Annotated in this window: 22 protein-coding genes (1 of these 22 running past the window's edge); 6 read left to right on the top strand and 16 right to left on the bottom strand. The window is 45.1% G+C overall.

Annotation, left to right across the window (positions count from 1 at the left end; all coding sequences use genetic code 11):
- The 5 genes from A7985_RS23375 to A7985_RS23355 form a co-directional block, all read right to left on the bottom strand.
- Window positions 1–2,174, bottom strand: partial view of a non-ribosomal peptide synthetase gene (locus A7985_RS23375; protein WP_065792832.1) — the 5' end (the start) only. 7,750 nt of this gene lie to the left of the window's left edge; 2,174 of the gene's 9,924 nt are visible here — the first part of the coding sequence; it begins with the start codon at window positions 2,172–2,174; its stop codon lies beyond the left edge, outside the window.
- Entirely contained in the window at window positions 2,174–14,647 is a 12,474-nt protein-coding gene (locus tag A7985_RS23370; protein ID WP_065792831.1) for a non-ribosomal peptide synthetase, read from the bottom strand. Before A7985_RS23370 ends, A7985_RS23375 begins: the two co-directional genes overlap by 1 nt.
- Complete coding sequence (locus A7985_RS23365) at window positions 14,644–19,506, bottom strand: non-ribosomal peptide synthetase (protein ID WP_065792830.1); 4,863 nt, start codon at window positions 19,504–19,506, stop codon at window positions 14,644–14,646. Before A7985_RS23365 ends, A7985_RS23370 begins: the two co-directional genes overlap by 4 nt.
- Entirely contained in the window at window positions 19,506–31,241 is an 11,736-nt protein-coding gene (locus A7985_RS23360; RefSeq protein WP_065792829.1) for a non-ribosomal peptide synthetase, read from the bottom strand. The genes A7985_RS23365 and A7985_RS23360 overlap by 1 nt, the downstream gene beginning before the upstream one ends.
- A 605-nt stretch (window positions 31,242–31,846) precedes the next feature.
- On the bottom strand, window positions 31,847–32,239 hold the full coding sequence (locus tag A7985_RS23355) for a hypothetical protein (RefSeq protein ID WP_065792828.1): 393 nt from the start codon (window positions 32,237–32,239) through the stop codon (window positions 31,847–31,849).
- Between the two features lie 292 nt (window positions 32,240–32,531).
- On the opposite strand from A7985_RS23355, the gene A7985_RS23350 reads away from it, so the two are divergent.
- Window positions 32,532–33,473 (top strand): tyrosine-type recombinase/integrase, encoded by a 942-nt coding sequence (locus A7985_RS23350; protein ID WP_081310706.1) that lies wholly within the window; start codon window positions 32,532–32,534, stop codon window positions 33,471–33,473.
- A 54-nt stretch (window positions 33,474–33,527) separates the two neighbouring features.
- On the opposite strand, the gene A7985_RS23345 is transcribed toward A7985_RS23350, so the two are convergent.
- Together A7985_RS23345 and A7985_RS23340 are read right to left on the bottom strand one after the other, a co-directional pair.
- Entirely contained in the window at window positions 33,528–34,619 is a 1,092-nt protein-coding gene (locus A7985_RS23345; RefSeq protein ID WP_065792826.1) for a ParB/RepB/Spo0J family partition protein, read from the bottom strand.
- 1,275 nt (window positions 34,620–35,894) lie between these two features.
- Window positions 35,895–36,905: a RepB family plasmid replication initiator protein gene (locus A7985_RS23340; RefSeq protein WP_141685435.1), complete on the bottom strand. Its 1,011-nt coding sequence runs from the start codon at window positions 36,903–36,905 to the stop codon at window positions 35,895–35,897.
- Between the two features lie 198 nt (window positions 36,906–37,103).
- On the opposite strand from A7985_RS23340, the gene A7985_RS23335 reads away from it, so the two are divergent.
- The 4 genes from A7985_RS23335 (at window position 37,104) to A7985_RS23320 (ending at window position 42,603) form a co-directional block, all read left to right on the top strand.
- Complete coding sequence (locus tag A7985_RS23335; RefSeq protein ID WP_065792824.1) at window positions 37,104–38,492, top strand: AAA family ATPase; 1,389 nt, start codon at window positions 37,104–37,106, stop codon at window positions 38,490–38,492.
- Window positions 38,492–39,631 (top strand): ParB/RepB/Spo0J family partition protein, encoded by a 1,140-nt coding sequence (locus A7985_RS23330; RefSeq protein ID WP_065792823.1) that lies wholly within the window; start codon window positions 38,492–38,494, stop codon window positions 39,629–39,631. Before A7985_RS23335 ends, A7985_RS23330 begins: the two co-directional genes overlap by 1 nt.
- A 287-nt stretch (window positions 39,632–39,918) precedes the next feature.
- On the top strand, window positions 39,919–41,271 hold the full coding sequence (locus tag A7985_RS23325; RefSeq protein WP_065792822.1) for a sigma-54-dependent transcriptional regulator: 1,353 nt from the start codon (window positions 39,919–39,921) through the stop codon (window positions 41,269–41,271).
- 315 nt (window positions 41,272–41,586) lie between these two features.
- Window positions 41,587–42,603 (top strand): sensor histidine kinase, encoded by a 1,017-nt coding sequence (locus tag A7985_RS23320; RefSeq protein WP_176716796.1) that lies wholly within the window; start codon window positions 41,587–41,589, stop codon window positions 42,601–42,603.
- Here the strand turns inward: A7985_RS23320 and A7985_RS23315 are convergent.
- Entirely contained in the window at window positions 42,600–43,409 is an 810-nt protein-coding gene (locus A7985_RS23315; protein ID WP_065792820.1) for a thioesterase II family protein, read from the bottom strand. The genes A7985_RS23320 and A7985_RS23315 overlap by 4 nt on opposite strands.
- Before the next feature lie 493 nt (window positions 43,410–43,902).
- Here A7985_RS23315 and A7985_RS23310 point away from each other — a divergent pair, with 493 nt between their 5' ends.
- The gene (locus tag A7985_RS23310) at window positions 43,903–44,109 is read left to right on the top strand and encodes a hypothetical protein (RefSeq protein ID WP_065792819.1); all 207 of its coding nucleotides are present in this window, start codon (window positions 43,903–43,905) and stop codon (window positions 44,107–44,109) included.
- A 129-nt stretch (window positions 44,110–44,238) separates the two neighbouring features.
- Here the strand turns inward: A7985_RS23310 and A7985_RS23305 are convergent, their stop codons facing one another.
- The 8 genes from A7985_RS23305 to A7985_RS23270 form a co-directional block, all read right to left on the bottom strand.
- Window positions 44,239–46,665 carry an ABC transporter permease gene (locus A7985_RS23305; protein WP_065792818.1) on the bottom strand — a complete coding sequence of 809 codons (2,427 nt, stop codon included), beginning with the start codon at window positions 46,663–46,665 and terminating at the stop codon, window positions 44,239–44,241.
- On the bottom strand, window positions 46,662–47,381 hold the full coding sequence (locus tag A7985_RS23300) for an ABC transporter ATP-binding protein (RefSeq protein ID WP_065792817.1): 720 nt from the start codon (window positions 47,379–47,381) through the stop codon (window positions 46,662–46,664). The genes A7985_RS23305 and A7985_RS23300 overlap by 4 nt, the downstream gene beginning before the upstream one ends.
- A gap of 8 nt (window positions 47,382–47,389) precedes the next feature.
- Complete coding sequence (locus A7985_RS23295; protein ID WP_065792816.1) at window positions 47,390–48,637, bottom strand: efflux RND transporter periplasmic adaptor subunit; 1,248 nt, start codon at window positions 48,635–48,637, stop codon at window positions 47,390–47,392.
- Between the two features lie 311 nt (window positions 48,638–48,948).
- A complete protein-coding gene (locus A7985_RS23290) occupies window positions 48,949–50,544 on the bottom strand; it encodes an MBL fold metallo-hydrolase (protein ID WP_065792815.1) in 1,596 nt (531 codons plus the stop codon).
- A 316-nt stretch (window positions 50,545–50,860) separates the two neighbouring features.
- Complete coding sequence (locus A7985_RS23285; protein WP_081310704.1) at window positions 50,861–52,612, bottom strand: cyclic peptide export ABC transporter; 1,752 nt, start codon at window positions 52,610–52,612, stop codon at window positions 50,861–50,863.
- Window positions 52,612–55,074, bottom strand: coding sequence for a penicillin acylase family protein (locus tag A7985_RS23280; protein WP_065792814.1), 2,463 nt, complete (start codon window positions 55,072–55,074; stop codon window positions 52,612–52,614). The genes A7985_RS23285 and A7985_RS23280 overlap by 1 nt, the downstream gene beginning before the upstream one ends.
- A gap of 40 nt (window positions 55,075–55,114) precedes the next feature.
- The gene (locus A7985_RS23275; protein ID WP_065792813.1) at window positions 55,115–56,083 is read right to left on the bottom strand and encodes a TauD/TfdA family dioxygenase; all 969 of its coding nucleotides are present in this window, start codon (window positions 56,081–56,083) and stop codon (window positions 55,115–55,117) included.
- A 32-nt stretch (window positions 56,084–56,115) separates the two neighbouring features.
- On the bottom strand, window positions 56,116–57,671 hold a 1,556-nt coding region (locus tag A7985_RS23270; protein WP_141685433.1), incomplete at its 5' end, for a thioesterase domain-containing protein.

Below are 57,671 nucleotides of genomic sequence, written 5' to 3'. Positions count from 1 at the left end.
TAAGTATCTACTGTATGACTTAGGTAGTTAGAAAGGCCGCCATGGGTGATTTCAACCCCTTTAGGCTGACCCGTAGAACCCGAGGTATAAATGATATAGGCGCAGTCGGATGGGTTAACCTCTCCTGCTGGCAGCGCACTGCTTTCACTCGAGTGTTGCGAGATATCATCCACAATGATAAGTCGCTCACCAGACACTTGCTCGGCGATTGTGCGCGTGAATTCATCAGTCACTATGCATTGCGTTTGCGCATCTTTGGCCATAAATTCCAAGCGAGAGATGGGGAGTTCGGGATCCAGCGGTACGAACGCAGCGCCAAGTTTGTGAATCGCCACGATGCTGGTCAACATATCCACAGAGCGCGCCATACAGATACCCACTGCATCTCCAGCCTTGACGTTGTGTAACATCAACTCCTTTGCCAGTACGCTACTGGCAAGATCTAGCTGCTGATAAGTGAGCGTCTGGTCTTGGCAAGTGGCTGCGATTGCGTGTGGGTTCTGTGCTGCATGATGTGCAGTATGTGCAATAAACGATGTATTATCAGCCTGACTTTGCTCGCCCTCGGTAAATGTATTCAAATGCGCTTGCTGTTGTGACGTCAGTAAGCGAATGGCCTTTACGTTCTCCTGTGCGTTGTCAATGGCTTGCTCCAATAGCTGCTCAAAGCTTATCGCCATTTCCGTGACACTGTCGGCATCGAATAGATTGCTATTGTATTTCCAGCCGAGAGACAGCCCGGTATCTGTTTCATCAATGTTTAGCGTCAACTCGTAGGGGGTGGTCTCCTGACTTTGTTCGATTTTACTCAGTGTTAACCCCGCCAAATTCAGTCCCGTTGACTCCTTCTTGCGCAGGTTAATACTGACCTGTACGAGCGGTGCGTGGGCAATGCTGCGTGCTGGGCTTAAATGTTCAACCAGTGTCTCAAATGGCAGCTGTTGATTTGCATAGGCGTCGATGATGGTTTGCTTATTACCTTGTAAGTAATCGGCAAACGATTGTTCGACCCCCACATTGCTGCGCAACACCAGTGTATTGACAAAGAAGCCGATGAGACCTTCTGTATTCTGGTGATCTCGACCAGCGACAGGGGTGCCAATCACAATATCAGACTCACCACTAAACTGGCTTAACAGCAGTGAATACGCGCTGTGTAAAAACATGAATAGAGTGACATTCTGCTTTTGACAAAAATCCTGGATCTTGTTGCTCAATGGCGCGGAAATAAATCGATTAACCGAGCCACCTTCAAATGTTTGTAAAGCTGGGCGAGGTTTGTCTAATGGCAAACTATGTAAGGTTGGCAAGTTTGCCAGTTGCTGTTTCCAATATGCTAAATGAGACGCTAAGACTTCGCCTTGCAGCCAATTACGCTGCCAAGCAGCGTAATCGGCATACTGAATACTGAGCGCGCTCAGTGGGTTATCTTGCCCTGATGAATACGCACTATATAGTGCTGAGAACTCTTTAACGACGATCCCCATTGACCAGCCATCTGACGCGATGTGATGCATGTTAAATAGCGCAACATGCTCTTGTTCAGACACCTTGATCAACGTCACCCTCAGCAGGACATCCGACTCTAGGTTAAACGGTTTTACAGCGTCATCATTGACATACTGGGCGATCTGTTGCTGCTGCGCCGCTGTTTCTTCTTGACTCAGATCGATCACGGACAGCGGAACGACAAACTGCTCACGGATGGTTTGCATCACTTGTTCGCTGACTTCGTGATCAAAGGCTTCTTCAAACCCCGCGTAATTTGTTCTGAGTACCTCATGTCGTTCAATGATGGTGGAAATCGCGCGCTCTACAACTGCCACATCCAATTCACCAGAGATGTGAAATGCTGCGGGGATGTTGTACTGCGGGGTTTGCCCCTCTAGCTGTTCAATAAACCATAAACGCTGCTGAGAGAAAGACATGGGCAAGTCCCCCTGTCTACTGACAGGGGTAATGTTGGGTGCTTTTGACTTCACCAAAGCGGATGAACTTTCAGTGCTTTCTAATGTGCTTAGGTAAGCATGCAACTCGTCTTTGCGTGCCTTTACCTGCGCTTTTAGTTCGTCGCTAAACGCGCCTTTTTTGGCTCGGAACTTTAATTTATTTTGTTCAAGATAAAAGTAAACACCAGCTTTTGAAGCTTGGTTAAATAACGCTTCGATTTTCATTATAACTCCCCCATTTCAACATCTGAGTCTTGTAGTTCAGCGACATCCGTTTTGGCTTTTTCTAGTACGATTTTCATTTCAATGGCTTCGGCCAGTTTTTTGGGGTAAGGGTTTCTGAAGAAGAACCCTAACGATAGCTCGTTATCCGCGACCTCAAGTATGTCTCTCAGACCGTTTAAAACTTGAATCGCAGAGAGTGAGTTACCGCCGATTTCAAAGAAGTTGTCTTCAATCCCTACTTGTTCGTTACCCAGAACTCGCTGCCACACTTCACAGATGCTTGCTTCTAGTTCATTGGTCGGTGCAACATAATTGTGTTGTTGTACTTGGCTTTCATGCGGCTCAGGCAATGCTTTGCGGTTTACTTTGCCATTTGGCGTCAGTGGGAACCGCTCCATCAGTACAAATGCCGCAGGTATCATGTAGGTCGGCAAGTGCTCTTCGAGATACACACGCAGTCGAGATTCAACATTGTTGTCTTGTGCATCCGTTGCTTCCCATTGCTGTGTTTGTGCTTGACTGATCATGCCGCCCTCAAAGCTATACAGCATGGGTTTACCATCATGGGTTTGTTTAAACGCAACACTCCCGATGGGACATAACCCCATTTCAAAGCTGTATGCCAATTGCATGAGGCGCTGGCCGATTTCACCGACGCGTAAATAGTCAGCATGGCTACGTGTATCGCCGACAAGGAACAGAGAAAATGCAGCGCGTTCATAGGTAGACTTGTTGACACCCTCATCATTGTTCGCCGTTAAAGAGGCGTCATCAGAAACCTTGAACTGTTGGCTATCTTGGTCAAAAACGTAGAACACGTTATCTGCTTTGGTGTGCAAATAAACAGCACAGCCCTGCGTCTCTGTCGTAGCTTGACTGACTAACTTAGCTGCATCGTCTAGCGTTACCGGTTGCGGTAAGTACTGACGATAACTCTGACGCGCCAATAGCGGCACCGATGCTGTGGTGACTGTGCGCTCAATACTTGCGACAGCCAAACATTGCATCAATTGATGCGCTGGTGAGAGCGACAATGCCTCAGTTAAAGCCGCATGAGTATCTCGCGTAACCAGATTGCTCAGCGGTGCGGTCGCAAGGTGATGGTGGCCCGATGTGGCATCGAGTACCGCATGCATATGACCCGCTTCAATGGTGCTGAATCGTGCGGTTTCATTGCCATAGATTGGCCCCATTGCGTCATAATCGGCCACTAAGAATACTGCCATCGGTAGCTGCGATAATGCGTTATCAAGGTGGCCGGCAACAGGCTGATCGCTCAGGAGCTGAAGCTGGTGTTGTGCTGGATCATAGTAATAGAACCCTGACGCCAGACCATCGACGGCACCTGGGGCAAAGTACAAGTAAGTTTGCACCGGATATAGCGAGCCGGCAGATGCATAGCTGCGCTTAGGTATCGAGTGTCCCTCGACAGGAACTTGTGCCAAGCAACTTAGCCAACTGCCGAGTTGCTCCTGTGACATCGTCTGAGCGTGTTCAGACAGCTGTGCAACCGAAATAGGTGCTGCATGTTCGCTCACGTAGAGCGCACTGTGCACATCAGGCTTATGTGTTAAAGGATGTGTTTGCGAGTCTGGGATGTTTCGCAATCCTTTTTGAGATAGCTTAAACAGCAGCTTTTCTTGATTATCCTCCAACAGTGTAAATTGGCATTGGCCCTGTTCATCAACAATGGACATACCGGAAGATTGCAGGGCGTTTGACTGAGACTGCTTTGGCACAATATAAGCGGCAAGACGCTTCTTAAAGCGACTTTCGCCTACCGTGGTGACAATCGCATCTTGGATCTGGTCGTGTTTATTCAGAACAGACTCTATTTCACCCAACTCGATACGGTGACCACTAATTTTCACCTGGGTATCTTCGCGGCCAAGGAATTCGATATTACCATCAGGTAAATAGCGGCCTAAATCCCCTGTTTTATACAGACGCTCTTTGGTGTGAGGGTGTGTCACAAAGCTATTTGCCGTTTTTTGTGGATCGCCCCAATATGCTTTGGCTAAGCCAATGCCACCAATATATAACTCACCGGTCACCCAATCTGGGCACTTCGAAAAGTCAGGTTTAAGTACGTGGAATGTTTGGTTACGTAAAGGCTTACCATATGGAATACTCTTCCAATGGCTTTGTACTTCATCAATTGGATAGTAAATAGACCAAATGGAAGCCTCTGTTGCCCCACCGAGACTGATCACTTGTGCATCAGCTTTGCTACGAAGTTGGTCTGGTAGCCCAAGGGGTAGCCAATCGCCACTTAACATAAACAGTCGGATCGAGCTGCAGATACCTTCTTGCCCTTTGGTTGTGCGCAGCAGCTCATCTACATACAGCTGTGCCAATGCCGGCACTGTATTCCATAAAGTGACCTGATGACGTTCTACCAACTCTACCCAATGTGTTGGTTCCTTCTCTTTTCCTGCATCTGGCAGTACCAAGCTGCCACCACAAGCAAGGAGGCCAAAGATATCGTAGACAGATAGGTCAAAGTTAAGTGCTGAGAGCGCAATCGCGCGGTCTGCACTGCTGACGTTAAACTTATCATTAACATCCAATATCGTGTTCACGGCACCAATATGGTCAATAACCACCCCTTTCGGTGTACCCGTCGAACCTGAAGTGAAAATCACATACGCCAGATTTTCTGGAATTTCATCCGCTAAATAGTAGGCGTTATCGTTCATGATTGAGCGACAAACTGGCAGTACTTCAATGCCTTCTGGCCAATTGATCGTATCTGCAAAGTGTGGTTGTGTGAGCGCGATGTCTACCTCACCCAAGGCGAGCAGTTGCTCAATACGCTCTTGTGGTAAATTACCATCGATTGGCAGATATGCCGCCCCTGCGTACTGTATCGCCAATGCGGCAGCGACCTGCTCCCAGCCTTTTTCCATCACAATGGCAATCAACTTGTTCGGTTGTGCACCTGCCTGACGCAATTGTTCTGACATGCTGCCGGCCATCACATCGAGCTGACCATAGTTAATTGCCATGTCACTGCTCAGTACGGCAATATCCTCAGCGTGCTTGTCGAGCTGACTGCGGAACAAGCCATGCATGGTTAACTGGCTTTGCTCTGCCTGAGTGTTGTTGACTGAGTCACGAATCGTTTGCTGCTGTACAGGTAGAGATGGCGCGTAGTTGTCATGCATCGACAGCTTATCGACACTGATCCCCTCAATAAGGGATTGGTAGGCGTCAAACATGTCATCGAGCATGCCTTCAGGGAAGAGCTCATCAATTGAGTCCCAAATTAAAGTGAGTCCATCTGCGCCTTCTGACACCTGATGATCCAACCAGACTTGTGACGTTTGAGAAATACCGTAATCCTGTTTAGCAAGGGCTTCATCTCTGACTAAAAGAGGGTGTGCTTTTGCCACATCTGGGTCTGTATTACTCAGTCCTAATGCACTGGTGAAAACAACTGGCATGGTGACAGACTGGCTGCCTCCTACATAGGAGTTTAAGGCACGTAGAACGTCAATGCCGTCATAATAACGATGCTCTAAGTCTTCCCACAGCTGGCTCTGTACTAGCTTGGCGTTATCGAGTAGAGATTTATCACTTTGGGCTGCTAATTGCAGCAGCGTTAAGGACGTAAAGTCTCCGACAATTTGATTGACCTCTTCATGCATTGGCAATCGATTGAACAGCGTTAAGTTCAATGTAAATTGTGGCGCTTTACTCCAGCGTGCTAACACCTGCTGGAACATAGTTAACAAGAACACCGTGGGCGTAATGCCTGCTCGACTGGCCTTTTGTTGCAGCGCTTGCCACTCATTGTGAGGCATGCGGAAGACACGGCGCACAAATTTTGGCTCGGTGACCTCCACCGGATCTTTCACCAATGGTAATGCTGGGGCCATTGGCAGATCTTCTAAGCGCTGATGCCAGTAATCTCGTGATTTTTCGTAAATGGGCGTACCCGCTAATGCTTTTTCAGCCAATACATAGTCTCTGAAAGACAGTGACAGAGGCGCGATTTCTTTACCTGGTTGTGCATACAACTCGAGTAGCTCAGACGTGAGTACCATGCTGCTTGACGCATCAATAAGTAGCAGGTCCATACTGAAATGTAAGCGGTAATGTGACTGTCCAACTCGACTCACACGCAATTCAAATAATGGCCAGCGGCTAACATCAAATACCTGATGAGATAACTCATCTCGGATAGACGAGAGCTGCTGCTGTGCATCATCGGCGTCTCGTAAATCTAGGTATGGGATTTGGTAACGCGGCACATCTTGTAAAATACGCTGCATACCATCGTTCGAGAACTCGGCACGTAGCATTTCGTGGTGACCGATTAAACGGTTCCATACTTCTTCAAGTCGCTCCACATTCAGATCCGGCAAGTTCACTTCTGAATAACCGTGAGTAGAGACGTTACCTAAGGCAAACGCATCAGAGCGTCCCAGTAAGTAGGCTTGCTGAACGCCAGTTAAAGGGAATGGCTCATAGCGACTGCTTTCATCCGGTATGATGCGTGGCCACTCTTGCGTTTGCGCTTCTTGTTGCACATGTTTTGATAGGTACTGAGCAATACCTTCCACGTTTGGCGTGGCGAATAGCTGCTTAAGGGGCATGGACACATTAAAGGTATCCTGAATTTGCGTTCCTAAGCGCACCGCGAGTAATGAATGGCCGCCTAACGTGAAGAAGTTGTCTAACACGCCTACTTTTTCAACATTCAATAACTCCTGCCAAATGCCACACAGAGTACGTTCTGTGTCATTGCGTGGAGCCACATAATCTACGTCGCGCAACGTACTTTGATCGGGTTGTGGCAGTGCCTTACGGTTGATCTTGCCATTGGGTGTCAGAGGGAATGCATCCATCACCATGTAGGTCGTTGGCGCCATGTAAACTGGCAGCTTAGAGAGTAGGTATTCACGCAGTGCTTTACCGACATCTTCCATTGCACCATCGCCACTCGACCAACTGCGTGCTTGTTCCTCACTGATGGCACCGCCGTCAAAGCTATATAGCAGCGTCTGATCAGCGCCTGCTTTTTCAAAGGCCAAGCCACCGATGGGGCACAGACCTATGAGCAACTTAGCACTCTGCTGCATCATGCGTTGGCCCAGTTGACCGGCTTGTCGTGTTACTGCCAGTGACGGCTCCCCTTGAGAAACAATATAGAATGAGAAGCTCGCCTTGTCTGACACTGACTGCTTACCGACTACTTGACTGTTGCTCAGCAGCGGTAAATCTGCTGTCACTTGATTGAACTGAGACAGGTCCGTATCAAACAGATAAAATGCATCACTCTCCTTGTCATACATATACAGCGCCAGCGTCTCTTTGTGCCAAGTCAGTTGAGCTGCAAACTGACTTAACGCCTCAATCGTGACGGTTTTTTCACCCTTGAACTCTCGGTAACTTTGGCGTCCAACAAGTGTGAAAGTATCATTGCTGATTTGTGGGCTGGCAGTGGTGTGTGAACCGCCAAAACAAGCCATAAGCTGATGCTGTTCACTTAACTGGAGTGCCTCACTGAAAGTGCGTTCTTGTGCCAGTTGGGCTGGCGTTGCAATATTGCCCAGCGCGATGTTAGCGGTGACAGCTCCGCCTTTCAAAACGTGCTCTATGTGGCCAGCTTCAAGGGCACAGAATCGCTCTGTTCTGTCGCCATACATGGGGCCTATGGCGGCAGTATCAGCGACAAGAAAGACAAACAGTGGCAAGTCAGTGAGTTGCTCACTCACCAATTTGGCAAAGGCGGTACCTTGGTCAATGCAAATCAATGCGTGCTGTTCTGGTGCGTAATAGTAGACGCCAGGCTCAACCCCTTCGACGGCACCTTCTTTGAAGTAACAGTAAGTTTGTACTGGATATAAAGAGCCCGCAGATGGGTAGCTTCGTTTACCGATGGCTTGATCTTGAGCGTTTGTGATGGCCAGTGTAGCCAGCCATTGACCAAGCTTTGCTTGTGGTAACGCATCACGACTTGCTGCCGCTTGGATTTCTGTCAATGACATATTGTCTACGTCATTACTGATCTGTAACTCGGCATGCATATCCAGCGGTTGTGCAAACGAAATCGTTGGTGCGCTCTTCGCAAACTTTCTTAGGCCATGTTGCTCAAGCTTGAATGCTTTGCGCTCACTGCCATCCGTTAGGATCTGATACTCACCATGTTCTGACTCGGTGATTTGTGTCTCATCGGCATTGCCTGATTCAGGCACGATGTAAGCCACTAAGCTCTTGTTGTGACGGTTTTCTCCTACCGCCAACACAATGGCATCTTTGATGTCGTCATGGCCAGTTAGCGCTGATTCTATCTCGCCAAGCTCAATCCGGTGACCATGTACTTTTACTTGTGAGTCTTCACGACCTAAGAACTCAATGTTGCCATCCGCTCTATATCGACCTAAATCCCCCGTTTTGTATAGTCTTTCGCCGTTATGAGGGTTGATGATAAAGCTCGACTGAGTTTTCTCTTCGTCTTTCCAGTAGCCTTTAGCAACACCGATACCACCGATGTATAAATCACCCACAACCCAGTCCGCACATTCTCGGAGGTCCGGCTTTAAGACATAAAACTTCTGATTTTCTAGAGGTTTACCGTATGGAATGCTCTTCCAAGTGGGATCTATATTGTTAATTGGGAAGTAAATAGACCAAATGGATGCTTCCGTAGCCCCCCCTAAACTGATCACCTCTGCATCCTGACAGTAGCTGCGCAGTGCATTGGGCAGTGTCAGTGGCAGCCAATCACCACTCAATAAGAATACGCGCAATGCCAATTCAGGCACGTCGCCCAGGCGATCTAATTGCTCTGCCAATAATTGAGCGAGTGCAGGCACGGTGTTCCAAATCGTTACATTGTGCTGTGTTGCACACTCTACCCAATGGGCAGGGTCTTTATCTTTATCTGCCGCAGGCATCACAATGCCACCACCGGCGGCCAGCAGGCCAAAGATATCGTATACCGACAAATCAAAGTTAAGTGCTGACAAGGCTAAGGCGCGGTCATATTCGCCCACATTAAACTTGCCATTAATATCTAGGCAGGTATTCGCAGCCCCTTGATGGTCAATAACGACCCCTTTCGGTTCACCTGTCGAGCCCGACGTGAAGATCACATATGCCAGATCGGTGGGGTTAGGTTGGGCAAGGAATCGCGTGGTACCCGTGCGGTTAATGTCCTCTATCGCAACGGATAATACATCGACATTTGTTGGCCATTCGACCGTGTCCTGTACATCCGACTGTGTCACGACCAAGTCTACTTCACCAATACTAAGCAGCTTGTTAATACGCTCCGCTGGCAAGCCCGCGTCAATGGGGAGATAAGCGGCGCCTGAGTAGAGAATACCCATACAAGCAACGACTTGCTCCCAGCCTTTGTGCATGACAATCGCGACCAATTTGTTCGCTTGGGCGCCTTTTTGATGAAGTTGTGACGCCAAGTTGGCAGCCATCTTGTCCACTTGCGCATAGCTTAAGGTGCACTGCGGTGCAATCACTGCCGTATTGTCTGGCTTGCTTTGCACTTGCTCTAAGAACAGCCCGTGCAGTGTGCTCGGCGCCCTTGCAACATCGGTGCTATTGACGAGCGCGCGTTTGTTAACTTGACTGGTTGGTAGCCCCGGTACGTATTGGTCATGCCAATCAATACGGCCATATGCGATATCTTGAAGTAAGCCACTGTAGGCTGCGAACATTTCGTCCAACATACCTTGTGGAAATAACTCATCTACCGCATCCCAGGTCAGCGTAAGCTGTCCTTCGTTCACGTTTACCATTGAATCAAGCCAAATTTGCGAGGTCTGCGTAATCGCAAAGTCTTGTGGCGCGAGATGTGAACGTGATTGTAACTCTTTAATGTTCAGCTTCGCAGATTGATCACCTGCCAGACCTAAGGTACTGGTAAAGACCACCGGCATTGCGACTGCTTGGTGACTGGCGGACTGACGGTTTAAGGCGCGCAGCACTTCGGTGCCGCCAAAATACCTGTGTTCTAAGTCATCCCAAAGCTGATCTTGAATACGACGACTGTTGTCAAGCAGCGCTTGATCGGAACGCGCTTCAATTTCTAGCAAGGTTAACGAGGTAAAATCACCTAAGAGCATTTCTACTTCGTCATGCATCGGTAAGCGGTTAAACAGCGTTAAGTTGAGGGTAAAGCGGTTGCTCTTTGTCCATCTATTCAAAACTTGCGAGAACACAGTCAACATAAACACGGTAGGGGTGAGTTGCCACTCATTGATCCGCTGTTGTAATTGCGTCCATGCATCGGCTGGTAGGTAGTATTGGCGACGCACAAATTTAGGCTCATTTACCTCTGAAGGATCTTTTGCCAGCGGCAAAGCTGGTGCCATTGGAATGTCTTCTAAGCGTTTTGTCCAATACTCTTTGGCATTTTGATACAGCGGCGTTTCTTCTAGCTGTTGCTCGGCTAGGACATAGTCACGGAACGACAGGTTGAGCGGTTCAAACTCTTTATTAGGATCAACGTATAACTCTAAGAGCTCTTGTTTTAATATTCTTGAGCTCGAGCCATCGATGAGTAACAGGTCCATACTAAAGTGCATACGGAAATGCTCATCACCGATACGAGATACCCGCAGTTCAAATAATGGCCACTGCTCAACATCAAATACTTGGTGAGAAAGCTCATCTCGTATGGCAAGCAAAGACTGCTCTTTGTCGTGGGCTTTCAGGTTTCTCATATCATGAAAAGCGATATTGTACTCAGGCACTTCTGGGAGAATTTTCTGTGTGCCACTTTCTGAGAATTGGGTTCTCAGTACGCCGTGGCGTTCAATCAGTCGATTCCAAGCCAGCCCTAGGCGATCTAAATCTAGTCCTGGGAAGTTCACTTCCGAATAATAGTGTGCAGCGACATTACCTAAGGAGAACACATCAGAGCGACCGAGTAGGTAAGACTGCTGTACACCCGTTAGTGGGAATGGCAAATCGGCAAGTTCTTCATCTATTTCAATTCGTGGCAACGGTGAAATAAGCTCTGCACCTTGGTTTTCTTCTAGATATTTTGCTAACCCTGCAATCGTTGGGGTATCAAACAATTGCTTGATCGGTAATGGTTGCCCTAATTCATCTTGAACCTTGGCACCCACGCGTACAGCAAGCAAAGAGTGCCCCCCCAATGAGAAGAAGTTGTCATGAATGCCCACCTGATCGATGGCCAGCACATCTTGCCAAATATCACACAGGGTTTCTTCAATGTGATTGGTTGGTGCGACGTAGGCTTCTTTTCTTAAGTCGCCTTCTGCGGGCACTGGCAAACTACGGCGGTCAATCTTACCGTTGTTATTCAATGGCATTGAATCTAAGATCACCACGACACTTGGGACCATGTACTCAGGGAGGATCTTTGAAAGTGTATCTAAATAGGTGGCGATTAACGCTTGTTTGGTTTCTTGATAATCTTCAGCCTCTTCATCAAGGGTGTCTGTGGGCACGACATAAGCAACAAGGCGAGGTTCAAACCCTGCATCTTCTCGACATAAGACCGCTGTTTCTTTGACGCCTTCAATTAACGACAGTTGATTTTCGATTTCACCAAGTTCAATCCTAAAGCCTCTCAATTTGACCTGATGATCGACTCGACCTAGGAACTCCAAATTACCATCTGGCAGCCAGCGCACTAAATCACCGGTTTTGTACAAGCGCACGGATTTCTGGCCAAGGTGGTCACACTCAATAAAGCGTTGTTGCGTGAGCTCAGCATTGTTTAAATAGCCTCTAGCCAAGCCCGTCCCTGCAATGTGTAGCTCTCCTACCGCCCCGATTGGCTGGACTCGCAGTTGAGGGTCAAGCACATAGAGTTGGATATTGTTGATTGGCTTACCAATTGGAATGGTGTTGAGCTGAGAACGGTTCGCACAATCCCAATAAGTGACGTCGATAGCGGCTTCTGTCGGTCCGTATAGGTTATGCAGTGCAGCGCTTGTGCCCGAGTCATAAAAGGCGTTTACCTGACCTTGGGTCAAAGCTTCACCACTACAGAACACGTACTTAACACTCTCACATGCAGCCCAATCCACGGTGTCTAGCATGACCTTAAGCATGGAAGGAACATAGTGTAATGTGGTGATCCCATGGGCTTTAATCAGTTCAGCTAGGTATTCCGGCTCTTTGTGTCCACCTGGCTTGGCAAAGACTAATTGTGCGCCAACACTGATCGCCCACAAGAGCTCCCATACTGACACATCGAAACTATAAGGCGTTTTTTGCAGTACTTTATCGCCATTGCTCAGTGGATATTGGCTTTGCATCCAGTCAAGTCTGTTTACAATCGCCTGATGCTCTATCATGACGCCTTTTGGGTTACCCGTAGAGCCTGAGGTGTAAAGGACATAACTGAGGTTGTTCGCTGTCAGGTTGATGCTGTCAACATCAATGTTATCTTGGCGATAGGTGGCCAGCGTTGTTTGTATATCTTGCTCATCCAGACAAACGGTGAGCTGCTCATCTAATGGCAGCACGGATTTTAATGCTGAGTGTGTCAGGATGATGTTGGCACCGCTATTCTCGAGTAGATAGCTTAATCGCGCCGCTGGGTAATCTGGGTCGAATGGGACATAAGCGCCGCCGGCTTTCAGTACGGCCAAAATGGCCACAATCATCTCGGTCGAACGCTCAAAACACAGCCCCACTAAACTATCTGGTTTTACGCCTTGCGCAATCAAATAAGCTGCCAGTTGGTTCGCTTTACTGTTTAATTGAGAGTACGTCAGTTGTGCGTCTTCAGTGGTAATGGCAATGGCATCAGGTTGTAAGCTAACCTGAGTTTCAAATAGTGTGTGTAAGCATGCATTTTCAGGAAACTCAGCCGCAGTGTCATTCCATTGCTGGAGTAGTTGAGTCTGCTCTTGCTGGCTTAAGACATCGATGTGTTTTAAAGATAACGTTTCGCCATGCTTTGCCATCGCGATCAACACATTCTCTAGGTGCCCTGCCAAGCGCGCGATTGTTTCTTTACCGAATTGATCTGAATAGTAATCCAGTTTCACACTCAGGGTGTCATTGTGATGTGCAATGAGGGTTAATGGGTAGTTTGTTTGTTCATATCCGCCTGAATTGCTGATCGTCACACCCAAATCATCATCACTGCCCTCGCGAATTGCGGTCGGGTAGTTTTCAAACACCAAGACGCTGTCAAATAAGTTCATGCCGTTCGGTACTTGACTTAATTGCTGAATATCAGCCAAGCCTAAGTAGCTCACATCTTCACAATCCGCATGATTTTTTTGCAGGAGTGTGAGTAACTCAGGCAGCGTATTACATTGTTCAAAGTCGATACGAACTGGCAATGTGTTAATGAACAGCCCGATCATGCTTTCAATGCCATCCAGCTCCGCTGGGCGACCGGAGACGGTTGAGCCAAACACGACATCTTGTTCACCACTGTAACGACTTAATAGTAGGCCCCATGCCGCTTGCAGCAATGTGTTCATCGTGCAGCGGGATGTCTTCACCAGTGACTCAAGGTCTTTGGTTAATGATGCTGTCAGCGTTAATTTATGCGTGCAGTGCTTGCGTTCGGTCTCCTCAGACACCTCACAAATGTCTTTCAGTTGATCGACCCTTAACGGTGTAGGTGCGGTGATCCCTTGTAATTTCTGTTGCCAGAAGGTTTTTGCTTGTTCTTTATCTTGCTGATACAACCAGCCAATGTACTTTTCATACTCTGGTGTAACGGGTAAATCAGGAGATTTCTGTTCCAACAACGCACGATAGCAATCCATTACCTCTTGGAACACGATAGGCAAACACCACCCATCTAATAAAGTATGGTGGTGACTCCAAACGAAATGATAAGTGCTGTCACTGATCCGGATAAGGGTCAAGCGCATCAAAGGGGCATTATCAAAGTCAAATCCGGTCTCTTTATCTTGCGTTCGAAATGCTTGTAGCGCCTCTTCCATGCCTCCTTGTAACCTTTCTCGCCAATCAAGGACTTTCAGAGGGGTGTCGACACTGTTATGAACGAGTTGGTGTATCTGCTTTTCGGCCATACCAATGAAAGATGTGCGGAAGATAGCATGACGCTGAATAATGTATTGCCAGGCACCTGTGAAAGCCTCTATGTCCAAGTCGCCTTCCAAATCACAATAGGCGATAGAAGTATATGAAGCACTCCCTTCCATCAGGCCGTGGAAGATTAAGCCTGATTGCATAGGCGTAGCAATATAAATATTTTCGGTTTGAGCCGTTTGCAAAGCAGGTGACGCGAGGATTTCATCTGATAGCACAGCCCATGGGAAATCAGAGCGTGTTAAGACGTTCAAACCCGTTGGTTGAGCGCCCAAAACAACTTGCTCTTTGTTTAAGAACTCGATGATCTCTGGTTTGTGTTGCTTAATTTGCGCTAACAAGTCGGCATGTTTTGTGGTGTCTAATCCAACCACTTTAATGTTATCGTTTTCAACAGATAACTGGATCCCTGCTTGGCGGCATTCTTTTACAATATTATAGGCATTCATATGCTAAGTTCCTCGACCACTTTTTTATTTTTAGTCTTTGAGTGTTCATTTTTTAGTTTCAATGTGTTCAGCATCAAGCAGTGTTCAACGCAGGCAATGAGGCATTGCTCCAGCTGCTGTGCGAACAGAGAAAGTTGTTGCTGGTTAAAGTGTTCCTGGCTCCCCCCGATTTGGAAGCGCAGTGTCTCGTTCTGTACAGAACCTGTCAGGGTCAGATCAGCCATTGGACGGTTTTGTTGACTGATGTTATTACCCGGTTGATTTTCATCGATTTGAAATGGTCCACCCTCCTTGATCCCAGCATCAATTTGACCTAAATAATTAAATATGACTGACGGCTCTGAGCTGCCGTCAAGTTGTAAACTGTCCACCTTGTGGCTGTGTCGCAGTAGCCCATATCCCACGCCTTTATTAGGAATGGTGCGATATCGCTCTTTGACTGCTTTAATCGTGTCTCCAACGAGGTTGTCATCGTCGTTTGCGACGGCGAGACGAAGTGGGAAGAGCGTGGTAAACCAACCTACGGTGTCGCTCACATCTGCGTGTTCGAACCACCCCTCTCGGCCATGCCCTTCTAACGTGATTGATAACTCATTGCGCTGTGCGAACTGTTTATAAGCAAGCATTAGCGCGGCCAGCAACAACTCATTGACCGTGGTGCGGTAGGCGTCGTTACACTCTCCCAAAAGCAGCATTGAGCGGGTGCTATCTAACTGCGCAGCGGCCTGTAGCGTCTCGCTTGTTGTGGATTGCTCAGTCTTGCGCTCTGATTGCGCTGGCGGAAGCTGTTGTTGCCAAAAAGGCAGCTCGTCTTGCACGTCTTGCGAACTTGCAAGCGTTTGTAATAATTCACTCCAGGTCTGATACGACGTGGTTTTCGCGCGCGGTGTAATGGGTTTATTGGTTGAGAGCTGCGCCCATATGTATTCCAGATCAGCAAATAGAACGCGCCATGAAACACCATCAACGACGAGATGGTGGATGGTGACAAATAGCTTGTTGTTCCCCCCCGGCATTTTAAACAATGCCGCTTTGATTACCGGTCCGGTAACAATATCCAACTGCTGTTGAAGTGCGTGACAGTTTTGCTGCATCCGCGCTTGTGCCTCACTCGGCGTTAAGGCACTCATATCGAATACCTCGTGTGACTGTGCCAGCATCGATTCTTCAAATTCAGCAAAGTAAGCTGCCGAGGGGGCCGCTTGCTGATTCGAAAAACGCAGTCGAAAGACATCATGCTGCATATACAGTGCGCGTGTGAGCTGTGATAAATGCGCCGCCTCGAAATCCTCTGGCGTCGACATTAAGACTGACTGGTTATAGTGGTTAGGTTGGGCTAACTGTAGGTCAAAAAACGCGCTTTGGATCGGCGTCAATAATAACGCGCCCTGACATGGCTTTTGCTCTGCCTCAAGTTGGGTATCGGCCGTATAAAGGTCATTGCGCTGAATATAATCTGCCAATGTTGCTACCGTTTGGAACTCAAAAAGCTGCTTCACTTTAAAATGAAGGTTGGCTTTTTTGGCTCTCGATACCACTTGGATAGATACAATAGAGTCCCCGCCCATCGCAAAAAAGTTGTCGTGGATCCCCACCTTTTTAAGGCCCAGTACGGTTTGCCAAATATCACATAGGGTGTGCTCTATGTGATTGCGCGGCGCAACATACTCAGATTTATTCAGGTCACTTTCTTCTGGTGCAGGCAGTGCACGTTTATCCACTTTGCCATTGGCAGATAAGGGGAATTGCGCCATCAAAATGATGATATTGGGCACCATATAGTCTGGCAGCTCTTCTTTGAGCGCTGCCTGTAGTGCTTGGGTAAGTGCTTTTCGATCATCGGCCTCATGCGCCTCGCTAGGGATAACATAGGCGACGAGTCGCTTTTCTTGCCCGCTGTCTTCACGATGTAAGACTACGGCTTCTTGTACCCGCTCGGACGCTTCTAATTGCGCAGCAATTTCGCCTAATTCAATGCGAAAGCCGCGGATCTTGACTTGCTCATCGATACGGCCAAGAAACTCTAAATTTCCATCAGGCAGCCACCGAACCAGATCTCCCGTTTTATACAAGCGGTCTTGTGTGTTGTCAGAGAAAGGGTGTGCGATAAACCGCTCTGCACTCAGCTCAGGTTGACCATGATAGCCTCGTGCCAGTCCTTGACCGCCTATCAACAGCTCACCCGCAACACCACAAGGTTGTAAGGACAGATGATCCTTTTGCCCTTGTTCGTGACTGGCCACAACATAAAGCTGGGTGTTTGCCATGGGTTTGCCGATGGGCACGTTAACGCTGGGTAGGCTTTGTTTTGGCTCAATGGTAAAGGTTGAGGCCCCCACCGTCGCTTCCGTAGGCCCGTATTCATTGACAAACGTACAGTTTGGTAAGAGCGCTTGCCACTGCTTTAAGGTATGGGTCGTTAAAGCTTCACCACCAATGATTATCAGGTGCTGTGCTTGCGTGCTAACTTCTAATTGTTCCCCTACGAGCAAGGCGTCTAAATGTGCAGGCGTTAACTTAAACAGTAATGCCTCTTCATCATCACACAAATAGTCAGGCAATTGTGACAGCATAGGCTGTTGTTCAGAGAGCAGCTCGATATGATGGCCTAGCATTAACGGCGCCCACATCGGCGTCACCGTTGCATCGAATGACAAGGATAAGCTCACAACAGCGCCACTCAGTCCCCTTGAAAAATAAGCTTTTTCACAATGACCGAGATAATCTACAACCGTGTGATGTTCAATCAGCACTCCTTTGGGACGTCCCGTAGAGCCTGAGGTGTAGATGATGTAGGCCAGATTAGTTGGACTCAACCCATCAACAACAGGATTATCTTGCGATGCCCCTTGCAATGTCTCTTGGGTCGCCGAGTCATCGAGGGAAATGAGCATTTGGCCAGACGTTGGGAGCACGCTTTGTAGTGACTTTTGGGTCAATATCCACTGTGCGCCAGAGTCTTCCAACATGTACTGAATACGCCCAGTTGGATAGTCTGGATCTATGGGGACGTAGGCGCCTCCAGCTTTTAGAATCGCCAGCAAACTCACGACCATATCGGTGCTGCGGCGCATGCTAATTGCAACCGTGGTATCAGGCTTTACCCCGAGCGAAATCAGATAGTGCGCCAGCTGGTTCGCGCGCTGGTTTAGCTGCGTATAAGTCCAGGCTTGGTCATCGACGATCACCGCTGTGTTATCTGGGGTAAGCGCGGCTTGCTGTTCGATATGGTGGTGTAAACAGCGATCTGCGCGATGGGTTGTTGCCTCTATTTTATCTGGACATGACCAGGTGTGCAGTTGTGCAAGTTGTGCTGCATTGTTTATCTCCAAGTCATAGATTGGCATATCCGGTTGATTGACGATATTGGTGAGTAATGTCTCAAAATGTTGGCAAAATCGAGCGATGGTCTCTGGGAGAAATAGCGCTGTACGATACTGCCATTCCATATGCAAGCCGTGTTCAGACTCAATGACGCTGACATGCAAGTCATCGCGGGCAATGCGTTCATCTTTATTGAGCTGTGTCATTGTCAGACCAGGCAAAGACATACTGGCTTGTTCATTATTTTGCAGTACAAAGATCACCTGCACCAAGGGATCAAATGCCAAGCTTCGCTGCGGGTTTATTTTTTCGACCAGCGTTTCGAACGGCACTTGCTGATGGTTATAAGCCTCTAAAATGGTACTTTTACTGTTTTGGAGGTAAGCACTAAATGATTGGTTATGAGATAGGTCATTTCGTAGTACTAAGGTATTTACAAACAGGCCAATCAGGGGTTCCAAGTCTTGATGGATCCGACCAGCATGGGGCGAACCCATGACAATGTCTTTTTCTCCACTTAATCTTGCCAGCAACAGTGCAAATGCACTTTGTAGCAACATAAAGAGCGTGACCCCCTGACTTTTACACAAGGCATGTAGCGAACTTTGCAGTGATTTACTCAGGTCATAATGATAGGTATTTCCCTGTGTGCCCTTGCGCGCAGGACGTGGAAAGTCGAGCGGCAGCTGGTGCACTTTCGGCGCGTCAGCGAGGTGCGATAGCCAATAGTCGACATCGCGTTTAAACTCGTCTTGCTTGGCGTTGTTTCTTTGCCAGGCAGCGTAATCGGCGTACTGTACCGTGGGCTTTTCAAGGGGCTGGAGTGCGTGTATATCGTCTAATGCCGCTTGATAGTGCTGCGAAAACTCTTTGATCAAAATGGCAGTTGACCAGCCGTCGGAGGCAATGTGGTGAACATTGAAAACCACCACATGCACGGTCTCGCTCATTTTGACTAAATGGGCTCTAAGTAGGGGCGCTTGATCCAATCGAAAAGGATGGGCGGTATCCTGTTCGATAAGCGTCTCCAACTCGGCTTGTTGGTTAGCGGGTGTCAGTGCGCTTAAATCAACGTCTTTAACGGGGCTTTCATATGTTTCGCAAATGTGTTGATAAACGTCATCTCCCGCCATCACGAAGCGCGTTCTTAAGACCTCATGACGTTGGAGTATGCGGTCAATGGCGGTCATGAAAGCGCGTTGGTCTAGCTGCCCTTCTAAGCGCAGTACGTTGGTCAAATTGAAGTGTGCGGAGCTTTTCTCCATTTGATCAATGAACCACAAGCGCTGCTGGGAAAACGACAGAGGAATCGCGCCGTTACGATCGACAATAGGTATGGGCGCAATTGTTTCGTTATGGCTGTTTGCCATTGCTTGCAATTGCACAATAATCTCATCTTTATGTGCCTTGATCTGCGCTCTAAGCTCTTCAGATAGTGCGCCTGATTTAGCTTTAAACTTCAGTTTGTCGTCATCAAGGTAAAGAAGCACGCCCTGTTCGAGCGCACTATCAATGATCCCTATCACATTCTCCACTAGATCTCTCCTTCCATCATTATTTCAGAGTCGTCAGAAATGTTTTTCTCAAGCTCAACGAGCCGGTTCATTCTCAGTTGGTTATCGATTTCAATTGCCTGCTCAGCAAGTACTGGATGTTCAAACAAAATCTTGAGTGGCACTTCGACATCCAGATGTTGCCTGATAAGACTTATTAACCTGGTTGCCATTAATGAGTGCCCCCCCAAGTTGAAGAAGTTATCGGTGCGACTAATGGGCGTTTGCTCCATCCCGAGGGCTGATAACCATAGGTCTGAAAGCGCTTTCTCCGTGTCTGTTTGTGGCGGCTGATGATGCTCTATCGTGCTGGCCTGCATCGTGATCAGTGCAAGTGCCTGACGGTCTATTTTGCCACTTTGATTTAAGGGCATTTCGTCTAAGACAACATAGCGGCTTGGCAGCATATAATCAGGCAATAACGTCCGCAGTTCGACTTGCAGTGCCTCTAGGCTAAAGGCCTCGCTTGCCGGGACGACATAACCAATCAACACGCGGTGTTCGCCTTCACCATGACATCTGACAGCCTGCTGTTTCACCATGTCTAACGACGCGATGGCACGCTCGATATCGGTCAATTCGATACGATATCCACGCAACTGTAGCTGATCATCCTTACGGCCTAGGAACTCTAATTGTCCATTGGGCAACCAGCGCACCGTGTCACCGGTACGGTACATCATCGGCACATCGCTGCTGTATGGGTTGGCAATGAAATGCTGGTTAGTTTTGTCTTCATCTGACAAATAGCCTTGTGCCACGCCCTGCCCTGCAATGTATAGCTCACCAGGAACGCCGACGGGTTGCAGCATGCCATCTGTGTTGCACACATAGAGCTGCGTATTTTGAATGGCATGGCCGATGGACAGGCTTTGACTTGGGGTCACAGCCATCGCGCTACACTCGCCCACGGTTGCTGCAACCGTGGTTTCAGTGGGCCCATACTGATTGTAATATTTGGCCGCGGGTAAGATGTGTGACTGCCAAGGTGCGAGTCGTTGTGCCGTCAGCGTTTCGCCGCCAATCACAAACACATGCTCCGTGCTGACTGGCTGGGCTGGCAATTTGTCTTTGAGTATGTTTTCCAGTGCATGTAAATGTGATGGCGTGACTTTTATCATGTAAGCCTGATCGCCAAGCAATACGGCTGGAAGTGTTTCCAAGACGGAATCTTGTTCTGGCAGCATGCACACTGTTTTTCCCGTTAATAACGGAGTAAATAACGGGCATAAGGTGGCATCAAAGCCAATCGAGCCACTGACTATCGCCCCATCGAGGTGATCAGCCATATACTGACGCGCACTGTATTGTAAGTAGTTGGATAAATTATGGTGGCTTACCATGACGCCTTTGGGCTTGCCCGTAGAGCCCGATGTATAAAGTACATATGCCAAGTCTTCTTGTGTATTGAGCGTCGGCATCGCTTCTTGTACAGCTTGCTGTTCAAACGCAACTTGCTCAACGGCGATGACCTGCATGGTACTGTCATGGAGGCTTTTTAGCTGATTAAGCTGTGCCAACTTGGCTGTATGCGTGATGGTCAATACGGGTTGACTATCTTGTAAAATGGCTTGAATACGGCCTTCTGGTAGTTGATTATCAATCGGAATATAGGCCGCACCACTTTTTAAGATCCCCAGCAAGACGACCATTAACTCAGTACCACGCGGGAGGTGGACGGCAACAAAGTCCGATTGCTTTACATTATGGCTTAGGAGGTAGTGGGCAAATTGTGTACTCCTTTGCGAAAGCGCCTGATAAGTCATTCTTTGATCTGCACACGAAACCGCAATGTGATGTGGCGTTAAGGTGGCCTGCTGGGTGAACATGTCGACCAGTGACGGTAACTTTGCATCATTACGGTTGCCAGATCCGAGCGCGATTAAGGTTTGTTGCTCTGGCATAGCCAACATGTCGAGCTGCTGTATCGCTGGTGCTTCGCAGGCATCGGACAATGACAAGTGGATAAATGCCTTGAGTATGTGTTGGAAGTGCTCAGCTAAGCGCTCTATCAACACTGGATTGAATTGTTCGGCATAATACCCGATATCAATGCGCAATGCGCTTTGCTGGCGGGCAACCAAGGTTAAACCATAGTTGGTTTGTGCACTATCGTCTAAGTGCTCGATGGCAAAACCTAATTGCTTTTGTAGGTCGTCTACTGCAATTTCATTTGGATAGTTCTCATAGACAAGCACACTGTCAAATAGAGGCTGACCATTATCCACACCGGATAACTGCTGGATCTGAGCAAGTCCTAGATAACCATACTCATCAAGATCCATATTATTGCGCTGCAGTATTTTGAGTAATGCCGACAGCGACATGTCTTCATTAAACTGCACTCTTGTGGGGAGCGTGTTAATGAACAGGCCTACAATGTCCTCAACCCCTTTGAGTTGCGCAGGTCGTCCCGAGACCGTTAAACCAAACACGACGTCATCTTGATCACTGTATCGGCGCAGTAAACAGGCCCAAGCGGCCTGTAAGACCACACTCATTGTGCAGTGATTTTGCTTAGCTAATTCTTGCAGTTGTGACGTCGTTGCTTCATCAAAAACGAGCTGGTGCTTCTGCGCGCCGGAAGCGGTGTTTTCGCCAGTCAGTGTATCGATATTTATTGGTGTGGCATGTTGTACATCCTCCAGCATTGCCTGCCAAAATTGCTTCGCTTCTGCTTGGTGCTGCTGATTTAACCAATCAATGTAACGCTCGTATGGCATGGGCTGCGTCAGCTGAATTGCTTTGCCTTTTATCAAAGCTTCGTAACTCGCCAGCACCTCTGTAAACACAATCGGTAAACACCAGCCATCCAACAAAGTATGATGGTGGGACCAGACAAAGTGGTAGCGCTCTTGCGATAGCTTGATCAGGGTGATGCGCGTTAATGGTGGTGTTTCAAAGTCAAAACTCTGTGCTTTATCTTGCGCTCTATAATCAGCCAATGCTTGGTCTAGTACGTCCGCACCTTTATGACTCCAGTCCAGTTCAATAAACGGGATTTGGGTTTGCTTGGTGACAACCTGATGCATTTGCACCCCATCGAGCGCTGTGAAGCAGGTGCGCAAAATATCATGACGCTCAACGACTTGTTGCCAGGCATCCTTAAATGCCTCGATGTGGACATCGCCTACTAAGTCACAGAATGTCTGACCTGTGTAGGTGCTTCCGTTGCCATCTAGTAAGCCATGGAACAACATACCCGATTGTGTCGGTGTGGTGATATAAAGCTTGTCGAGGGTCGGATAAGCCTTGTTAAGCTGCGTCAGTTCCGTGTTGTTCAGTGTCGAATTTGGAAAATCGTCCACAGTGAGCTGTGCGTGTGCGTGTTGACAATGTCTCACGCATGATACTAATGCCTCTTTAAATAATTGTGCGAGGGTATCAACCTGTTCACGGCTAAATTGCGCAGATCCAATGAGGGTGAATTGCAGCGCCCCTTGGCTGACCATACCATTGAGCGTTAACGGTGCCGTTTGATGGTTAGCGGCTGCAATGTTGTCTTGCGCTGCTAACTTGTCAAACTCTGGGGCGATAGGGAACACACTGTTTGATTGACTCCCATTATCAACTTGTCCAAGATAGTTAAATACAATGGCATCCTGCTCAACGTTTGCGACGGCGTCAGAAAATTCGCTATCATCGACTAAATAACGCAGTGCGCCAAAGCCGATACCTTTGTTTGGAACCGCACGACACGAGGCTTTGCTCTGCATAATTGCAGCCGCGATGTCACCGCCTTCTGGAATTTCATGTACCAGCGGGAACAATGTGGTAAACCAGCCGATAGTGCTGCTGACATCGGTATGTGCGTCAACCTCTTCTCTACCATGACCTTCAAGCAGGATCCGCATGCGCGATGCCCCTGCCCACTTCTGCCATGCCAAACTCAAGGCCGCGAGCATAATTTCATTGACTTGGGTGCGGTACGGTCTATTGCACTCGCCCAATAATGCCGTGGTATCTTCTGCACTTAACGTGATCTGTGTATTCGAAGAGACGCCGCTGTGGTGATCAGGTAACGCCGGAACGGCTGCGCAAGCTTGTTGTAACCAGTATGGACGTTGTGATTGTATTTGCTCAGTGTGTGCGTACGCTGTCAGTGCTTCAACAAACTGTCGATATGAGGACGTTTTGGCATCCAATACGATATTGGTGGCATGGTGAGTATCGCGCTCCCATTGCTGCCAAAATTGCGCCAAATCCTGATGCAATATACGCCAAGACACCCCATCAATCACTAAATGATGACACACAAAGAAAATGCGATTGCCAATGGCTTTATCATCTGATGTAAACAACACGGCTTTGATGATCGGGCCATCTGTGTAGTTCAATTGAGTCTGGTGCTGCTTACACAGTGTATGCAGTTGTTCAAAATATGCGTGATGGTCCAAACCACTTAAGTCATGCACTATGCTAGATTGCTCAAGCATGTGCTCATTTAACTGAACAAAGTTGGCTTGGTGGCGCGTTGGTTGCACGGAAGTGAAACGCAATCGCAGCGCGTCATGACGTGTCAACAATGCAATAAATAATGCTTTTAGAGCCAGTCCATCAAAGTGCGCTGGTGCCGATAACAAAACAGACTGATTAAAGTGATGGGGCGCTGCAAACTGCCAGTCGAAGAACTGTTGCTGTATTGGCATCAGCGCCATAGTACCTTGCAGCTCGTCTTGTTCGGCGTGCGAGGTGTGCGCATCTTGCTCTATATGTTGGCTGAGCTCGGCGATTGTCTGGTACTCAAACATTTGTCGTACTGACATGGCTAAACCATGTTGTCCCGCTCGGGATGAGATTTGAATCGCAATGATCGAATCGCCGCCAAGTGCAAAGAAATTGTCTTCAATGCCAACCTCTTCGAGACCCAGCACTTGCTCCCAAATCTCACATAGCACTTTTTCCACTTCATTGCGTGGTGCGATGTAGTCTGTTTTTTGTAAGTCGCTTTCACTGGGGGCTGGGAGCGCTTTTTTGTCTAATTTACCATTGGTCGTTAGAGGGAATCGCTCTAAGAACACAAATACACTCGGGATCATGTAAGCTGGTAGCTGCGCTTTGAGGTGTGTTCTAAGGGTTTTTACCTGTGCCCGCTTAAATTCTACAAATGCGTCGTCATCCTCGACATCAATCGGATCACTGAGGGTCAAGTATGCGACAAGACGTTTCTCGCCATTTTCATCCAGGCACAACACAATACATTCACCGACGCCCTCTAAGCTGCCCAGCTTATGCTCTATCTCTGTCAGCTCGATGCGGAACCCACGCAGTTTTACTTGTTCATCTATACGTCCGATGTAGCTTAGTTGACCATCGTCTAGCCACTTCACTAAATCCCCGCTGCGATAGATATATTCAGAACTGGCTTGTAGATGGGCTGGGGCTTTAATAAAGCTTGTGGACGTCAGCGCCTCTTTATTGTGATAGCCATGTGCAACGCCATGACCGGCAATATAGAGTTCGCCAATCGCGCCTGTCGCCTGAACTTGTAACGCATCGTTAAGAACATACAGCTGGGTGTTGGCTATCGGCTTGCCAATGGGGATTGCGCCCCCTTTGATAGTATCAGAAAGCTGGCCTTTCACACGATAAACACTGCACCCTACCACCGTTTCGGTTGGACCATACTCATTGATAAAGCCGACTTCTGGGAAATGCTGCAACCAAGGTGCCAACGTTTTAGAGGTTAACTGTTCGCCACCAACCACCACCGTATGTGCAATATCGTGACCTGTGCTCAATATGCCATGCGCCACTAGGGCATCTAAGTGCGCAGGGGTTATTTTAAATAGCAACTGCGTATCTGTACGCGAGATCTGTTTAGCTAAATGGCTTATTACGTTTTCATCATCAGGCAACAGTTCAATGGTTTTGCCCGCAAACAGCGGAGACAATAGCGTTGTTAAGGTGGCGTCAAATACCAGTGGGCCACTGACAATGCCCGCGCTGGTCTCTGCATCAAAATAGTTAGTCGCGGCATATTGAAGGTAATTAACGACCCCTGCATGGGGTACCATCACGCCTTTTGGCAATCCAGTCGAGCCAGATGTGTACATAATATAGGCAAGGGTACTGGCTTCATCTTTGGTTGGATTGCTGGTCGGTTGAGCACCCATGAGTAAATCACGCATCTGCTCATCGAGTGGTATCGCTAAAATATCATCGAATGGCAGTTCTGCCATGAGCTCACTGTCTGTCAATACAACCTGAGCGCCAGAGTCCTCTAGCATATGCAGAATACGCTCATCTGGGTTTCTAGGTTCTAATGGCACATAGCAGCAGCCGGCCTTTAAAATACCCAGTAAACCAATGAGCATTTCCATTGAACGTTCGACACATAGCGCAACAGGTGCGCCGTTACCTACTTTCTGAGCATTTAGAAAATGCGCCACTTGGTTTGCTTCTTCATTCAGCTGCGCATAACTCATGTTGCCATCGGGCGATGAAATTGCGATTGCCTCAGGTGTTCGTTGCACTTGCTGCTCAAAGACATGGTGAACGGTATCAGGGATATCGTAGTTCACTCTGTGATTATTCCACTCTTTAATGAGCTTCACTTGTTCGTGCTGTGTGAGCGCTGAAACCGAGTTAACCTGGTGTGATGGCGAAGAGATCAGCGCATCCAATAAGGCCTCAAAGTTATTCGCCATGCGTTGCACTGACTCAGCTTTGAATATCTCTTTACTGAATAGCCAATCAAAACTCAATTGTGCTTCGCTTTGAGTCGCGCTGATGTACAAATCATAGCGAGAGTACGGTTCAATGATTGGTAATATTTGAGATTGAATGTCGTTCAACGCTAGGTTTTGCACTGTGTGTGTGTGCAAATCAAGTTTGATTTGCACCAGTGGGTTATAGCGAAGGTCGCGATTTGGTGCCAACCTCTCAACCAGCATTTCGAACGGCACGTGTTGATGGGCGTAAGCATCCAGTATGGCATTTTTGTTGCATCCCAGTAGGTCTAGAAATGAGTCCTGCTCATTGAACTGAGTTCTGATGATCAAATCATTGACGAAGAAGCCGATAAGTGGCTCTAGTTCGGCCTGATCTCGACCTGCAATGGCGGTACCAATCACAACATCGTCTTCTCTACTGTAACGATGTATCAATATGGCTAAGACGGTTTCTAACAGCATAAACAACGTCGCATTATGCGTGTCACAGAACTGTTTCATCTTAGTATATAGGGTGTCGGAAATGCGGTGCGTAGATACACCACAATGTAACTGCTCTTGTGAACTTCGTTCAAAATCAAGTGGCAAACTATGTACTTCAGGGATCCCCGCGAGTTGAGATTGCCAGTATTCAAGTTGACTTTCTAAGTAGTCCCCTTGTAACCAACTTTGTTGCCAAATCGCGTAATCAGCATATTGCACCGACAGTGCTGGGAGATCGGGTTCAGCTGCGTTGCACGACGCGTTATAAAATCGACTGAACTCTTGGCTGAGTAGATCCACAGACCATCCGTCAGCAGCGATATGATGAAGTACGAATAATGCAACATGACGAGCAGGGTCTAATTTGACCAAGTGCACGCGTAACATTAAATCAGATGAAAGGTCGAACTCGCGGTCGGCTTCTGCTTGCAGCAATGTTTTCACTGCCAGTTCTTGGTTGCTTTCTTCTGTGAAGTCCGTGTAGGTAATGGGAGCCGAGAATTGTTGGGTAATAACCTGCCGTGCCTTACCTTCTGATTTAACAAAACAGGTGCGCAACACTTCATGGCGTTGGATGATCTGAATAATGGCATGTTCGAAGTGTTGAGTATCTAGCGCTCCTTCCAGTAAGAAAGCACCTGGCATATTGTACTGCGCACTGCCACTGTGAATTTGATCGACAAACCAAAGGCGTTGCTGAGAAAAAGAAAGCGGCAATGGATTATCGCGCCCAGCCACTTCAAGTGCGGGTCGTGTTAGTTCATCACGCTGATCTGCGAGGGCGATGGCAAATGCTTCAACGCTTGGATGTTCAAAAATGCTTTTTACCGATACGTTTAGGCCTAACACCTGGCGGATTGCGCTGATGGCTTTTGTCGCGGTGAGCGAGTGGCCACCTAGTGCAAAGAAACTATCGGTTACACTCACACGTTCAACGTTCAACACGGTTTGCCAAATATCACATAGCTGGGTTTCCAATTCATTTCTCGGTGCAACGTATACTTGCTGGGCAAAGTGCTGGAGATCGGGCGTTGGTAACGCTTTTCTGTCAATTTTGCCATTTGCAGTAAGTGGCATTGCATCGAGTTCAACAAACACCTCTGGCACCATGTAGGAAGGAAGTTGCGACGCCAGTTGCGTTTTTAGCGACTCCACGGAGGCTTGTTGATTATCTTTGGTTGTGAAATAAGCCGCTAAATAAGCATCTGGCTGACTGTTATTAATGCAAGCAACCACCCCTTCAAATATATCCTCGAGGTCATTTAAACAGCTCTCAACCTCTCCCAGCTCTAGACGATAACCTCGTAATTTGATTTGGCTATCAATACGCGCAATAAACTGCAGTTGGCCATCAGGCAGCCAGCGAACCAGATCGCCGGTGCGATACATGAGCGCGTTGCCTTTAAAAGGGTTATTGACAAAACGCTGAGCGGTTAACTCCGCTTGGGACCAGTAACCTCGGGCCAAACCTTGACCACTGATATAGAGCTCGCCTGGCACCCCAACCGGCACTGGTTGCATGTGACTATCCAATACGTAGACCTGAGTATTGGCTATCGGCTTACCTATTAAATTGGGCTTTGAAAAGTGCTGCTCTACTTGTTTAAACGTTGACCATATGGTGGTTTCGGTTGGGCCATATACATTCCATAGCGTGGGGCTTTGTGCGAGGAGCTCTTGTGCCAGCGCATCGGGTAATGCTTCGCCGCCACACAGCATTTTCAATGGTGTCTGTTGCTGCCACCCCGCTACCAGCATCATTTGCCATGTTGCAGGCGTTGCCTGCATCATAGTGATTTCCTGACGAGATAAAATATCGAGTAAGCACTGCGGATCTTTCGCTTCTTGCTGGCTGGCAATATATACGCTGGCGCCATTAAGCAAGGGTAAGAACAGCTCTAGTACAGAAATATCAAAAGACAAGGTGGTGACTGCTAGCTGTTTATCTTGTGCAGTAACCGAGAGTTCTGATGCCATACTATTGATTATATTTTGTACAGATGCGTGTTCAACCATGACACCTTTTGGCTTGCCTGTGGAACCGGAGGTATACATGATATACGCAAGCTGTTTATTATCGACCTCTGGTAAGCCGCCCTCCCGATCCATGCTGTTTATTTGCGATTGAATAGCGGCATCGTCCAAGCAAACAACATATTCATTATGAGGGGAAAATAGCGTGTGTTGATAGGTGCGCTCTGTGAGGATGATGTTTGCCCCACTATGAGTCACCATATAATTAAGCCTTGCTTCAGGGAAACTCGGATCGAGTGGCACATATGCACCACCTGCTTTTAATACGGCCAATACCGCGACCATCATATCCGCTGTACGAGAAAGGCAAATGCCGACGGGTTGCTCTGGTACCACACCCTGACTGACGAGGTAATGTGCAAGCGCATCACTGCGTTCACTGAGCGCCTGATAACTTAACGTACCTTGTTCACATTGAATTGCCAGTGCATTGGGCGTTAATGTTGCTTGTTGTTCAAATAGAGTATGGAGGCAGTGCGAATGACTAGGCCAATCTACCTTGGTGTCATTCCAAGCAGACAACATGGTGTCTGTGGTAGACGCTGAAAGCAGCGTGTATGACGTGACCTCTTTTTCTGGATTGTCTAATACGGCCTCGGTGAGTTGAAGCAGTAGTGCCTGCAAGTACGCAATGGTTGATTCGTCAAAAAGCGACGTATCATAGCGCCAGTGCAGTTTGGTTGATGTTTGGTCATGGATGATGTGTAAACGTATATCTAGTTGGTTATCCGCATGGGTGAGTGGCGGTGGCTCACTGTCCGTAACACCGAGTTGATATATGTTTTTATGACTGGGGGTGTGTGGTATCGCGAGTAACTGCAACAAATGTGTTTCTGGCAGAGGGGTTAACTGGGTATCGTATAGTGTTTGTTTATGTACTGCGAGCAATTGTTCAAACAACAGTCCGTCGCTCAAATGTGTATGCAGCAAGCCATGCTTGGCATGAGCGGGAGCGGTGATGTCTAAGTCTATGAGCGCATGATCACTGGCACTCATTCTGGCGGTCAATATACTTAAGACTGAGTGGATTAAGAGCGGTACAGAGATCTCCAGCGCGGTGCAGTAGTCTGACAACGCCTTACTTAAATCGGCACCTAATTGCCCCTGATGTACACCCGCTTGATAGTTTTGAATTGAAGGTCGACTTCTGTCCAATGGGAGGTTGTGTGATTGTGGTATGTCTTTAAGATATCCCTGCCAGTAATTGAGTAGATGCATTCGACCGGTGTTATAAAGATTTGGCTCAGTCTCATTTTGTCTCACGCGTGAGAAATCATCAATGGAGATCGCCAAGAAGGTATCGACAAACTTGAAAAATTCCTCAACTAACACCGTCATATCTGCCTTGTTGAAGTAGGCTAAGTTATGATCTACCTGCAATTGAGTATGTGAATCACTGTATTCCCACAGCGTGAACATTAAGGGAGTCTGCTCATGATCATGGCTTTGATATACTAAATGAGCCGGCTTACCATCAAAATCTAAGTGACTATCAACACTCAAATAGCTGTATTTGATTTGGAACATATCAGTTGCAAGCGTTCGCATCATTTCCCCGAGTGGAAAACGCTGATGCCTAAAGTTACTCCTGATCCGCTTGGAAACTTGTTCACACAGTGCTTGTTGAGATTGTTCATTGTCAAACTGAATGCGCAGTGGCACCACACTGATGAAAGTCCCCAGCATGGATTTGTCTAGCTTGTCGCGCCGGTTATGTACGGGGGTGCCAATAACGATTTCATCAAGCTTATAAACGGTTGCAAAGTAATTGGCCAGTATGACTTGGTAGAGCTGGGCAATGGGGATATCTAACTCTTTGGCCCGTTCGCTTATCGCCTGGTGTCTTTGCTCTGGTATATCAGCAATTAAACGTTCACTTTTGAATACGGACTTACTTTCACTGTTGGTGTTGTAATACGGGGTTAAAAATGGTTTGGGACAGCTTGCTAACTCCGAGGCCCAGTAGTCTTTATCTTTGCGATAACGTGCACTATTTAGGTAGTTTTGCTCATTCTCAATGACTGCAGACCAAGGTTTTGTTACTGGCTCCTCGCCACTCATGTAATAACTGCCCAAGCGTTCAGCCCAGTTTGCAAAACCCCAACCATCCATCATGATGTGATGCGCTAAGCCAACATAGAACCAAAGGTCATCACTCAGCTTCAGCAGTGTCGCTTTATAGAGCTCGTTATCATCGATTGGAATAACCGTTTGGAAATGTGTGTTTAACCACTGAGAAGCAGCTCGTTGTGGGTCGTCATGATGAGACAAATCAACAATGGGCAAATCCAAGTTTCGCTCATGTGATATATGTTGTGTTACGTCTGAACCATCAAATGTGATGCGAAGGCCAAACACATCATGATTCATAACTAACTTCTTGTGCGCGCAGGTTATTCTATCAATATCAATACTGGGTAAATGAATGTAACCCCCAACATTGTAGAGTGGGCTTTGACCAAAGTTCATCTGATCAAAATAAATATCCTGTTGTATCAGTGAGAGCGGCAATGTCTCAAACTTCATGTTTTACTCTCCAAAGGTAAGTAAGTCACTTTTAGGTTTATTTAGCACAAAACCAAGCAGCAAAAGGAAACTTTTCGAAGCTTCCTGATAAGTTCTCCTATGTGCACGCGATAAAATACACCATAAACCCATTAGGATTACTCACATCAATATTATTAAAATGCTTCTGGAGCTAACAGCCATATTACACTGCTCGGGCATGATTTTATTTTTATCACCACGTGTAAAAGGCTCCAAAAAGCGCATGTGCTTTTTGATTACTGTGTCATATTTAGAAAATTTTTAGCTAATTTAACAGAACAATTTCCCGATGTTAACCCTATTATTTGAATAATTATTGAAGAAAGTAAAATCAATAAAGAAAATCCTGCCTAATTTAAGGGGTTTTCAACGAATTGAACATACATTCTAGGGCGTGGTTATTGCCGCCATTCAAATGAAACGCAACCTTAAAAGCGTGATACCTCGGTTTTTATTTCGCACAGTTTGCTACGCGTAATTTTGGGGCACCGGATTTTTATATTGATTTAGTTACAGTACGTCGCACTTAATTAAGAACACATCATACTTTTGCTTTTTTCAAAAAAATAAACCCTGAGTATAAATCATTTAGAATTTCTGCTATCAAATAATATTTTTAACGCATCGCTTAAATCCTCTTCCGGATCGAGTAAATAATCAAACACCGTTTCATAGTCATCGACTTCCAAGTACTGCTTTAACGCATAGAGTTTTTCCAGTGTTACTTTATGCAAAGTAATGGTCGTACTCTGTGCCAGTTTTCTTTGCTTGTATTTCCTGAACCGAGCAGCCAATCTGGTCCAACCTTGTGGCGTGAGGTTATTTTGCAATACTTGCTTGGCTGCTTGAAAGTCCATTTCATTCACGTCAGGTATACCTGACTCAATGGCAATTAAATCCGTTGGACGGATTTTTTCCAGAAACCCTTCCTCAACATAACTGTGCCACATTGCATCTTTATTGTCAGAGTTCTTCATTTTTGTGACTTGTCACACTTTTCAAATTTCTATTGTGTTAAAGTAATTCTACAGCGTATTACATATGTGACAAGTCATTAGCAGCATATCATGACACAATTTTTCTACTTATTAAAATGTATCTTTGAAAAAGTATATATTCTAAAATTGTCTCGGTGAGTTTGTCGCCACTTTTCTAGACGAGGCCAAAAAGTTATGTAGACTGTTTTTTGCTATAATTGAGACTGAGATCAATGCTCATTTTTATACCCGGTCACCACTGAGCAACGATAAGCGAGATAATAGGATCCCCATGAAAGAAGTTTGGCTCTCTGGAAAAGTGAGCAAAGTAACCCATCAAAAAAACAACAACCCAGCGCAACTTTATTTATTGCGGTTAGATTCAAAACGCAGTAGACGGAGCATTTCTTCCACGCTTAAACTCATCGCAAATGCCTTGGGCCATGTGAGTATTCAAGATTGCCCTTGGGAAAAAGTCAGAAGAATTCATGTCATTGCAATCAAAGAGAAATTGTTGCAATCGGGCTTCTCTCCCGCAACCATCAATACTTACCTTTGCGCCATTAGGGGGACAATGCATGAGGCATGGACATTGGGCCTAATCAACTCTGAAGATTATATGAAAATCAAAGATGTAAAATCAGTGAAGGGCTCAAGATTAAGTAAAGGGAGAGCGCTCAGTGAAGCAGAAGTCGGAAAATTACTCCAGTCTTGCAAGTCCGATGACAGTAAAAAAGGCGCTCGAGATCTTGCCATCATCAGTTTACTGTATGGGTGTGGTCTGCGCCGTGCAGAAATCGTTTCCATTGATGTAGAAGATATCTACTGGACAGAAAACACCATAAAACTAGTTGGAAAAGGCAACATTGAGCGTGTGGCCTATATGCCCGACAGTACCGCGCTTTACATCAAAAGTTGGCTTAATAAGACCCGCGGTACGCAACCTGGCGCACTGTTTACACGTATAAGGCGCTGGGACTATGTCACCTTTGAGCGCTTATCCGATCAGGCTATCTACAATATCTTACTACACAGGCAGAAAATCGCAGGCATCGAAAAGTGCTCTCCCCATGATATGCGTAGAACGTTTGGGACCCGATTATTGGATATGAATGTCGATATTATTACCGTTCGAGATGCTATGGGCCATGTCAGCGTCAACACAACTCAAAAGTACGATAAAAGAGGTACCCGAAGGTTGAAAGAAGCCAGCAAATTAATGAGTAAAGAGTAAAGAGCCCGCTGTACGATGTGTTCTTTTTGTATATACCTCAAACGAGGTCCAGTGTTAGTTCTCATTCAATAACTCAACCAACTTAATCAAACAACTCTCAACGTCCTTTTTGTTGTTCCAATCTAACGTTTCCCAATCAATGTCCGATTTTATCTGCGTGACATCTGTTGTTAGTAGCTTTCTTAACGCATCCACTGAATTTAGCTTGTTAATTTTAAAATTCATGACTGGTGCCGTGGATGGTTGATACTTTTGTACTTCGCCAGCTAAGCGCTTTTTGATACGTTCATTAATACTTTTTTTGTCATTCCCATCTAGCGTTTTTTTGTCAAAACGACGTTTGTAGGCACTCTCATTGCTAAGTACGAGTTTCTTTACTTGGATGAAAGGCTTCACTCCTCCATCCGCATAAAACTCGGCGACTGCAGGATAACGTGTCAGCACGTTGTAGTTATCATAGGCGCCCATTGAGATCCCCAGTGTACTTGCGGTCTCTCGAACGGTAAGCGCTTTACCCCCGCCCCTCTTTCGAGCTGCATTGAGCTCTTCGATCTCTAAAATAGCGTCCTCAAATGCTTTTAGTTTTCCGTACTGTGGTAAATCCTCTCGACTTGCATTTTCTTGGAATTGCTTGGTTTTAGGCAGTGGGGGACAGTTATCATATACCTTAAACTGAGCGGCACTATTTTCACCATTCGCGAAGATCAAGGCAAAGAAGCGTCTGTGTCCAGTTAATATTTGATAGCTACCATTGCCAATAGGGTAAACAGTGGGTACTTGAATAATTTCAGATATCGATATGTTGGCAGCCAGTTCAGTGATCGATTCAATCGATTGGTTAACCTTTTTCCATTCTAATGAACCGCGTTTAAAGCAGTTAACAATACACCCCTTCCCTATGAGGACTTGATCTTGCACATTGTAAATAGCTTGCAGTTGCTGCTTGGTCAGTTTTCTTTCAATCATTTGAAACGCATGCATATCGGACATAATCACAGCTGGAAAGAAACGGGGGTTTGTTTCATCTGGCTGCACTCTGTTCAAAAATATTGATTTGAATTCATAGGGCTGTTCAATAAGAATTTTGCTTGCATCCACTGAGTTCAATGCTGCTGCTAGATTTTGTTTTAGTGATATAGTGTTCAACGATTGACTTCCTCTATTAAACCTTAACTTAAAACACCTATGAACAAATGCTGTTTATAAACGATATGTACTAGGTTAAATTGTATCAAATAAGCACCCACTTACCTAGCAATAGGATAAAAATCAAAAAGTATAAATCAAAGTTTATCTGATGTTATACCTCTCTACTACTGCAGTGTCTTGTCATTAATTCAGTGTTTAGCGGACCAACGTCAAAATGAAAGACGATGCCTTACCTATTGCCAGTTGACCGAAACATAGGAAGCTAATCCTAACGTAAAATGAAAATAGGGGTACTGTGCTTATTGTCAGGTATTACCCCACAATTGCGGATAATGCCTTCGCTTTCATAAGACTGTGTACCAACACCATGGGTTGGAAACGCTGATAGAGTCAGAAAAAGAGTTTATGTTATCAAAATAAATCTTGTCTTTTTTGATATGCTTAATAAGTAATAATTATGTGTAATTATTACTCTGAATAAATAGATAGATACGGATTATATAACGGGTTAAAAACGGAAGGCATACGGAAGGCTTATCAACAAACCTTGTTAAGATGTTGATATTGTTTGGTTTAATATTTTTTATGCTATCTTAAACCTCATGGTATTTATTTCTCAAACCTTAGTATTCCACAATGTCAAACCTTGCTGTTTTTCTATCTTAAACCTAAGCAATACTCTATCTCAAACCCTAAATAGACCAACTTATACATTTGAGTGCACATGTTGCAAACAGGTTTTTCACAGGTTTGTTCATGGTTTGGTTTTTGTAATGGGTGAAATATTTCCCTTTCTATGCCAAACCTTGGTGTTTTCTATCTCAAACCTTGGGGGTGGGCGATACCTCTATCTCAAACCTTGGTGGGTGGATATTTACGTGGGCTGGTATATCTTACAGGTTTATTTTTTGCTTAATGTTCTTAAAATATCAATAATGCGCGTAATTTTAACTATCTTCCTAGTGAAACACTGATTTTTGGTGTGAGTTTTTAGGTCTTTTGGCAAGTTTAAAAATCTATCAAACAAATTCTTCGCCTTTTCTCTATTTTAAACCTTGGTACTTTATTTGTGATTTTTACGTATTGTGACTAATTCTATCTCAAACCATGGTAATTTTTGAGTGTAAAAGGCTATTTTTATAGGAAAGCGGACTTTATTTCACGTTTTGTCTTTTTGCTTAGGTTTGAGATAGAGAACCAGTCTATTGATTATGTAAAATTGAAGCTCGTTGTTCTGTGTGGGAGTTATCAGGTAAAATGGAGGGAGTGGCGTTAGCTTGATAGCCCTTTCGCCACTTTGTTATTGGCAGCCACCTGTTTGGCAAACGCATTTGATGCGTAAAGGTCAAACCGCCAATCGGTTATCTTTTTACCTTCTTTTTTGGCACTCATTTCAAATCGCTCTAATACATCCGCATTGACAAGGTCTTCCATGACTTTTTTAAACAAGGCTTTATCCTGAAAAAGATTCGGGTAAGGGTCTTTCATTGCGTTGATTAACGTGCTTAATAAAATGGTATAAGGTTTTCCAGGTGCGGCCTGTATCCATCTATGGCAGAGGCGTTTGTAGGTAAGTCTTGTGTAGTGCCTTTTAAATTCAAGGGCTTTTGTGTAGTTATACCGTCTGAAGTTCAATGTTAAAATTGCATCTGTAACCATGGGGTGAAAGCACACAAATGAGCGTGTATCTTCTGCATTACTTCCCTTTTCCGAAATCACCATAAATGGAAAGAAGGGGGCTGACAAATCAATGGAGTTGTCGATGCTCTGAATGGAGAGTATTGAGCGATTTAAAACATGAAGTGCTTCTTTTATTTCTGAATATGAATATGATTTTCCGACCCTTTTTAGTTCTTCATACACTTCATAAAGCGTAAATGCGATGCCAACAAACTTTGAGCCCGCATTGGTGCCGGTTGTTGCTTTATAGGCTTCTGCTCTTCTTTCGGTGGCGAGCTTACGCAAAACGTCTTCAATGATTTCTTCTCTAGCACCAGGGAAGACAAATGTGCGCTGCTTTTTACCGTTACTCGTGCGTTCTATATTGGCAGCGGTGACGGATACTTTCAGTTCCATGTCTTTGTAATTGGTTAGTCGTGTAAAAGCGGTTTCTTCTGCTGTGGCAGATACTAGGTACTTATTGTGTTTATCGTAAGTGAACTTCCCAGCCAAATCATAGATTTCTAGCGTGTTGCTATAATTTTTATCGAGCAAAGGGTCGAGGCCAAATGTGTCGAGGTTAAGTTGATGAGATTGTATGGGTTCTAGTTCGTTCTTATTCATTTTTAGTGCTTCACCATTTAATATTAACAACTTGTTATTCTGGCCTGCCTCTTTATATCGCTAACACGGCAAGAGAATGAATTTCTCTGTTGGCCCCACCAAAATCATCAAATCTAGTTTCTTCTTGTCAATTGGTGAAGATGCATTTAAATTGTCTATTATTAATGAATATAAGTCAAATATGCTAAGGAATTTGATATGAGTGATGAGGCGCTTAAATCCTATCTTCTCACTATTTTAAAGAAAATTAATACGTTAGTAAAAAGAGGTGAGACCATTATCACGGAAATCCCTGAGCTTGTAAGAAAATCTCAAAAGGACAGACATGATAATGATTGGTTTGAAGCGGCGCAAGTTGATGAAAGAGTTCAAAAGCGCCGTTATGGCACGACCCAAGCTGCTGAGCTGGCGGGTATAAGTCACTCTCTATTATATGCTGCCGAGCAAGATGGTAGATTACCTGAGCCTGAATATCGCAATGATACAGCGAAGAAGGTGAGAGCGGGTTACACAATTAACCACATTAATCATATGCGTAAGGTGTTTGGCACTGGACCAAAGAAGCCAGACAGTGCGTCGGCTGCTGTGATTGGCATATTAAACTTAAAAGGTGGGAGTCAAAAAACAACGACTTGTCAGCTGTTTGCGCAATACCTGGCTATTCGAGGTTATCGCGTATTGTTACTGGACACGGACCCTCAGGGATCACTGAGCTTCTTTTTTGGTAAACGACCGGATGATAACGTTCATTATGAAAATATCATTGCGCCATTTTTTCTTGAAGACGATGAAGCATTAGTTGAGGCTGGGCATCCGCCTGGTTCATCTCGCTCACTGCACTACGCGATTCAAAAAACGTACTGGGACAATATCGATATTATCCCTAGTTGTCTACAAAACCTAAATATTGATTTAATGATGCCTAGGGTTATGGATGAGGCAGAAGTGCCGTTCGTCGACAGGATTATGAAATTAAGAAATGGATTGCTCGAGGTTGGGAGTGACTATGACTTTATTATCGTTGACGGCACCCCTTCTCTCAACCTGAGCACCCTCAATGTCGTTTCGGCGTGTGATATGTGTTTCGTGCCAACACCGGCTGCGATGTTAGATTTTGCATCGACATTGCAATTTGCGGGTTTGGTTGCTGAGACGATTGAAACGTACAATGAAAGCGGCGTTTGCCCCAATATTCCGGATATCCGCTTTTTTATTACCAAGTATAGCAAAAGTAGTTATGCACAATTTATGGGTCAAATAATTCGTCGTGTATTTTCTGTTGAACGTGGTGATGTGTTGTCAAATGAGGCGCATGCTTCTGATGAGATAGGCAAAGCAAATAACTCGACTTATTCTATTTATGAACAAAATCCATCTGAGTCGGATAACCGTAAGCGTTTGAAGGTAACGGTTGAGATGTTCGATAAATTGTTTTCAGAAATGCACGATGCCGTTTGGGAAACATGTTATGCGGACTTTGATAGAGAGCCTTATGTAGACAAAATAGAGCAGATAATGGCAAATGCAGAGCCTGCAAAAGCAGAAATAGAAAACTATTCAAAGCAGTCGAGAGGAGGAAGTAGGTAATGGGAAACAAGAGCAAATACGGCAATATTGATGAATTGCTATCTTCAGATGTGAAGTCTGATGCCAATGAACCTGAACTTAGCGCTAGAAAAAGGCGTCCTTCTCCAGCGTTGGGCGTAATGACAGGTGATCGCAGACCAACCAGTTTTACTGATGGATTAAAAGCGGAAAAACAAGCCGCTTTAGATACTTTGAAAAAAGCGCAAGCACAGTTTGAAGAGGAAAAGTCTCATTTATTGCAGGAGCTTGAACAAGCCAAAAACAAAGATGGTACAAAGATCATTTTGACTATGCCGGTGACAAAGCAAAATGTCGCATTTGAAATGTGTCGCATCGATCCTCACTTGATTGATGTGTCACCTGAGAACGAACGTATACAGACTTTTTTGGATGAAATATCATTACAAGATATTTTACCTTCTATTCGCAAACATGGTCAGCAACAGCCGGGCACAGTCAGGCCCAAGGACAATGGACGGTTTGAACTGATCGAGGGCTCGAGAAGATTAGCTGCGGTTAAACTCTCAGAGCAACCATACCTGGCATTGGTCGGCAACGTACCTGATGCGGATGTTAGAGAGTTAGGCGTTATTGAAAATCAGCACCAAGACGTCAGCCCTTATGAAAAAGCAAAAGCGTATTTACGCCTAATTGAATGTGGGGAATTTCAAAACTGGACTCAGCTCGGTGCAGCGAGAGGGATAAGTTCTACACATATTGCTCGGTATAAGTCCTGTGTCGAGATTGATGAAATATTTGTGAGAATATTACCTTCACCTTCAGATATGCCGTTATCCTATGGTGAAACGATTGCTCGCTTGATAAAGAAAGATGAAGAAGGATTGCGTAATCAGGCGTCTCAGTTGCTGAGCACTCGTCAGGAAGCTCTCCACAATAAAACCGAATTGTTGGATGTAGAAGAGATTATTAAGCGATTAAAGAGCTCGGTGAGAACGAAGGCGAAAGCGCCCACGGCTAAGCGCCCTGTGACGTATAAAAGCCGCAATGGGCAAGTGCTTCTCAAACATACGATATCCAATAAAGGGACGACCAAGTTTGAGCTTACAGGGGTGGAAGATGACACCGTGGAAAAATTGTTGAAGTATCTAACGAGCACATTAAAAGTTGAAAGCGCTTAACTGTCATAGCGTATGCAATATTCCCGTCACGGGAATTTGAGTTAATTTGCACTTAAGTCTTTGATATATAGTTTTTTTGTTATTTTTAAGGCGGAATTTTTTTCTTTTTCTGCCTTCATCCACCGCTAGCATGTTGTCTCACTTTCAGTTTACAGAGCAAGGATCTGGTGCCGTGGCGGTGGGGGGATGGTGCTATAAAACGAGGCAAATACATAAACAGTTGCATGTAATTTCTGATAAGCTTTTTATTTTTTATCAAGTCAAGTAGTACAAGGTAGTTTTACAAAATGAATAAAACAATATTAGTTGTTGATGATGATAAAGGTGTTCGTATGAGCGCCAGTTTTGTACTGTCTCGGGAGGGATATTGTATTACTGAGGCAGACAGTCCTGTAGAAGCATTAAATATGCTCGGTCAAAATCAGATTGATCTTGTGCTTTTGGATATGAACTACAGTCAAGATACGACCTCTGGACGGGAGGGGTTAGAGTTTTTGCAGACGATGAATCGCCAGCATGCTGATATCCCGGTCGTTATCATGACCGCTTGGCCGAGTGTCGATGTGGCCGTTGAAGCAATGAAAATAGGCGCCAAAGACTTTGTTGAAAAGCCATGGAAAAACCCGCGTTTATTACAAGTGGTAAAACAGCAGCTGCAAGTGGGGAGCTTGCTTAAAGAAAATAAAAAATTGCAGCAACAAAACCGTGTCTTACAGGGGACCGACATTTTGATATGTGAGTCCGATGTCATGAAACAGGTCTTTACTAAAATCAATCGTGTTGCAATGACGGATGCATCGGTCTTATTGACCGGTGAGAACGGCACAGGTAAAAGCAGTATTGCCAAGTACATACACAGTCACTCGCCACGCCGGGAGCAAGGGTTGATCACGGTCAATATGGGCGCGATACCTGAGAGCCTGTTTGAAAGTGAACTATTTGGTCATGAAAAAGGTGCATTCACTGATTCAAAAAACGAACGTGTTGGGCGCTTTGAGCTGGCAGATAAGGGGACCTTGTTTTTGGATGAGGTATCGGAAATGCCTGTTGAGCAGCAGGCAAAGGTGCTGCGTGTGTTAGAGGGGGGAGAGTTTGAGCGAGTGGGCTCGAGTGTGACTCAATGTGCTGATGTCCGATTGATCAGTGCTAGCAACCAGGACTTTGCTGAGCTCATTCAACAAAAGCGTTTTAGACAGGATCTGTATTATCGTCTTAATACCGTCGTAATTCGCATCCCTGCATTGCGAGAGCGGGGTGAAGACATTATCCCTTTAGCGGAGTATTTTATTCAAAAGCACAGCCAGCGCTATGGTCGAAAAGACATTGTGCTAACGCAAGAAGCGACGCTGAAGTTGCGTGAATATTCGTGGCCAGGCAACGTCAGAGAGTTGAGCCATGTGATAGAGAGAGCGATTCTTTTTTGTGAAGAATCTAAGGTGTCTGCGGATCATATTTTGATAGATACGATTTCTGAGCCTGCACAGCTGGAGGTGCAGCCTTTAGACGAAGTTGAAAGGCGCCTAGTTAAACAGGCCATGATTAAAGCCGGCGGCAATACCGCAGAGGCAGCAAGCTTGTTGGATATTAGCACCAGTGCCATGTATCGGAGATTGGAAAAGTATAACATCAAGGCTAAGTAGGGTGAATAATTGAAAAAGTCAATGCTATCTATATTCACATTCCGTATGGATTCTTTGGAGTCTTACGTGAAGTGTATGTTATGTGCTTTGTTATTATTGTCTATATCTTTTCTTGTGATGTTGGGGCTTTTATTTGATTTTTCATCATTAGCTGTCTTCACTTTGTTGGTTCTTTTTATTCCATTCTTTATTGGTTTTTCAATTAATTTTTATCGTGTTTTTATTGGGTGGAACTATAATATTAATAGTTTTATTGATACCGTGTCTGTTGGTGATTTTAGTCATAAATTGAAATCTCCATTTAAACATGGAGTCGTGGCCAGTATATATGATGAATTAAATAGACTTAGCTTTTCAATACAAGATAAAAAAGATGTTTATGATCAGAATATATTCTTAATATATCGATTGATGGAGCAATTGAATGAACCAGTTATTGTCTTAAATCATAATCACTGCTTAATACATGCAAACATACCATTTAGTCGCTTTATTGGTAAGCCTTGGAAAACATTGAGAATGGCTGGCAGTGACAAATTTGGGCTGGTGATGGATGAGCAGGGGGAATGGCAGTTTCAGGATAAAAAAAAGAAGTCCCGTTGGCAATTGAGGCAGAGTCAGTTTCAAGAGAGTCATGACTTTTACCATTTAATCATACTCATTGATATAGAAAAGGAGATACGCCAAACCCAGCGACACTCTTGGCAGCAGATAATTCGGGTGCTAAGTCATGAAATAAGAAACTCATTGACTCCAATAGCCTCACTATCTGAAGCCATGTTAGAGGATTGTCAGTCTGGTGCTGAAGTCTCCTCTCAAGCATATGCGCAAGCATTAGAAACAATTCATAATAGAAGTAAATCCCTGTCAGAGTTTGTGTCTAAATATGCCGAATTAGGGAAGAGCATAAACTTGCGTAAAAGCGTTCTCAATACACAAGACTTATTCGATAGTGTCCTCAAGCTGTTCCCTTCATATCGGTTCCAGGTTTTGGGAGAAGCCATACAGCTACAGGTAGATAAATCGGCGTTTGAACAGGTCATTATCAACCTCATTAAAAATGCGGTTGAAGCGGCTTTTGAAAATACGGCGATACAAATAGAAGTGCGCAATACTCGCGGGGTTAACTATATTTTTATTCGCAATGTAGGCCACAAAATTGTCAACGAAGACAATCTATTTGTGCCTTATTACTCTACAAAAGAAGATGGCCAAGGTATCGGTTTATTCTTTTGTAGAGATATTGTCGAAAAGCATGAAGGTAGACTTACTTTGCAAAATAGCCAAAGCATTGAGGGGGTAGAGGCTATCATTGAGCTACCTGCGAACTAAATCACCATTTCATTTCTTTTTGAGGTTGGCCTTATTGATGGTGAATAGATGGCATCCACCTGACACAAGGCCTCCTTTAAGATGCTATTTAGCTCAAGCAAGACGGTGTCCTTAAACTCTAAAATAAAAAAGTGATCGCCTTTAAACTCATGGATATTGCATTGCTGTTGAGAAAGGTGCTGCCATGCTTCCCTCTGCGCTAATGAAATTTCAATATCATCAAGACCGTGAAAAACCGAGATAGGGAAGGGCATGGTCGTTGGCGAAGCTGTATAAGTTTCAGCGATCTTAAAATCGGCTCTTAAAATGGGTAACATGAGGTTCATCATTTCTGCATTATCTAGCAGTTCCCCCGGCGTGCCATTGAGCTGCTTCAATTCGTGAATAAACTCGTTTCTTGGCAAAGTATGTATCTGCTTTTTGTGGCTAATTAAGTGAGGCGCTTCTGAGCCTGATGCGATGAACCTCAGTGGTAATCGGCATTGATACTGTTTTAATTGGCAGCACAATTCGAAAGCGACATGCGCGCCTAGGCTGTGGCCAAAAAACACATACGGTAAGCGGGTAATCTCTTCTTTATGTAACAACAATTCGTTGATCCACTCCTGCATATCTTCACAGCAGGGCTCTGAGATTCTGGCCCCTCTTCCTGGTGGCTCAATCAATACCAGCTCAATATTGTTGGGTAACCATTGAGGCCATGAAATGTAAGAGTTTGCGCCTCCTCCCGCAAATGGAAAGCAAAAAATCCGCAGCTTGGGGTTGGATATCGGTTTTGGTATGTGTAGTAGTCTTTTGTTAAGCACAGTGAAGGCCCTTATTGTCTAATTAACTCGTGTGATGTTACCGAGTGTGGTAACGCGTTTATAATTGATGTTATAGCAATTTTTATGAATTTTTCGTTTCCCCCTTCAATCTGAGAAAGGTGGTTACTTATTTTTTAAGGTGTTGATTACACTGCTTGTTTCTCAACCTCATGTTCTTTTAATGACTCACTTTATATTTTAAATTAGGTATATCTTACAGGTCACACATATGTTTTGTTGTGCAACAATTCATTATATGAGCTCTCTGCCACAGGGGCTCGTTTTATGCACTCCAACAATTTGTTTTTTTAAAGAGTTAATTCAACTCTTTATTTATTTATGATTTGTTTAATGATTCATCTTTAAATGGCCATTAAGCATTTCAATTAGGCGGTGCATCCAATTAATTATAACAACCTGGTTGCACTTTATTTTTAATTTTATAAATGTAATTTTTAAATTTATATTTGTAATTTGATTTAAGGGTTAATATATGTGTGGCAAGTCCGATAAAATCATGAGCGAAGAGGAGCTAATAGTTTGGGGGTTCGAACAAGGATATAAGTTAGCAAAGTTCGATACCGACGATGGTGTTTATATAGAAACACAAAAAGCAGTAGAGTTTTTTAGAAAAAATCTAGGCTTTATCATTGGTGGAAAAGATGTTTTTAACTACAGTTATGACGTAAACGAGTTATAAAACATCTTTAAATAACATATTTTAATTAAATGGCAATTAAGCGGATTGTCATTACTAATATATGTTTTTACCATCATCAATCAGTAGCGGCGCGAGCATGGTGTCAGTGCCGCTACTTCACATGATTATTTAGTCGGCTCTCAATGCTCTGACTGGATCATCTTTCAGTACTTTTTTCACTGGCAAGTAACAGGCAATCAGTGCAACGACTATCATGATCACACTGGCCAAGATAATCGACAGTAATTCCGGTTGCATAATGGTTTCAAGTAACTCTCTATTAAAGCGGTAAAGCAGCACAGAACCAATTAAGCTACAGGCAATCCCGACTCCAATGGGCAGCATGTTATCCATGAGTAACATGGTCACGATGCGTTTTGACTTAGCGCCCAGTGACATGCGTATCCCTAATTCGTAACGGCGTATTTGTGTTGAGTAGCTCAGCACCCCATAAATGCCAATACCCGCGAGTAAGATGGCCAACACGCTCACTGCAAGTACAAACCAAGCAATGACTTTGTGCTTGTACAGCAACTTTTGATATATGCCTTCCAAGGTATCATACTCATCAATCCGCGCGCCTGGTGCTTTTGATTCAACAAGTTGCATAAGCTGTGCCTTGGTGAGTTCGGAGCCTGGCTTTACTTTGGCGATAATGCGTAGCTGCCACATCGAAAAAGGCGTATATATTTTGATCCCTTTCGTATCATTACCGTTATGTGGGTTAAATATGTCCGCTGCGACGCCAATGATTTTACGCGCTTCACCTCGGCTCGTATAAACCAGCTCGCCTATGGCATTATTATTTCCAAACAATTGATAGGCCGCACTTTGGCTTAAAATGATAGGTCTATTTTGCGATGCGTACATATCATCTTTGGTAAAGTTTTTACCTGCAATAATTTTCTGATTGATGAGAGGGAAGTAGTTTTCATCCACCATGTTGAAAGGAAAGGCGCCGAGCTGGTTTTTATTTTCATCAAAAAACTGCATACGCCACTCTCCGGCTCTAATTGGTGGGTGGATCGCAATAGATGTCGCGTCAACCTGAGATAATTGATCTACCTCCGCCTTGATATTGTTGAGTAAGGCATTTTGTTTTTTTCCTGTGTTATAGCTTGTGCCAGGGTTAAGCGTGAAGGTAACGACCCCGTCTGTATCAAACCCCGGTGGTGTATTCATTGTTCTGATGGTACTGGTCATCAGTGCTAATGTCGCGACGATGAGAGTACAAGCTAAAGACACTTGAGAAATAACGAGGGCGGAACGACTCCATTTTGAAATCTGAAGGCCACTGCCTTTACCACTGCTTTGCAGGTTTTCTTTTAACTTTCTATAGTCGATAACGCGGATAGATAACCAAGAGAAAATAACAGACAGTACGATTGTTATGAGAAGAGAGAACAGTATGGTGACCACATCCAGTGATAATTCAGACAAGCGAGGCAGTTGATCTCCAGCCAGCTCTTGGAATAGCACAAAACACCAAGCTGCGATGATGAAGCCTATAAGCGTTGCACACAGAGTTAATATTAAGCTCTCAGCGAACATGGCCATAAATAAATGTTTTGGCTTTGCCCCCACGCAAGCTTGGATAGCCAAAGTGCGGCTTTTTTCAATCGCCCGAGACAAAAATAGGTTCACAATGTTACTGCAGGCGATAAGCAACAGGATAAGTGCACCACTAAATAGCACAATCCCGATTTTTTTCGCATCGCCGACAATCACATCTTTGAGATCTGTTATCGTGACGTTTACCTTCGTGTCTTTAAATCCAGATTTAGCGGCAGTGTCGGTGGTAAACTTCTGGCTTACCACCGACGTTAGCGACTCAGTTACTTGTACCGTGTTATTGGTGTTGCCAAGCAGGCCAACGGCAGCCAATGTGTTGCGGCCAACACTCCAATCGCTGGTGTTTAACGGTTGGTAGCTCCACGGTAACCAAATTTGGATATTACCTTCTTCTAATTGCGGTCTGTATTCGCTGAACTCTTCTTGAACAATGCCCACGACTTTGAACTTTGTGTCTTGTATTTCCACCATTGAGCCAACGGCATTGGCTTGATCTGAAAACCAAGTTTGCCAAGCTTTATAACTGAGTATCGCGACTGGCACTTGGTTATTCAGTCCTTCTTGTTGAGAAAAGTGACGACCTTGCTCCATTGTCGCCCCTAAGAGCTCTAAGTACCCTGGTGTGACATAAGCGACGCTGATTTTTGGCTGCTCTGGGTGGCTTAGTAATAGCTGCTTCTCTTGGTAAATCAGTTCAACTTTATCGAGTACTTGTTGATCTTTGTATAACTCAATAAGCCCAACAGCGGTATTGTGGGCCGATGACTCCCCTGAGGTTGTGTTGATATGTTCAATATTAACACTGACCAATCGCTCTTGATCTGGAAACGGTAAGGGCTTAGCGAGCAATAAATAGTTTAAGTTAAATACTGCAATCAAAATTCCCAAGGTCAATGCCAAGCTAAACACCACTGAATAGCTAAACTGTCTTCTCTTTATCAGGCTAAATAGCGCAAGCCTGAATTCATCCTTTATTCTGCTCATACTGCTACCTTCACCTGTTCATCTGCGAGTAATTTACCATCGAGTAGATGTAACTGTGTATTTGCCATATCGGCATAGCGAGGGTCGTGCGTGACCATGCATATGGTGGTGCCTTGCGCATTTAAATCGGCAAGCATTTGCATGACGGCATCGCCATTTTTTGAGTCAAGGTTACCTGTTGGCTCATCCACCAATAAGACCGCTGGATCGCCAGCTAACGCTCTGGCAATGGCGACACGCTGTTGCTGACCACCTGAAAGCTGGTTTGGTTTATGTGCTGCGCGGTGTTCCATTTGCACTTTTGCCAAACACGCCATGGCTTTTTCGACAATTTGTTCTTTGGCAAGTGCGGGCTCACGATAAGTGAGAGGCAGGGCAACATTGTCCAAAACAGAGAGTTCATCAATCAGATTAAATGATTGGAAAATGAAACCAATCTTTTTGTTTCTCATTTCTGCTAATCCATTCATGGATAAGTTGGAGACATTCTCGCCATCAATCCAATATTGGCCTTCACTCGGTGTATCTAAGAGCCCTAAAATAGAGAGCAGGGTTGATTTACCACACCCTGAAGGGCCTGAGATTGAGACATAGTCACCTGGGTAAATGCTAAAATTAATGCCTCGCAATGCATGTGTTTCAGTCTCTTCTGTTTCGAATACGCGTGTTACCCCTTCCATTTTTATCACTGGGGTGTTGTTCTTATTGTCTTTCATAACTGTACCTATCGAATGAGTTTGATTGATTGCTTTTTCTGCCAGCGCGATGTGTCAGACAAAATCACCTGATCCATTTCCTCTACACCGGAAATAATTTGAATGTGACTCCCGCTTTCAGCGCCAAATTGTACTTTTGTTTTCACAGCCATTTGACTGTCTTGATTGATGACAAACATTTCAGTCATCGAGTTTGCTTTTGCCGTCGCTGGACGTTCTATCATTGCTGTGTTTTTCACCATACCTGTTTCAATGGTTGCTTCGACGTTCATTTCTGGTCGAACTGTGTTGGGCAGCTCTCCTTGTAAATCTATTTCAACTTTTACTAAGCCATCATTGACCTCGGGTTCAACTCGAATAACTTCACCAATAACCTCTTGATCACCAATACGCACTCGTGCCTTTTGCTTGTTGTATACCTGACTCACCTGGCTTTGTGGAATATTTATCATTGCATTGAGCTGATCGACGCTGCCGACCAGTGCCAGCTGGCTACCTGCGATGACACTTTGCCCTAATTCAACTGGCAGGCGCTGTAATACTCCGTCCACAGCTGAGCGTACGGTTAGGTTGTCTAAACGGCGCGCAACGCTATCTAACTCACCTTGTTTCTGTTTGATAAATTCCTCATGTACTTTGATAGCTTCTATATGTACCAGTTTCAGTTGCTTTAGACGACGGCTTTCAATGTCTAAGCGAATTTTTAATTGTTCTTTGTCGAGTTTAGAGCGCTCAGCATCTAGCTGTGAGACAATGCCCTGCTCTGCGAGCTTTGATTCAGCCTGCAATTTTAGAACCGCCATTTTATGCTGAGCTTGCAGTGACGCGAGTTCAGCTTCCAAGGATAAGACTTCCCGCTTTTGATTGAGCTTTATTTGGCGCAATTTCGCTTGCTCTTGTTTGAGCTCCGCTTGTTGGCTTTTATGCTCCTGATTCAAATCTGGGTTGACCATTTTTAAAATCACATCGCCTGCTTTTACACTGGCACCTGGTTTCAAGAGAATATCTTCAATCGTGGCATTGATCTCGGCTGTTAGGAGGCGTTGATCTTTTGATTCTAACGTACCAAAGCCCTCGACATATGAGGTGAGATCACCGCGCGAGACAGTGCCAACCCATAACTCATCATACGACGCTTTTGGAGCAGAAGGCGGCTCACTTAAAATCCACAACAAGGATAATAGTAATACTGCGCCAACGGCGGTTAGACTTTTCTTATTTTTCCACTTTTTAGCTTTCTCTCGTTTAATATCCATGGTGCACTCTGTTATCAAGATTATTCATGTAAAACACGTTATTCAGCGTCGTAGCTGAATGCGTTAATGGGTAACGCCACATTACGCTTTGTGTTCGCATTGATACTTGGCGTTATTGCCTTACGTCTCTTTATATAAGAAATATGCGTGCCAATTTGTAAATAATTGATAAATAAGAGTTTTTTGTTTTTGTGGTGATGATTTATTTCCGTTTTCGAAAATTGTATTTACGTTTTCGAAAAGGAAATAAATCAAGCGTTTGGGTCGCTCAGTAGCGACTAAGGTGTGCACTACTGAGCCAGTTTCCTACTTTATAGATTGATAATCGCCTTGCCTGCCATGCGTTCACAAGGGATATTCTTTTCACTACAGAAGTTGATCATTTTATCAGACTCAATGATTTGCTCTGAATCATCTTCATAATCCACACCCATAAAGTACTTGTACCATGGCTCCATGCCCATTGCGTATAAATACACATGTTTCGCATTAAATGTGTCCACCATATGGTATGCTTGTTCTGCATTGGCACCGTTTAAGCGACGAGAGTTCTTAATGTTTTTGCTCACAATTTTTGTGTTTAGAGCGCCATACAGCCAAGTGTAAGGGGCACCGACACATTCCATGCCAATCGCTAAGATATCGACGTCACCCACCAACTTGTGAACGTGTTTATACATGTGAGAATCACAGTTAGTCGCATCGGCACCAAAGAAGAATTTCTTTCCTTTTAGTTCGATAAACCAAACGTTCTTAGAGCGTACATTTAGGTCGCCATGCTCACCTAAAAATGGAATCGCAATGAGTTTGCCATCTGGAATTAATATTTCATCAAAATCGTCAACCTCAATGACTTCAAAGCCCAGTTCTTGGCCAATGAGTTTCATTGATGGGTCGGCTAAAGAGCCACCATTATTGACAGGCACGACGAGTTTGTCGGTTTTATGTCTGAGTTGTATAAGCGTTTCTATGTTGTAGTGGTCCTGATGGTTATGCGTGATACATATATAATCAATCTTATCGGGTAGTTCACTATAACTGATGCAGTCGTCTGCATAGCTCTCACCTCGTACTGCGATCACGGGGTCCATGAGGATAGAGACATCTTGGGTTTCTAGCATAAATGATGCGTGGCCTAAGAATGTTAGTTTCAACTCATCCGCTTTGGGTTTTTGGTGCAGGCGTGTGGGTGCTTGTTCTGTAAATAGCTCGCGATAATCTAAACCACCAATGGACTCATGACGGCTGAAAATAGCTTCTATTTCTTCCGCAGGTGCGCCTTCTGTGCGAGAGCGTATGATCGTTTCGACATCTGGGTGATTAAAGTCTAATGGTAATTGAATGTGATTTTCATCCGGGATACGTGGCGTAGAAAAAGCAAATGGACGCTCTTCTACTTTCGTTAGAACCCCAAATGACACAGTCTGTAGCCCCTTATTGTAATGTTCTGAGTTGTACATCAGTTTTTCTAGGATACGATATGATGGGTTGTGGTTCATATCTAGAAATATCTCTACATACCCTTTTAGTGGATCTGGGACCAACTCATATAGGTATTCAATGGACTCACCTGATGTGTGGCTACGGATCAATTCATCCAGTGTTTTTACTGCTTCAGATAGTTCACAAATATCGGTGTACTTATTGTCTATTTCATCAAGAAAGCCTTGAATGTCTTTTACCTGATCTTCTCTTGCATTCAGGAATTCCCCTCCCGTGAGTGCACTTTCTTGCGTCGCCATAATGTGGAGTTGACTATTTTTAACAAACGACGTCATGATCCGTTTATGGGTGCTCGTGATATAGCGTGATGCTTGGACTGGCGGGATTAAATAGGACCAAGCAAACCAGTGGTTAATCAACGGTTCAAAGTAGGCATCTTCGCGTAGGTATAATTTAGTAGACATATATGTATCCCTTTTAATAATTATATTTAAATTTAAAATTAGTTAGTCGTTTGAACGCACAACCAGGCTGACACGAGGCGCAGCCCCTTATGTCAGCCTTGCATCAGTGAATGTCAGTTAAAAGTTGTGCCTATGAGTTCAAAAAGTTCTTCGTTATAGGGTTTATTAAAATCAGCAAGTTTCTTATTCACCGCCTTGGCCCTGCTTTGGCAAAGTAGAAGTTTAGAAACTGATATTCAAGGAACAGCGTCGCCACTTCAGATAGTTGAGAGCAAAACATATTGTGAAATTTCATTTCTATGATCCTCTTTAATATCTAAGCGAGTGTCGCTTGTTTATCTTCTGAGGCGTGGCTAACGCGCTCATCTGGTTTATTGGTTTGTGGCTTGCCATCTGCCATATGAATAATGTTATCGGCATAGTTGAAATACCGGTCATCATGGCTTATCACCAGCACAAACTTACCCGCCGCTTTGAGTTCGGGTAGAATTTGCTCATAGAACACCGCTCTAAACTCGGGGTCTTGATCCGCTGCCCATTCATCAAAGAGGTACACGTCTCTTTTCTCCAAATACATGACCAATAAGGCTAAGCGTCTCTTTTGCCCATCAGATAAGGACAGTGTTGAAAATCCAGCATCTTCTATCGATACTTTGTCTGATAGCTTAAGTTTGTTGAGGTATTCAGGGACTTTGTTGTCCAAATCATGTTGACTAACGTCGTATAGTTTTGGGAAAAGGTGATAATCGGAATAAATGGCAGAAATATGTTGCCTGTAGTAATCGCGATTCTCGTCCGTAACCACTTCATCACCAAAGGTGACTTGTCCTTTGTTGGGCACATAGTGCAGTGTTAAAATCTTTGCTAATGTTGATTTTCCAGAGCCATTGCCGCCCACAATGAAGTTGATTTCGCCTCTGCGCAGAGTGAGATCGACTGGGCCCAATGCAAACGCATTGTTGTGATAACTTAGCTCAATATTGCGCAATTTTATTTCGTCAAAATCAGAGGTGGTTGCTCTCTCTCCCTTTGTTTCTATCGGCATTTCATCCAATATTTTGTTGAGGTTTTTCAACGCGATATTGCCTCTCACTATTGGTGAGATAGACATAATAATTGCGCCCAGAGGGCCAGTAATATACAGCATGGCCATCACAATTGAGACTAAGGTTTCAGGCGCGATGGCGTAACGATTACTGAGAATAAAAGTGGATATGCCAATGGCAAAAAACGCTATGAGATTACCATATGACATTGCCCCGATGACCAATAGTGCGCCTTTGTCAGAGTGTTTGCGGTATGACTCTTCATGCTCTATCAGTGCATCGTGTAAAAATTCAGATTTCTTTGTTTGATTTAGTTTCAGCTCTTTGGCACCTGAGACCAGCCCTTGGATCCCAGCTTGTATATTATCGAACCGATTACGTACCTGTTGGAAATGCCGGTTACCAAAGAACAACGGGATACGATACGTCACAATCCCAAAAATAATGGTAAAAATAATGAATACGAAGACATCAAAGTTTAAGTAAACCAAGAAACCTAACATACCAAAGATAGTTGAAACGCCGATTAGAATGCCGGGAAGAGCCGATGCACCTGAAACCAAAAATGGCACATCATTAACGATGGTGGCATAGAGGCGACTTGAGCCTATTCTTTCAAGATCTTGAATGGGCAATTGGGTGATACGGGAATAAATCGAGATACGCAGTCTTTTTGTCGCCGAGTTAGCAACCTTTTGTAACAACACCATAGAGGCTGTGCGAGCAATTAAAATGAACACACAAAGCGAAAAAAAGGTAAGTGCATACTTGGGCTTATTCACCTCGTAATCAAAAATCACCACGTCATTTTCATTAACTGGGTTTAAACCAGATGTATTTCTAAATTCAATCGCCTGTGTAACCAAAGGGATGAGAAAGGTGTATGCCAAGCCTGCCACGATGCCAAGCAATATAGAGGCGGCGACGAGATTCGGTGACTCAACCAATAAAAAGTCCAAGAGCTTAGTCTTATGATGTGTGTTTGGTTTTTTTCGAGTCAACCATGTGTAAATTGAACGCATTACTTCTGTGCTCCCTTGGTCATTGGTTGAAGGCGAATAGACTGGATAGTTTGCGTATTCCCCATTGGTAAAAGCTCGGTATTGGTTAGCAAAGGAATTAAATCATCATAATGGTCGCTCAGCACATTGCCGGACTGACCTGTATTTACAAGGAAGCCGCTATCTTGCCATGCATCAAGGTTAATAACCTGACGATAGGCCGCGCCGGTCGTTTGACGATACCCTTGCTCTGGTTGGTACTTAGACACTGCGACATCCACGGTGTAATCCGACCCGCCGCTGCTCACTTCTCGGTTGAAGAGGTAATCAAGCAAACGGATTGTGCCGAAACCAGTATGCGGAAAATAAGCTTTGTATAGATTTGACCACTGCCAACTATCCATGTCATTACCCAGCTCTAGACTGATTTCTTCAATGGCTTGCTGTAGTGCGGTACGGGCGATATCAGTACAGGTTTCTGCGTTTTCAGTGAGGGCGTTATCACACCAGTGGGTTTGCCCATGATTGACGACGTTATCCATAAACCTTGGATATAGTCGACCTTGGATGGCATTTAAGTCACCAGCATGGACCATGTTGATTGGTTGTGCGGTTAATGGGTCCTGCAGTAGGTTTTGGTTATAAAACTTACGCCATACGTGATAAATACTGGCTGCTATGCTGTCTTCGTCAAATGTGGCATCCCATGTTTTGAGGTAGTTCAGCGCTTGCGCCTGTTTGGCGTTTTTAGGCGTCACGGCACGCAGCACATGAACCAGCTGATCGGCCTGCAGGCTGGTCTTATCCCCTTGCATGGATACAAAGTCTTGAACACTGAATTTACGACTACCATTGATGCTATCAGTCAAAAGTTGCTCAATTCTTTGCGCTCTATATCCCGGTGCCCAGTGGCCATTGATGAGAGAATCGAATCGGCCACTGGCGATTTTATTGTTCGCTGAAACGATATAACCACTTTTAGGGTTATAGATCGTTGGCAAGTCTGACTGTGGCAAATACCCCTGCCAAGATGTATTTTCTTGCCAGCTGGGTAATGGTAATGTGCCATCACCTAGGGCTCTCGAAGGCAGTTTTCCTGCTACTTGATATCCTATGTTGCCAGCAAGATCGGCATATAAGAAATTAAGTGCGGGGGCGCCATGTCGTTTAAGTGCATCACGAAATGATCCCCAGTCTTTGGCGTAATTGACGCGCATAAAGGCACTGTAACTATGGTCTTTAGGGTCTAGTGCGGTCCAACTCAAGGACATCGGAGTCGTCACTTTACCAATGACATCACTGATCAGCGGTCCATTGTGCGTGGCGCGGGCGTGCCATTTTACGGGTTCATAATCTGGGTTGAGATAAGATGGGAAGTCTGCTCTGACTTGGATTAACTCTTCTCTAACCATCAACTCTTTCCAGCCATCAGCCGTCTCGTAAAGCGTGTCATTTTTTTCGTGGAAACGCTCCTGGTAGATGTCTTGTACGTCAGCCGTTAATGCGGTGACACCCCATGCGATATGTGGATTTCGACCGATGAGTACCAAAGGAAGGCCGGGAATGGTTGCCCCAGAGACGTCGATATTGTGTCCCTTAATTTTGGCAAGAAACCACTGTGAAGGAATTTGTGTTTTTAGATGTGTATCATTGGCCAACAGTGGTTGGCCTGATTCCGTATGGCTGCCATCGACTACCCACGCATTGCTGCCAACCCCTTTACCGCCTAACTTAAATTGATTGTATAAATGATTGGTGAAGTTAAGTAATTGCGCTGATGCACTTTTGTCATCATCTGCGTATTGCTCTTGGACAACCACCGGAGTTGCTTTTGAGTAGTCAGGCATGATCTGCATAGCCTGATCCTCTCCTAACGTTTTAATCAGCAATCTCAATGCAAGGTCTTTCCTAAAGTTGCCATCGAGGCTCAGCGCCATCAACTTGATTTGAAGCATTGAATCATTCACTGTCCAGGTTTCTGGCTTCAAGCCCAATATAAGAAACTCAGGCGGTAAGGTGTGTTGTTGTGCTAGCCATGCATTGACACCTTGGGCATAGGATTCTAAAGAGGCTAATTCTGTCGCACTTAAGTGTTGCTGATTTTTCTGGGTAACATGATGTAGGCCCAAAGTGCGCATGAACATATCGGTTTGAAGTAACTCTTTACCAAATACTTCGCTTAAGCGCCCAGTACCTAAACGGCGTTGCATCTCCATTTGCCACATGCGATTTTGAGCATGTACATAGCCAAGTGCGAAAAAAGCATCATTATCGTGCTCAGCGGTAATCGTTGCCACACCATATTGGTCATACTCAATGAGCGTATCTTGCGTTAACCCAGGTACCACAAGGTGACTTTCGGCGGTGGGCAAACTTTGTGTGACGTACATATATGTACCAAAAATAGCTGCTGCGAAGGGCAATACGACCCATAGCATTAGCCTTAGTATGAGCGGGTGCCTTTTTCTGACATATGTAAACATTGACGACTCCTTAATACTTGCCTGCTAAATGTGTTGTTGGCTAAAGGCTAACCATGCTTACGAGGACTTTTCTATTGCCAGTAAAAGGTTCTCTACCATGGGTGTAAGCGAGGTTGTCGACCAGTAATAAATCGCTTTTTTGCCAGTCAAAGCGTATTTGCAATCGTTGATAGATATCTCTGATGTGATCAAGCAAAGCATTCTCTATTGGGCTGCCATCGGCAAAGTAGACATTTCTTGGTAAGCCGGCTTCACCGAATACGCTAAGAAAGTGAGACTGGTTTTCCTGACTGAGGGCAGAGAGGTGAAAAAGGTGAGCTTGATTAAACCACACTGTTTGATTCGTAATTGGGTGTGCTAATGAGACTTGAGCTACTTGGCTGGTGCGTAGATGGTCGTCGCTAAGCCACTCGAATTTCATATTTTGTTGAAGACAAAATTGCTCAACCTCTGCTTTGTCTTGTGTCTGAAAGACTTCTTGCCATGGTAGATCAACATCTAGGTAATTTCTGACGTACATAAGCCCTTTCGATTCAAACAAATCACGAACTTCCGGGTCAATGGCATTGTACACCGCATGACTATCCGTGATAGGGGTTGCACCTTTCGTGTCTGGTGTTTGCATGCAGCAAAACCCCAAGTGTGAGGGCCAATTTGTTGAGTATGCGGATTCATTGTGTTGTAAAATCGTCTCGTGAGCATGATATTCCGATGCGGTATATACATTGCCACGCATACGCGAGCGGGGTGTTGATCTATATTGATAAGATAGCAAAGGCGATTGGAAGATATTTTCCGTCACTTTGCCAAATTTCTTACTGCCTTGAATATCTAATCCTCGGATCAGCAATGCGCCATTGCTATCCAGTAAAGATTTAATGCGACCAGCATTTTGCTGCGCCCAGTCTGTTGCAGAGGTGGGATTCTCCGGTATTTCTAGCAGCAGCGGTTTACCCCCAATTTGTTGCAGATCGGCGCAAGTTAAATTGTCTGGAATATGTGTTTGCATTGGTTTGGCCTTATTTTCTCATTATTCTTTTGTTACAGGACTTCTTTGAGCATGGTCATAATTTGTTTTACCGCATCTTCAGACATAAACTCGTGATGATTAAAGCCCATCGGGTAGGCATGTAAATTATTGGAGTATCGCGCTTTCCAGCGCGCGATATTGCTTTGCGCACCAACATGATCTCGGTTGTAAAAGAAGTGAACCGGTACATCTTGGTTTACATGCTGGTTGATTGCTTCTGCCAGTTCGAGCTGATCATGGAAATCAATAAATGCTTTGATATCTAAGTCGCTTATTTGCCCCGCGAACTTTTGATGCATATATTCTGCGCAGAGGGCTTGATGTTGCGCCGGATCGTTACGCCACATCGCCATCGTTGCATCATCAGGCAGTGGTATTTCCATTGCGGATAAAATGTGACACATGCGGTCCACAAAATGATGTTGTGTGCTCTTCTTTAAATTCTCTGTTGAGCTATCGAACATCAATAAACTGTCTACAGGTATGTTCTGCTCAATTAGCTGTTCTGTGATGAGACTGGAGAGCGCCCCACCATATGAAAATCCACCTAGCACCAATTTGGTTTCTGAATTGGCGTTTTCTTGGATATGAGCTTGAATCGTTTGCGTGTAGCGCTTTGCTAATTCATCTAAATCATTAAATTGTACCGTATGGCCGGACATAAATGGGGCGACTAAGCCATACACTTTTGCCTGTGGCAGCAGTTGCTGCGCTAACTCTCTATACATTTCAACACCACCGCCATACGGGTGGATTAAATACAGTAAAGTGGTGGCACTCGATTGATTTAAACGGACTAAGGGGGTAGGCTTGGTATGGGCTTTTTCCCCTTTTTCAATACTCTGTGCCAGTGCGCGAATGGTTTGATGTGTCATGACTTGCTGCATAGATACGTCAAAGCCTGCAAGCGTAATGTGGTGCTTGATCTTGACCAGTGACAAAGAATCGACGCCTTGCGCAAAGAGCGGCGTAGTGACGCAAGGCTGCTCTATCGGTTTGGCAGCTTGCCAAGCCTTGATCAGCGCGTGTTCCAACGGCGTCTTCGGTGGAGAAATCGACGCGCCAGAATGCAGCTCGAAATCAACTTTTGGCAGCGCTTTTTTATCTAGCTTACCGTTGGCAGTCAGTGGCCATGTTTGCAGGACAATGAAGTGTGAAGGCTGCATATAATCGGGTAGCTGTTGGCGCAGTGCCGTGCGAATGTCTGACTCGCACGTCGTACTGTTTTGCTGTATGTAGGCGACTAAGTGGGCCTGACCATGTTGATCTTTTTGGATTTGGACAACGGCAGCATCAATGTCTGGCAGTTGCGTCAGTTGTTTTTCAATCTCCCCCAGTTCAACACGGAATCCGCGTATTTTGACTTGCTCATCGACGCGACCTAAAAACTCGAGTTCATTATTAGGCAGTATGCGCACCAAGTCTCCCGTTTTATACATACGCTCACTGGTGACATCTAACAAGTGACGATAAGGGTGTTTTACAAAAGCTTGTGCGGTTAATTCTGGCTTATTCAAGTACCCTCGTGCGAGGCCATCACCGGCAATATAAAGCTCACCAATGGCAC

This window comes from Pseudoalteromonas luteoviolacea (assembly GCF_001696455.1).
In the GTDB taxonomy this organism is placed as follows: domain Bacteria; phylum Pseudomonadota; class Gammaproteobacteria; order Enterobacterales; family Alteromonadaceae; genus Pseudoalteromonas; species Pseudoalteromonas luteoviolacea_C.
This window is presented reverse-complemented; position numbering and strand designations above follow the sequence as displayed.

Bases quoted from the DNA above. Each gene is read 5' to 3' on its own strand.
- A7985_RS23370 (WP_065792831.1), bottom strand. From the start codon at position 14,647: ATGAATGCCTATAATATTGTAAAAGAATGCCGCCAAGCAGGGATCCAG.
- A7985_RS23360 (WP_065792829.1), bottom strand. From the start codon at position 31,241: ATGAAGTTTGAGACATTGCCGCTCTCACTGATACAACAGGATATTTAT.
- A7985_RS23355 (WP_065792828.1), bottom strand. From the start codon at position 32,239: ATGAAGAACTCTGACAATAAAGATGCAATGTGGCACAGTTATGTTGAG.
- A7985_RS23350 (WP_081310706.1), top strand. From the start codon at position 32,532: ATGAAAGAAGTTTGGCTCTCTGGAAAAGTGAGCAAAGTAACCCATCAA.
- A7985_RS23340 (WP_141685435.1), bottom strand. From the start codon at position 36,905: ATGAATAAGAACGAACTAGAACCCATACAATCTCATCAACTTAACCTC.
- A7985_RS23335 (WP_065792824.1), top strand. From the start codon at position 37,104: ATGAGTGATGAGGCGCTTAAATCCTATCTTCTCACTATTTTAAAGAAA.
- A7985_RS23330 (WP_065792823.1), top strand. From the start codon at position 38,492: ATGGGAAACAAGAGCAAATACGGCAATATTGATGAATTGCTATCTTCA.
- A7985_RS23325 (WP_065792822.1), top strand. From the start codon at position 39,919: ATGAATAAAACAATATTAGTTGTTGATGATGATAAAGGTGTTCGTATG.
- A7985_RS23310 (WP_065792819.1), top strand. From the start codon at position 43,903: ATGTGTGGCAAGTCCGATAAAATCATGAGCGAAGAGGAGCTAATAGTT.
- A7985_RS23305 (WP_065792818.1), bottom strand. From the start codon at position 46,665: ATGAGCAGAATAAAGGATGAATTCAGGCTTGCGCTATTTAGCCTGATA.
- A7985_RS23300 (WP_065792817.1), bottom strand. From the start codon at position 47,381: ATGAAAGACAATAAGAACAACACCCCAGTGATAAAAATGGAAGGGGTA.
- A7985_RS23295 (WP_065792816.1), bottom strand. From the start codon at position 48,637: ATGGATATTAAACGAGAGAAAGCTAAAAAGTGGAAAAATAAGAAAAGT.
- A7985_RS23290 (WP_065792815.1), bottom strand. From the start codon at position 50,544: ATGTCTACTAAATTATACCTACGCGAAGATGCCTACTTTGAACCGTTG.
- A7985_RS23285 (WP_081310704.1), bottom strand. From the start codon at position 52,612: ATGCGTTCAATTTACACATGGTTGACTCGAAAAAAACCAAACACACAT.
- A7985_RS23280 (WP_065792814.1), bottom strand. From the start codon at position 55,074: ATGTTTACATATGTCAGAAAAAGGCACCCGCTCATACTAAGGCTAATG.
- A7985_RS23275 (WP_065792813.1), bottom strand. From the start codon at position 56,083: ATGCAAACACATATTCCAGACAATTTAACTTGCGCCGATCTGCAACAA.